56 protein-coding genes and 1 riboswitch (2 of these 57 running past the window's edge) are annotated in these 57,141 nt (G+C 51.6%); of the genes, 29 read left to right on the top strand and 27 right to left on the bottom strand.

What is annotated here, in order from left to right; translation table 11 throughout:
• The 4 genes from hybO to yghX form a co-directional block, all read right to left on the bottom strand.
• Window positions 1-600: the 5' portion of a hydrogenase 2 small subunit gene (gene hybO, locus OGX95_RS11530; protein WP_016154493.1), read on the bottom strand. It extends 519 nt beyond the left edge of the window; only the first 600 of its 1,119 coding nucleotides appear in the window; its start codon is at window positions 598-600; the stop codon falls past the left edge of the window.
• 188 nt (window positions 601-788) lie between these two features.
• On the bottom strand, window positions 789-1,076 hold the full coding sequence (locus tag OGX95_RS11525; RefSeq protein ID WP_048213218.1) for a DUF2623 family protein: 288 nt from the start codon (window positions 1,074-1,076) through the stop codon (window positions 789-791).
• A gap of 85 nt (window positions 1,077-1,161) precedes the next feature.
• Window positions 1,162-2,802 (bottom strand): methyl-accepting chemotaxis protein, encoded by a 1,641-nt coding sequence (locus OGX95_RS11520; protein ID WP_286629500.1) that lies wholly within the window; start codon window positions 2,800-2,802, stop codon window positions 1,162-1,164.
• 215 nt (window positions 2,803-3,017) lie between these two features.
• Complete coding sequence (gene yghX / locus OGX95_RS11515) at window positions 3,018-3,905, bottom strand: YghX family hydrolase (protein ID WP_286629727.1); 888 nt, start codon at window positions 3,903-3,905, stop codon at window positions 3,018-3,020.
• Window positions 3,906-4,060: 155 nt separating this feature from the next.
• Between yghX and OGX95_RS11510 the strand changes: the two genes are divergently transcribed.
• Window positions 4,061-5,101 carry an aldo/keto reductase gene (locus OGX95_RS11510; protein WP_286629499.1) on the top strand — a complete coding sequence of 347 codons (1,041 nt, stop codon included), beginning with the start codon at window positions 4,061-4,063 and terminating at the stop codon, window positions 5,099-5,101.
• A 77-nt stretch (window positions 5,102-5,178) separates the two neighbouring features.
• On the opposite strand, the gene OGX95_RS11505 is transcribed toward OGX95_RS11510, so the two are convergent.
• Window positions 5,179-5,682 carry an ESA_00282 family adhesion-associated protein gene (locus tag OGX95_RS11505; RefSeq protein WP_353655424.1) on the bottom strand — a complete coding sequence of 168 codons (504 nt, stop codon included), beginning with the start codon at window positions 5,680-5,682 and terminating at the stop codon, window positions 5,179-5,181.
• 103 nt (window positions 5,683-5,785) lie between these two features.
• Here OGX95_RS11505 and OGX95_RS11500 point away from each other — a divergent pair, with 103 nt between their 5' ends.
• Together OGX95_RS11500 and OGX95_RS11495 are read left to right on the top strand one after the other, a co-directional pair.
• Window positions 5,786-6,190, top strand: a complete 405-nt coding sequence (locus OGX95_RS11500; protein WP_286629497.1) for a hypothetical protein — start codon at window positions 5,786-5,788, stop codon at window positions 6,188-6,190.
• A gap of 1 nt (window position 6,191) precedes the next feature.
• Entirely contained in the window at window positions 6,192-6,599 is a 408-nt protein-coding gene (locus OGX95_RS11495) for a hypothetical protein (RefSeq protein WP_005123132.1), read from the top strand.
• A 75-nt stretch (window positions 6,600-6,674) separates the two neighbouring features.
• Here the strand turns inward: OGX95_RS11495 and exbD are convergent, their stop codons facing one another.
• Window positions 6,675-7,100 (bottom strand): TonB system transport protein ExbD, encoded by a 426-nt coding sequence (exbD, locus tag OGX95_RS11490; protein ID WP_048213224.1) that lies wholly within the window; start codon window positions 7,098-7,100, stop codon window positions 6,675-6,677.
• Between the two features lie 6 nt (window positions 7,101-7,106).
• Window positions 7,107-7,841, bottom strand: a complete 735-nt coding sequence (gene exbB / locus OGX95_RS11485) for a tol-pal system-associated acyl-CoA thioesterase (RefSeq protein WP_286629496.1) — start codon at window positions 7,839-7,841, stop codon at window positions 7,107-7,109.
• Window positions 7,842-8,092: 251 nt separating this feature from the next.
• Between exbB and metC the strand changes: the two genes are divergently transcribed.
• Window positions 8,093-9,280: a cystathionine beta-lyase gene (gene metC, locus OGX95_RS11480; protein ID WP_286629495.1), complete on the top strand. Its 1,188-nt coding sequence runs from the start codon at window positions 8,093-8,095 to the stop codon at window positions 9,278-9,280.
• A 131-nt stretch (window positions 9,281-9,411) separates the two neighbouring features.
• A complete protein-coding gene (gene yghB, locus OGX95_RS11475; RefSeq protein WP_137382572.1) occupies window positions 9,412-10,071 on the top strand; it encodes a DedA family general envelope maintenance protein YghB in 660 nt (219 codons plus the stop codon).
• A gap of 90 nt (window positions 10,072-10,161) precedes the next feature.
• Here the strand turns inward: yghB and OGX95_RS11470 are convergent, their stop codons facing one another.
• Window positions 10,162-11,061 (bottom strand): AraC family transcriptional regulator, encoded by a 900-nt coding sequence (locus OGX95_RS11470; protein ID WP_286629494.1) that lies wholly within the window; start codon window positions 11,059-11,061, stop codon window positions 10,162-10,164.
• Between the two features lie 193 nt (window positions 11,062-11,254).
• Here OGX95_RS11470 and yqhD point away from each other — a divergent pair, with 193 nt between their 5' ends.
• From yqhD to OGX95_RS11450, 4 genes are all read left to right on the top strand, one after another.
• The gene (gene yqhD / locus OGX95_RS11465; protein WP_286629493.1) at window positions 11,255-12,418 is read left to right on the top strand and encodes an alcohol dehydrogenase; all 1,164 of its coding nucleotides are present in this window, start codon (window positions 11,255-11,257) and stop codon (window positions 12,416-12,418) included.
• Window positions 12,419-12,648: 230 nt separating this feature from the next.
• Complete coding sequence (gene dkgA, locus OGX95_RS11460; RefSeq protein ID WP_286629492.1) at window positions 12,649-13,476, top strand: 2,5-didehydrogluconate reductase DkgA; 828 nt, start codon at window positions 12,649-12,651, stop codon at window positions 13,474-13,476.
• 188 nt (window positions 13,477-13,664) lie between these two features.
• A complete protein-coding gene (locus OGX95_RS11455; protein ID WP_502872777.1) occupies window positions 13,665-15,119 on the top strand; it encodes a DASS family sodium-coupled anion symporter in 1,455 nt (484 codons plus the stop codon).
• Between the two features lie 44 nt (window positions 15,120-15,163).
• Window positions 15,164-15,619 carry an HIT family protein gene (locus tag OGX95_RS11450; protein ID WP_286629491.1) on the top strand — a complete coding sequence of 152 codons (456 nt, stop codon included), beginning with the start codon at window positions 15,164-15,166 and terminating at the stop codon, window positions 15,617-15,619.
• A 57-nt stretch (window positions 15,620-15,676) separates the two neighbouring features.
• Here OGX95_RS11450 and OGX95_RS11445 read toward each other — a convergent pair whose 3' ends face one another.
• On the bottom strand, window positions 15,677-17,848 hold the full coding sequence (locus OGX95_RS11445; RefSeq protein ID WP_040233974.1) for a YgiQ family radical SAM protein: 2,172 nt from the start codon (window positions 17,846-17,848) through the stop codon (window positions 15,677-15,679).
• 201 nt (window positions 17,849-18,049) lie between these two features.
• On the opposite strand from OGX95_RS11445, the gene OGX95_RS11440 reads away from it, so the two are divergent.
• Window positions 18,050-19,525 carry a TrkH family potassium uptake protein gene (locus OGX95_RS11440; RefSeq protein ID WP_286629490.1) on the top strand — a complete coding sequence of 492 codons (1,476 nt, stop codon included), beginning with the start codon at window positions 18,050-18,052 and terminating at the stop codon, window positions 19,523-19,525.
• Between the two features lie 16 nt (window positions 19,526-19,541).
• Here the strand turns inward: OGX95_RS11440 and ftsP are convergent, their stop codons facing one another.
• From ftsP to OGX95_RS11420, 4 genes are all read right to left on the bottom strand, one after another.
• Entirely contained in the window at window positions 19,542-20,954 is a 1,413-nt protein-coding gene (ftsP, locus tag OGX95_RS11435) for a cell division protein FtsP (protein ID WP_286629489.1), read from the bottom strand.
• A gap of 71 nt (window positions 20,955-21,025) precedes the next feature.
• Complete coding sequence (gene plsC / locus OGX95_RS11430) at window positions 21,026-21,763, bottom strand: 1-acylglycerol-3-phosphate O-acyltransferase (protein WP_040233973.1); 738 nt, start codon at window positions 21,761-21,763, stop codon at window positions 21,026-21,028.
• Window positions 21,764-21,959: 196 nt separating this feature from the next.
• Window positions 21,960-24,218 (bottom strand): DNA topoisomerase IV subunit A, encoded by a 2,259-nt coding sequence (parC, locus tag OGX95_RS11425; protein WP_286629488.1) that lies wholly within the window; start codon window positions 24,216-24,218, stop codon window positions 21,960-21,962.
• A gap of 117 nt (window positions 24,219-24,335) precedes the next feature.
• The gene (locus OGX95_RS11420; protein WP_286629487.1) at window positions 24,336-24,731 is read right to left on the bottom strand and encodes a YgiW/YdeI family stress tolerance OB fold protein; all 396 of its coding nucleotides are present in this window, start codon (window positions 24,729-24,731) and stop codon (window positions 24,336-24,338) included.
• 152 nt (window positions 24,732-24,883) lie between these two features.
• On the opposite strand from OGX95_RS11420, the gene qseB reads away from it, so the two are divergent.
• The 4 genes from qseB (at window position 24,884) to OGX95_RS11400 (ending at window position 27,925) form a co-directional block, all read left to right on the top strand.
• Window positions 24,884-25,543, top strand: coding sequence for a quorum sensing response regulator transcription factor QseB (gene qseB, locus OGX95_RS11415; protein ID WP_137382562.1), 660 nt, complete (start codon window positions 24,884-24,886; stop codon window positions 25,541-25,543).
• A complete protein-coding gene (gene qseC / locus OGX95_RS11410) occupies window positions 25,540-26,889 on the top strand; it encodes a quorum sensing histidine kinase QseC (protein ID WP_286629486.1) in 1,350 nt (449 codons plus the stop codon). The genes qseB and qseC overlap by 4 nt, the downstream gene beginning before the upstream one ends.
• A 109-nt stretch (window positions 26,890-26,998) precedes the next feature.
• Window positions 26,999-27,580, top strand: coding sequence for an NAD(P)H-dependent oxidoreductase (locus OGX95_RS11405; protein ID WP_271442236.1), 582 nt, complete (start codon window positions 26,999-27,001; stop codon window positions 27,578-27,580).
• Between the two features lie 30 nt (window positions 27,581-27,610).
• Complete coding sequence (locus tag OGX95_RS11400; RefSeq protein ID WP_003024557.1) at window positions 27,611-27,925, top strand: putative quinol monooxygenase; 315 nt, start codon at window positions 27,611-27,613, stop codon at window positions 27,923-27,925.
• 106 nt (window positions 27,926-28,031) lie between these two features.
• Here OGX95_RS11400 and parE read toward each other — a convergent pair whose 3' ends face one another.
• The 5 genes from parE to nudF are packed head-to-tail and all read right to left on the bottom strand — an operon-like array spanning window position 28,032 to window position 32,437.
• On the bottom strand, window positions 28,032-29,924 hold the full coding sequence (gene parE / locus OGX95_RS11395; RefSeq protein WP_271454301.1) for a DNA topoisomerase IV subunit B: 1,893 nt from the start codon (window positions 29,922-29,924) through the stop codon (window positions 28,032-28,034).
• Between the two features lie 28 nt (window positions 29,925-29,952).
• Window positions 29,953-30,534, bottom strand: a complete 582-nt coding sequence (gene yqiA, locus OGX95_RS11390) for an esterase YqiA (protein ID WP_003024575.1) — start codon at window positions 30,532-30,534, stop codon at window positions 29,953-29,955.
• Window positions 30,534-31,361, bottom strand: coding sequence for a 3',5'-cyclic-AMP phosphodiesterase (gene cpdA / locus OGX95_RS11385; protein ID WP_271442239.1), 828 nt, complete (start codon window positions 31,359-31,361; stop codon window positions 30,534-30,536). Before cpdA ends, yqiA begins: the two co-directional genes overlap by 1 nt.
• Window positions 31,362-31,385: 24 nt before the next feature.
• Window positions 31,386-31,808, bottom strand: coding sequence for a DUF1249 family protein (locus OGX95_RS11380; RefSeq protein WP_005123087.1), 423 nt, complete (start codon window positions 31,806-31,808; stop codon window positions 31,386-31,388).
• Window positions 31,805-32,437: an ADP-ribose diphosphatase gene (gene nudF / locus OGX95_RS11375; protein WP_040233966.1), complete on the bottom strand. Its 633-nt coding sequence runs from the start codon at window positions 32,435-32,437 to the stop codon at window positions 31,805-31,807. Before nudF ends, OGX95_RS11380 begins: the two co-directional genes overlap by 4 nt.
• A 199-nt stretch (window positions 32,438-32,636) precedes the next feature.
• Here nudF and tolC point away from each other — a divergent pair, with 199 nt between their 5' ends.
• The 3 genes from tolC (at window position 32,637) to OGX95_RS11360 (ending at window position 36,109) form a co-directional block, all read left to right on the top strand.
• Window positions 32,637-34,118, top strand: a complete 1,482-nt coding sequence (gene tolC, locus OGX95_RS11370) for an outer membrane channel protein TolC (RefSeq protein WP_286629485.1) — start codon at window positions 32,637-32,639, stop codon at window positions 34,116-34,118.
• A 147-nt stretch (window positions 34,119-34,265) separates the two neighbouring features.
• Entirely contained in the window at window positions 34,266-34,943 is a 678-nt protein-coding gene (locus OGX95_RS11365; RefSeq protein ID WP_016154521.1) for a DUF1190 family protein, read from the top strand.
• Between the two features lie 5 nt (window positions 34,944-34,948).
• Window positions 34,949-36,109 (top strand): glutathionylspermidine synthase family protein, encoded by a 1,161-nt coding sequence (locus tag OGX95_RS11360; RefSeq protein ID WP_286629484.1) that lies wholly within the window; start codon window positions 34,949-34,951, stop codon window positions 36,107-36,109.
• Between the two features lie 44 nt (window positions 36,110-36,153).
• Here OGX95_RS11360 and ygiD read toward each other — a convergent pair whose 3' ends face one another.
• Window positions 36,154-36,942, bottom strand: coding sequence for a 4,5-DOPA-extradiol-dioxygenase (ygiD, locus tag OGX95_RS11355; RefSeq protein WP_286629483.1), 789 nt, complete (start codon window positions 36,940-36,942; stop codon window positions 36,154-36,156).
• 147 nt (window positions 36,943-37,089) lie between these two features.
• Between ygiD and zupT the strand changes: the two genes are divergently transcribed.
• The 4 genes from zupT to dsbI all read left to right on the top strand — a co-directional run bounded on the left by zupT (window position 37,090) and on the right by dsbI (window position 41,678).
• A complete protein-coding gene (gene zupT / locus OGX95_RS11350) occupies window positions 37,090-37,863 on the top strand; it encodes a zinc transporter ZupT (protein WP_286629482.1) in 774 nt (257 codons plus the stop codon).
• Window positions 37,864-38,497: 634 nt separating this feature from the next.
• Window positions 38,498-40,294: an arylsulfate sulfotransferase AssT gene (gene assT, locus OGX95_RS11345; protein ID WP_286629481.1), complete on the top strand. Its 1,797-nt coding sequence runs from the start codon at window positions 38,498-38,500 to the stop codon at window positions 40,292-40,294.
• Between the two features lie 23 nt (window positions 40,295-40,317).
• Window positions 40,318-40,986 carry a thiol:disulfide interchange protein DsbA/DsbL gene (locus tag OGX95_RS11340; RefSeq protein ID WP_286629480.1) on the top strand — a complete coding sequence of 223 codons (669 nt, stop codon included), beginning with the start codon at window positions 40,318-40,320 and terminating at the stop codon, window positions 40,984-40,986.
• A 14-nt stretch (window positions 40,987-41,000) separates the two neighbouring features.
• Entirely contained in the window at window positions 41,001-41,678 is a 678-nt protein-coding gene (gene dsbI / locus OGX95_RS11335; protein ID WP_286629479.1) for a protein-disulfide oxidoreductase DsbI, read from the top strand.
• 84 nt (window positions 41,679-41,762) lie between these two features.
• On the opposite strand, the gene ribB is transcribed toward dsbI, so the two are convergent.
• Window positions 41,763-42,416: a 3,4-dihydroxy-2-butanone-4-phosphate synthase gene (gene ribB, locus OGX95_RS11330; protein ID WP_286629478.1), complete on the bottom strand. Its 654-nt coding sequence runs from the start codon at window positions 42,414-42,416 to the stop codon at window positions 41,763-41,765.
• Between the two features lie 106 nt (window positions 42,417-42,522).
• Window positions 42,523-42,672: riboswitch (FMN riboswitch) on the bottom strand.
• A gap of 132 nt (window positions 42,673-42,804) precedes the next feature.
• Here ribB and ubiK point away from each other — a divergent pair.
• Window positions 42,805-43,101: a ubiquinone biosynthesis accessory factor UbiK gene (gene ubiK, locus OGX95_RS11325; protein ID WP_202037734.1), complete on the top strand. Its 297-nt coding sequence runs from the start codon at window positions 42,805-42,807 to the stop codon at window positions 43,099-43,101.
• A gap of 33 nt (window positions 43,102-43,134) precedes the next feature.
• Here the strand turns inward: ubiK and glgS are convergent, their stop codons facing one another.
• Window positions 43,135-43,341, bottom strand: coding sequence for a cell surface composition regulator GlgS (gene glgS, locus OGX95_RS11320; protein WP_286629477.1), 207 nt, complete (start codon window positions 43,339-43,341; stop codon window positions 43,135-43,137).
• Window positions 43,342-43,704: 363 nt separating this feature from the next.
• Here glgS and ibsE point away from each other — a divergent pair, with 363 nt between their 5' ends.
• Entirely contained in the window at window positions 43,705-43,764 is a 60-nt protein-coding gene (gene ibsE / locus OGX95_RS11315) for a type I toxin-antitoxin system toxin IbsE (RefSeq protein WP_286629726.1), read from the top strand.
• 121 nt (window positions 43,765-43,885) lie between these two features.
• Here ibsE and hldE read toward each other — a convergent pair whose 3' ends face one another.
• From hldE to OGX95_RS11300, 3 genes are all read right to left on the bottom strand, one after another.
• Window positions 43,886-45,322: a bifunctional D-glycero-beta-D-manno-heptose-7-phosphate kinase/D-glycero-beta-D-manno-heptose 1-phosphate adenylyltransferase HldE gene (hldE, locus tag OGX95_RS11310; RefSeq protein WP_286629476.1), complete on the bottom strand. Its 1,437-nt coding sequence runs from the start codon at window positions 45,320-45,322 to the stop codon at window positions 43,886-43,888.
• A 59-nt stretch (window positions 45,323-45,381) separates the two neighbouring features.
• On the bottom strand, window positions 45,382-48,222 hold the full coding sequence (gene glnE, locus OGX95_RS11305) for a bifunctional [glutamate--ammonia ligase]-adenylyl-L-tyrosine phosphorylase/[glutamate--ammonia-ligase] adenylyltransferase (RefSeq protein ID WP_286629475.1): 2,841 nt from the start codon (window positions 48,220-48,222) through the stop codon (window positions 45,382-45,384).
• A gap of 83 nt (window positions 48,223-48,305) precedes the next feature.
• Complete coding sequence (locus OGX95_RS11300) at window positions 48,306-49,607, bottom strand: CYTH domain-containing protein (RefSeq protein WP_286629474.1); 1,302 nt, start codon at window positions 49,605-49,607, stop codon at window positions 48,306-48,308.
• Window positions 49,608-49,848: 241 nt separating this feature from the next.
• On the opposite strand from OGX95_RS11300, the gene OGX95_RS11295 reads away from it, so the two are divergent.
• Both OGX95_RS11295 and OGX95_RS11290 read left to right on the top strand, forming a co-directional pair.
• Entirely contained in the window at window positions 49,849-50,469 is a 621-nt protein-coding gene (locus OGX95_RS11295) for a TIGR04211 family SH3 domain-containing protein (protein WP_048213254.1), read from the top strand.
• A gap of 62 nt (window positions 50,470-50,531) precedes the next feature.
• On the top strand, window positions 50,532-51,767 hold the full coding sequence (locus tag OGX95_RS11290) for a multifunctional CCA addition/repair protein (protein WP_286629473.1): 1,236 nt from the start codon (window positions 50,532-50,534) through the stop codon (window positions 51,765-51,767).
• 54 nt (window positions 51,768-51,821) lie between these two features.
• On the opposite strand, the gene bacA is transcribed toward OGX95_RS11290, so the two are convergent.
• Entirely contained in the window at window positions 51,822-52,640 is an 819-nt protein-coding gene (gene bacA / locus OGX95_RS11285; RefSeq protein ID WP_286629472.1) for an undecaprenyl-diphosphate phosphatase, read from the bottom strand.
• 90 nt (window positions 52,641-52,730) lie between these two features.
• Entirely contained in the window at window positions 52,731-53,099 is a 369-nt protein-coding gene (gene folB / locus OGX95_RS11280) for a bifunctional dihydroneopterin aldolase/7,8-dihydroneopterin epimerase (protein WP_038633959.1), read from the bottom strand.
• A gap of 106 nt (window positions 53,100-53,205) precedes the next feature.
• On the opposite strand from folB, the gene plsY reads away from it, so the two are divergent.
• Window positions 53,206-53,823, top strand: coding sequence for a glycerol-3-phosphate 1-O-acyltransferase PlsY (gene plsY, locus OGX95_RS11275; RefSeq protein ID WP_286629471.1), 618 nt, complete (start codon window positions 53,206-53,208; stop codon window positions 53,821-53,823).
• Between the two features lie 31 nt (window positions 53,824-53,854).
• Here plsY and ttdR read toward each other — a convergent pair whose 3' ends face one another.
• Window positions 53,855-54,796 (bottom strand): L-tartrate utilization transcriptional activator TtdR, encoded by a 942-nt coding sequence (ttdR, locus tag OGX95_RS11270; RefSeq protein ID WP_286629470.1) that lies wholly within the window; start codon window positions 54,794-54,796, stop codon window positions 53,855-53,857.
• A gap of 210 nt (window positions 54,797-55,006) precedes the next feature.
• Here ttdR and ttdA point away from each other — a divergent pair, with 210 nt between their 5' ends.
• The 3 genes in view from ttdA to OGX95_RS11255 are tightly spaced (at most 49 nt apart) and all read left to right on the top strand, a layout consistent with a single transcriptional unit that may run on beyond the window.
• Window positions 55,007-55,918, top strand: coding sequence for a L(+)-tartrate dehydratase subunit alpha (gene ttdA, locus OGX95_RS11265; protein WP_286629725.1), 912 nt, complete (start codon window positions 55,007-55,009; stop codon window positions 55,916-55,918).
• Window positions 55,915-56,520 carry a L(+)-tartrate dehydratase subunit beta gene (ttdB, locus tag OGX95_RS11260; RefSeq protein WP_137382541.1) on the top strand — a complete coding sequence of 202 codons (606 nt, stop codon included), beginning with the start codon at window positions 55,915-55,917 and terminating at the stop codon, window positions 56,518-56,520. The genes ttdA and ttdB overlap by 4 nt, the downstream gene beginning before the upstream one ends.
• A 49-nt stretch (window positions 56,521-56,569) precedes the next feature.
• Window positions 56,570-57,141, top strand: partial view of an anion permease gene (locus tag OGX95_RS11255; RefSeq protein ID WP_286629469.1) — the start only. The gene runs 892 nt beyond the window's last position; the window shows 572 of its 1,464 coding nt (coding positions 1-572); it begins with the start codon at window positions 56,570-56,572; its stop codon lies beyond the right edge, outside the window.

Below are 57,141 nucleotides of genomic sequence, written 5' to 3'. Positions count from 1 at the left end.
GGCGAGGAAGTTATGCGGGTTAGGCGGACAGCCTGGGATGTTGATGATGGTTTTGCCTGGCAGAACTTCTTGCAAGCCGACTGCACCCGTTGGGTTCACGCCAGCGGCAGCTACACCCCCCCATGCGGCACAAGAGCCGATAGCGATGATAGCTGCTGCACCTTCGGCCGCTCTGCGGATATGATCCACAATTGGCTCACCGGCAACCATGCAGTAAATACCATTATCTTTTAGTGGTATAGAACCATCTACCACCAGAACATATTGCCCTTTGTACTTCTCCAGAGCGTTATGTTTGTTCTCTTCGACCTGGTGGCCAAAGGCGGCAGAGAGTACCTCATGGTATTCCAGAGAGATGGTCTCCAGAACGAGGTTTTCCACTGTAGGGTGTGTCGCGCGAAGCAGCGATTCAGTACAACCCGTACACTCCTGAGCACCAATCCAGATAACCGGTGGGCGCTGAGGACGAGAAACTGATTCGGCCATTTCTGCGGCGGCTTTGCTACTGAGCCCCATGGTAGCGGCCAGTGCTGCACAAAGCTTCATGAAATCACGGCGATTGATGCCGTTCGAATTGATGAGAGAATTATCTCCAGTCATTTTATTGTTATTCCGTTGCGAAGACCTGGCTTTTATTTTGCACCATTCGCATGTTGCTTATTGCGATCGGCGCGCCATTACCACACTTTTTATATGGTTATGTGCATTATAATACTTCGGCGGAGCAACAAAACGAAGGCGTAGGTCAATAGTGTAATTAATTAAAGCAAGATAATACCCCTTTTGGATCAAGCTTCGAGCCGATAGCCAGCCATGAAAAACCGAATTGTTGTACTCGACTGGTTCTCTTTGAAGAAATCCATCACCATCTCTTTATCCAGCCCGTAACGACGCGTCAGGATCCCCGCTTCCCATGCGCTGAGCTGTCGGTCGCCCGTTTTTTCAAACATTCGATGTGAAAAACCCAGAACAAAACCGCGTTTATAATCTGAACAAAAATTCGCCACTGAACGAGCACTGTCCGCACTTGAGGCGTTCAATCCGGCCATCAGGCCCTTACCAAAATGGTTGTCCATGCATAACCTCCAATCGCTATATAACAAATTATATAGCGATTTTTTAAACAAAGGCCAGAGGTATCACGCACTTTTTTGTGCCAGATTAAAAGGACACCCACTCGTCCGTTTTAGGCGCTGCAGAGGTTCTGCTTTCTGCGGAGGGGGAAGCGGTATTTGTCGATGCATATTGCACATCGTTGGCTGAAAGCCGGAATTGCTGTACAGAGCGTTGCAGCTCTTCCGTTTGCCGTTCCAGCGCCACTGCCGCTGCGGAGACTTGTTCTACCAACGCGGCATTCTGCTGCGTCACGCTGTCCATCTGAGTGATCGCAACGCTGACCTGCGAGATACCTTTATTCTGTTCTTCAGAAGCAGAGGCTATTTGTTTCATGATAACGGTCACTTCGGTCGCGCCGCGTAGAATCGCTTCCATCGTTAATCCGGTCTCTTTGACCAGTCGAGCCCCCTGATCGACACGACGCGAAGATTCACCGATTAATGTCTCAATCTCTTTTGCCGCTCCGGCGCTACGACTGGCGAGATTACGGACCTCCCCCGCCACCACAGCAAAGCCACGTCCCTGTTCACCAGCTCTGGCCGCTTCAACGGCGGCGTTGAGCGCCAGAATGTTGGTCTGGAAAGCAATGCTATTAATGACGGAGGTAATTTCTGCTATCTGTTTAGAACTGGCAGCAATACCGTCCATGGTGTCGACCACTTCAGAAACCAACTTGCTTCCTTTGCCTGCCGTTTCTGTTGCGGTATCGGCAAGCTGGCTGGCCTCACGCGCATTTTCGGCGTTAAGTTTTACCGTTGCGGTTAGCTCTTCCATGCTGGCAGCCGTTTCTTCCAGCGCTGCCGCCTGCTCTTCAGTACGGGAAGAGAGATCGTTATTGCCGGTAGAAATTTCCGTAGCACCTCGCCAGATGTTGTCACTGCCTGAACGAATCGTACTGACGGCTTCACGCAGGCTGTCCTGCATCGCGCACAATAAAGGGACCAGTTGGCCTACACAGTTCCGGCCGAATTCTTCAATCGGATGGCTGAGATCGCCCTGGGCAATCTGGCGGAACTGCTGGCGAATACGACCGAGAGGTTTCACCATCATGGTAACAAGGTAACGATCGGTGAAGAAAAGGAGGGCAATTCCGAGGATAACGGCAGTAATAATCAGTGTCCGAATGATCGACGTTTTACCGTCTACCATAATACGCGTCGCATCAAGTCTCTTTCCAGCTGTGGTATTAAACCGTTCAGCGCTGGCACCAAATTCACGGCTCAGTGCGGGCGTAATCGTGCTGGCATGTTCCGAAAACGCCGTAAGCGAGCCCTGCTGCGCCAGCTGCATTTGCGGTATCACGCCTTTATCCAGCAAAGCTTGCCACTTAGCCAGCACTGCTGCTGAAATTTCCGGGTCCATCGGCCCGGGAGATAATGTTTTCATCTCCTGGAGCTTCTGGCTCAGATTATCCAGCGATTGCTGGGCAGGTGTAAAATCAGGCGTTCCACCACCAATTTTGACATCCACTGCACGGCTCAGGCGTGTCACAAAGCGGAAGTACTGATCGTTACCCTGACTCAGCACCGTCATCTGTTTGACGAGATGGCGATCAATATCATTCCCTTCTGATATTTTTGATAACGCATGAAGACTGAATAAACCCACGCCCGACCAGAGCAGGCAAAAAAGTCCAAGTATTGCCAGCATGACAATACGAATAGTGAAGTTTTTCAGCAAATACATAATAATTTCCTTGCCATTGATGAGGAATTCGCCATCAGGCGATACTTCCCCTTGTTATCGGCAGGCAATGAAGAAGATATAATACGTTCTTTATTTTTTTACTTTTTTAAGTCTATCTATTATCCCTGCGGGTCATATCAATATGAATGTTAATGAAATTAGGTAGCATTATTATTCAGATAATTAACCTGGAGCTGTAAATAATACGTTGTTTTTCATAACAAATATTTATCAAACCAGGCAAGAGTGCGTTCCCAGGCTAAATCAGCAGCTGCTTTATCATAACGGGGTGTCGAATTGTTATGAAAACCATGATTAACACCGGGATAGATATATGCTTGATAGATTTTCTTATTCGCTTTGAGTGCGGCTTCATAAGCGGGCCAGCCCTCATTAATTCGTGTGTCTAGTTCTGCATAGTGTAATAATAAAGGCGCATTAATTTTAGGGACATCGGAAGCAGGAACCTGACGCCCATAAAAGGGCACCGCACAGGCCAGTTCAGGGAAAGCAACAGCCGCTGCATTCGCCACACCACCACCGTAGCAAAATCCAGTGATCCCCACCTTTCCCGTCGTCATCGAATAACGCTGCATAAATTCAATAGCGGCAAAAAAATCATTCATCAGCTTAACGGGATCAACCTGCTGCTGTAATTCCCGACCTTTATCGTCATTGCCGGGATACCCTCCCAGTGAACTTAATCCATCGGGTGCCAGCGCAATATAACCCGCCTTCGCCACCCGCCGTGCAACATCTTCAATATACGGATTCAAACCGCGATTCTCATGTACCACAACCACTGCCGGAACGTTCCCCGTCACCTTCGCGGGTTTCACCAGATAACCTCGCACATCACCATGCCCATCAGGCGATGGATAGGTAATGTATTCTGCCAGAATATCGGGATCGGTAAATTCTACCTGCGTTGCCAGGGCATAATTTGGTCTCAGCAAATTGAATAACGCCAGTGCCGTCATGCCACCTACCGCATATTTCGCCGCCAGATTCAGAAACTCTCGTTTAGATATTTTGCCATGGGCATAATAATCATAGTAATCGAGTAACTCCTGCGGAAAGTCTTTAGCAGTCAAACGTGGCATGGTCGCACTCCTGAGTGATGTTTTTTTAAGCAAAGCACAGTGATCTGTTTTTGCCCAGTTTTTCATCCCAATGTGACCTGGTGAACGGGATATTCACCACGAACCCGCTAAAATAGAAACGTTGTTTTGAAATTCACCTGCACTAAGGAGATCTCATGGCCTGGTTTGCCAATCCTGAACGTTATGAGCAAATGCTCTATCGCTACTGTGGTCGCAGCGGCTTGCGCTTACCCGCGCTGTCGCTGGGTTTATGGCACAGTTTTGGGCACGTTCAAGCTCTGGATTCACAACGAGCACTGCTACGAAAAGCATTTGATTTAGGGATCACACATTTTGATTTAGCCAATAACTACGGGCCGCCTCCGGGCAGTGCTGAAGAGAATTTTGGTCGATTACTGCGCGAGGATTTTGCACAATATCGTGATGAATTGATTATCTCGACCAAAGCTGGTTACGACATGTGGCCGGGGCCGTACGGCTCTGGCGGTTCACGCAAGTATCTGCTGGCCAGCCTCGACCAGAGCCTCAAGCGTATGGGTCTCGACTACGTCGATATCTTCTATTCGCACCGCGTTGATGAAAACACACCAATGGAAGAGACCGCTTCCGCGCTGGCCCATGCCGTGCAAAGTGGCAAAGCGCTGTATGTCGGCATCTCATCTTATTCTCCAGAGCGCACGCAGAAGATGGCCGAACTGCTGCGGGAATGGAAAATTCCGCTGCTTATCCACCAGCCATCCTACAACCTGCTTAACCGCTGGGTAGACAGCAGCGGCTTGCTGGATATGCTGGAATCCAACGGGATGGGGTGTATTGCCTTCACCCCGTTGGCCCAGGGGCTGCTGACAGGGAAATACCTCAACGGTATTCCTGATGGTTCCCGCATGCAGCGTGAAGGGAAAAAAGTCCGTGGACTGACGGAAAATATGCTGACGGAAGCAAACCTCAGCAGTCTGCGTTTGCTCAATGAGATGGCTCAACAACGTGGGCAGTCGATGGCGCAAATGGCGTTAAGCTGGCTACTAAAAGATAACCGGGTCACATCGGTATTAATTGGCGCCAGCCGACCTGAGCAGTTAGAAGAGAACGTTCAGGCACTGGCAAACCTGACATTTAGTGCCGAAGAACTGGCACAGATCGATAAACATGTCGCTGACGGCAAGCTCAATCTGTGGCAAGCCTCATCAGACAAGTAACGATCTGACCATTACGCCGGGTGTAGCCCTACCCGGCATAATGGCCTGCTGATGAGAGTGGGCAAGTAAATCTCGCCTCACACCTCGTCCTCTTTGATCAATGGACGCTGGTATTCCGGCCACACTAGCGAGACAAGTGCAGGATAGGCTTCCAGGCTAAACTCCCTGAAGCACTGCCGCAAGTTAAGCACATCCAGATCGGCGTGCGGGACTTTCTCCCCACTGAGGCAGCGCTTTTTGATATTGTCGTAATACTTATAAACCGCAGAGTTAAGATCGCTACAACGCCGCTGTGCGTCAAAGAGCCCGGGCGTTTCATTCAGCTCCACCATAGTCATCCGCTTGACTGTGGAGTGGATAAAATCGATATATTCGTGATTGACTCGCCAATACCATACCGGAGTAATCGAATTCATCAGGGCAGAAAAATGATCTTCTCCCTCTTCTTTACTTAGCATTTCCGGCTGGTGCTGTGCGTTAACATCTTCTGCATAACGGTTTTTATTTGCACTACGCATTAGCAAAAGTACCCCGCAGGTAAGCAATAGCAGGGTAATAACAGAATAAAATATACTGTTCATAGCAGGCTCCATTTTTTTTGATTTTAAAATTACCCCATGCTATTGTCAACGCGGCCTACCTTATTAAAAACATCATATTATTGGCAGCAAAGGATATTTCAACATGCTTCCCGAGCATCTTGTTCCCTCTCGTTTTCATTTATCCGCAACCCCGAACAATACAAATACCACAGAAAATAGTGAAAATTTGACTCAGGGAAAGATAACGCTAAGTGATTACGAATCAGAAATTTTGATTAGCTCCGCAACTACCGGTCAGTCCCGGAATATGTTATTTGAAGAGTGCGATCGCCATTTAAAAGAGCGTCTTTTCCGCGCTGCAAAAATTGAGTCATTTACTCGTCTGCTCAATTCATTACAGGCGGAAGGCGACATTAACGCCCAGGAATTAAGTAAAATTCTGGCCAAAAAAACAGCCATGATAAATGAACAAGGCAACAAAATTTGGCTTAATTTAATTACTCGCGAAACCAACAATCCTATTTTTTATTCTCTGGAAGAGAAATAAAATGAAAGATGTTGAAGATAATAATGTTTATTTGGCTTTAGATAACCACAAAAGTGATGAGTTTGTCTTAAAACAAAATCTGTCTGTGTTGATAGCCAATAAAAACGCGACGCTGGAAAGCCTTGCTCAAGAGATGGTTTCTATACCCGCCGCGCTGGTGCGGATGAAATGGCAAAATCGTCATGAAATCTACGCACTGCAAGCCAAAGAAGAGATTTACGGTGCCACTATCGAGGCTATCATCGCTCAGCAGCCAGAATTGCGGGACAAAATCATGGCCCGTCTGGAAAGCACATACCAGCATCTGCTTGCGCGTGAAACAGCCACATTGCGCCTGACCCGTAAGCTATCCGAAGGGAACTATGAGCCCACAAAAATCACTACGGTTGCGTTGGACGAGAACAGATAAGGCAAAAGACGTGCAGGGGAGTGATAGCAGGAGAAGCTTGCCGGGTAAGGTCAAACCTGTACCCGGCAACAAGAGTTATTTGGCTTTCACGGTCTCTTCACCGACCAAACCAATCTTCAGGTAGCCCGCCTGATGCAACGTATCCATAACCTTCATCATGGTTTCGTAGTCAACGGTTTTATCTGCCCGGAAGAAGATAGTGGTGTCTTTCTTGCCTTCAGTTAGCGCGTTTAGCTCGTTAATCATCGTCTCATCGGTTACCTGATCGTTACCAATAAACATGGTGTTATCGGCTTTTACTGACAGGTAAACCGGTTTCTCCGGACGCGGTTGCGGCGTACTGGTAGATGCAGGGAGATTCACCTTCACATCCACGGTTGCCAGTGGCGCTGCCACCATAAAGATGATCAACAATACCAACATGACGTCGATAAACGGCGTCACGTTGATGTCATGCATTTCACCGTTATCATCCAGGTTTTCATTAAAGCTCATTGCCATGGAACATTACCCTACACGTAATTTCTGCGCAGCACGTACCGGGTGTGCAGACGCGCTTGCACTCAGGTCCAGGTCACGACTTTGCAGCAACAGCACCTGCGCCGCGACATCGCCCAGCATCGCTTTATAGCTGCCAATCTGACGAGCAAAAATGTTGTAGATAACAACAGCAGGAATTGCCGCAACCAGACCGATCGCGGTCGCTAACAGTGCTTCTGCAATACCTGGAGCAACAACAGCCAGGTTGGTGGTTTGGGTTTGTGCGATACCGATGAAGCTATTCATGATGCCCCATACTGTACCAAACAACCCGACAAATGGAGAGATAGCCCCGATGGTTGCCAGGTATCCATTACCCCGCCCCATCTGACGACCAACTGCGGCAACGCGACGTTCCAGACGGAAACCGGTACGCTCTTTGATCCCTTCGTTGTCATCACTGCCTTCTGACAGTTCCAGTTCATTCTGCGCTTCATTAATCAGCAGAGAACCCAGGCTTTTGGCATCGAATCCAGCGGCAATCTCACTTGCCTGATCTAAAGAGCGGGCATCTGCCAGCATCTGCTGTTCACGCTTAAGACGGCGCTTCTGCGTAAAGAACTCAAGGCTCTTACTAAAGAAGATAGCCCAGGTGACCACTGACGCCAAAATCAGCCCAATCATCACGCACTTAACCACGATATCGGCGTGCTGATACATACCCCAGACGGAAAGGTCCGTCTGCATCAAATTATTACCCACTCTGTATCTCCAGGACGCAAATCACAAAATCTGAGCGTAATCATATCAAAACGACGTCGAATTGATAGTCGTTCTCATTACTATTTACATAGTGCCGCACCTTTGGTTTCTTTTCCTTGCGCTCACGCAGTAAAAAAGTCACCAGAAATCGATTTGAGAATATTTTGTACTTTATGGCTATTCTGCAGGACGCGGCAGATGAGATTCATGCTAGTTTAGACATCCAGACGTATAAAAATAGGTAATACAACATGGCAGATAAGCAGCTTGAGACCAAACTCGTTCACGCCGGGCGTAGTAAAAAATACACGCTGGGTTCGGTAAATAGCGTGATCCAGCGCGCGTCTTCACTGGTATTCGACACCGTTGCGGCGAAAAAACAGGCGACGCATAACCGCGCAAACGGTGCCCTTTTCTATGGACGTCGCGGCACGCTGACGCATTTCTCACTGCAGGAAGCGATGTGTGAACTGGAAGGCGGAGCGGGCTGCGCTCTGTTCCCTTGCGGTGCAGCAGCCGTTGCCAACACCATCCTTGCCTTTGTTGAACAAGGCGATCATGTGCTGATGACAAATACCGCCTATGAACCCAGCCAGGATTTCTGCACTAAGGTACTGGGCAAGCTTGGCGTGACAACCGGCTGGTTCGATCCGCTGGTCGGTGCGGATATTGTGAAGCATATACAGCCGAACACTAAAGTTGTTTTTCTTGAGTCTCCAGGTTCTGTCACCATGGAAGTTCATGATGTTCCAGCTATTGTTGCCGCAGTCAGAAGCGTTGTGCCGGACGCTATCATCATGATTGATAACACCTGGGCTGCGGGCGTGTTGTTCAACGCGCTGGATTTCGGTATCGATATCTCAATTCAGGCCGGGACGAAATATCTGATTGGTCATTCTGACGGCATGGTTGGGACAGCGGTATCCAATGCCCGTTGCTGGGATCAACTGCGTGAAAATGCCTATCTGATGGGACAAATGCTGGATGCCGATACCGCCTATATGACCAGCCGCGGATTGCGGACGTTAAGCGTTCGCCTTCGCCAACACCATGAAAGCAGTTTAAAAGTCGCCGAGTGGCTGGCTGACCATCCGCAGGTTGCCCGCGTGAATCACCCGGCACTTCCCGGCAGCAAGGGACACGAATTCTGGAAACGCGACTTTACCGGTAGCAGCGGTCTGTTCTCATTTGTTCTGCATAAGAAGCTAAATAATGAAGAACTGTCTGCGTACCTGGATCACTTCAGCCTGTTCAGCATGGCCTATTCCTGGGGCGGTTTTGAATCGCTGATTCTGGCTAACCAACCGGAACACATCGCGGCAATTCGTCCGGAAGGCAAAGTGGACTTCAGCGGAACGCTCATCCGTTTACACATCGGTTTAGAAAATGTTGACGATCTGATTGCCGATTTAGCCGCAGGATTTACCCGAATCGAGTAACATTGCCGCAGATGGACATATATGCAGACACTTCTGGTGGAAAAGTCTGCAATTGTTGCGTCCGGGATCAAGGCATCCCGGACAATTCAGGAGTACAATCCACCTATAAACGCTGTTCCACAGGAAAGTCCATGGTAGTCATTCAAGATATTATCTCCGCGCTCTGGCAACATGATTTTGCCGCGCTGGCGGACCCACACGTCGTGAGCGTGGTGTACTTTGTGATGTTCGCCACGCTGTTTTTAGAAAATGGCCTGCTGCCCGCCTCCTTTTTGCCCGGTGACAGCCTGCTATTACTGGCAGGAGCGCTGATTGCTCAGGACGTGATGAGCTTTTTACCTACCATAGCGATTCTGACTGCCGCTGCCAGCCTCGGTTGCTGGCTGAGCTACATTCAGGGGCGCTGGCTGGGCAATACACGAACAGTGAAAGGCTGGCTGGCACAATTACCTGAAAAATATCATCAGCGTGCTACCTGTATGTTTGACCAACACGGGTTAATGGCACTACTCGCCGGACGTTTCCTGGCGTTTGTACGCACCTTGCTGCCGACCATGGCGGGGATTTCAGGGCTGCCTAACCGTCGTTTCCAGTTTTTTAACTGGCTGAGCGGCCTGCTGTGGGTCACCGTGGTCACCAGTTTCGGCTATGCGCTCAGCATGATCCCGTTTGTTAAACGCCACGAAGATCAGGTAATGACCTTTTTAATGATCCTGCCAATCGCCCTGCTAACTGCAGGTCTGCTGGGAACGCTGTTCGTGGTGATTAAAAAAAAATACTGTAGCGCCTGAGCTGCGTCCGTAGGCCGGGTACCCCCCGGCATTTCGCCTTATGGCGCACAGCTTTAAGGCCTACAGTAAACCTGTCTGACCGACAAGAGATCAACTCCCCTGCATCATCCTAATTCTGGCTGCATCTTCCCCTGGCGTGACGCCAAAGTAACGTTTGAACTCCCGACTAAACTGCGATGCACTCTCATAACCCACGCGCATTGCCGCCGCACTGGCTTTCATCCCATCATGAATCATCATCATCCGCGCTTTATGCAATCGATAGCTCTTCAGATACTGCAACGGTGAAGTACTGGTCACCGATTTAAAATTATGATGGAACGCCGACACGCTCATATTGGCCTCTGCCGCCAATTGCTCAACATTGAGATTTTCGGTGTACTTGGTTTCAATTCGCTTCAGCACACGGCTTATCAAACTGAAATGTGTCTGGCGACTGACCAGCGCCAGTAAGGCTCCTCCACGTGGCCCGGTCAGCACGTGGTAGAGGATCTCACGAATAATCTGTTTTCCCAGAATACGTGCATCCAATGGCCGCTCCATCACATCCAGCAGGCGTTCCGCTGCACAGAGAATTTCATCGGATAGCGTCGCCGAATTGATCCCGCTTGCCGCCATTGCGGGCTGGAACAGCTCATCCTCCCCAATATCCATCAGCAATTCCTGCAATTGCAGGATATCGACGTTCAGGCGGATACCCGCCAACGGAACGTCCGGTGTCGCATAAGTTTCACATTCAAAGGGTAAAGGAACTGTTAGCAGTAAATATTCGTTGGCGTCATAGCGAAAGACACGTTCGTTGATATAACCAATTTTATGTCCTGAAAAGAGAAATATGATGCCAGGCTGATACATCACTGGTGTGCGCACCCCGGGTTCAGAGCCATACAGTAAGCGAATATCAGGCAGCAGATCATTTAATTTATTCTCATTATTTTTCAGCTGCTTAATTTTTTCTGTCAGCAGGAGACAGATCTCATCACGGTTCATAGGGCACCATTTCATCATTGATTTGTAACCTTGATATAGTGCGCACTTTTATCTCTTTTCTCCAGTAGTCTGTAGAAATGGGCAAGACATCGGCAGAAATGAGCATTGAGAGGAACGCTTCTGACGACCACAATGTTCACCATCAGGCAGACACTCGCCTGCCCTCTTTTTTACCCACACAAGGTAACGAGCAATGAACAACTTTAATCTCCATACCCCAACCCGCATTCTGTTTGGTAAAGGCGCGATTGCAGAACTGCGCGACCAAATCCCCCAGGATGCTCGCGTACTGATTACCTACGGCGGTGGTAGCGTGAAAAAAACAGGCGTTCTGGCACAAGTTCAGGACACACTGAAAGGTCTGGATATGCTCGAGTTTGGCGGTATTGAGCCGAACCCATCCTATGAAACGCTGATGAACGCGGTAAAAATTGTCCGTGATGAGAAGGTGACATTCCTGCTGGCGGTAGGCGGCGGTTCTGTTCTGGATGGCACAAAATTCATCGCCGCAGCGGCACATTATGCTGACAGTGTTGACCCGTGGCGCATTCTGGAAACACGCGGTAACGACGTACAAAGCGCCGTCCCAATGGGCTCGGTACTGACCCTACCAGCAACCGGATCTGAATCTAACTCTGGTGCGGTAATTTCGCGCAAAACGACTGGCGACAAACTGGCCTTCATGACCCCGTTTGTCCAGCCCGTATTTGCTGTGCTCGATCCGGTTTACACCTATACCCTGCCGCCGCGTCAGGTTGCCAACGGTGTAGTCGATGCTTTTGTTCATACTGTAGAGCAATATGTGACTTATCCTGTAGACGGGAAAATTCAGGATCGCTTTGCCGAAGGTATTCTGCTGACGCTGATAGAAGACGGTCCGAAAGCGTTACAGGAGCCGGAAAACTACAATGTGCGTGCTAACGTCATGTGGGCAGCCACTCAGGCACTGAACGGGCTGATCGGTGCAGGCGTACCGCAGGACTGGGCAACCCATATGCTGGGTCACGAACTGACGGCAATGCACGGACTCGACCACGCTCAGACGCTGGCAATCGTCCTGCCTGCATTGTGGAATGAAAAACGCGATACCAAGCGAGCCAAACTGCTGCAATACGCAGAGCGCATCTGGAATATCACTGAAGGCTCCGAAGACCAGCGCATTGATGCCGCGATTGCCGCCACCCGTCAGTTCTTCGAACAAATGGGTGTACCGACTCACCTGTCTGACTACAGTCTGGATGGCAGCTCCATCCCGGCACTACTGGAAAAACTGGAAGCGCATGGCGGCACGAAACTGGGTGAACATCAGGACATCACGCTGGACGTCAGCCGCCGGATTTACGAAGCTGCCCGCTAAGGTTTTTTGACCTCTGACTTTCGTTTTTGGCTATTTATACTCTCAACAATTCGAGTTGCATAAAGCCGGCAAAAGAGAGAATCCCCTGGAGCTGACAGAAGTAAGTGACAGGGGTGAACAAGTGCAGCCAACGCATATACAGCTTGAAGTATGACGAGTATAGGCCAGACTTAAATCACACCTAACTTACCGGGGCTTGCCCCGGTGAACTCAATTAAGGGGGGGGAATTATGACCGGTCCAACCATTATCAAGCTACAGGATGGTAACGTCATGCCGCAACTGGGCCTGGGGGTCTGGAAGGCAAGCAATGAAGAAGTCATCTCCGCCATTCATAAAGCGCTGGAAGTCGGTTATCGCTCTATCGATACCGCTGCGGCGTACAAAAACGAAGAAGGTGTCGGCAAAGCATTACGCAATGCGGGCGTGCCACGCGAAGAGTTATTCATTACCACCAAGCTGTGGAATGATGACCAGAAGCGCCCACGGGAAGCATTGCTCGAAAGCATGGAGAAACTCCAGCTCGATTACCTCGATCTCTACCTGATGCACTGGCCTGTCCCGGCGATCGATCACTACGTTGAAGCGTGGGAAAACATGATCGACCTGCAAAAAGAGGGGCTGATCAAGAGCATCGGTGTGTGCAACTTTCAGATCAATCATCTCCAGCGCCTGATGGATGAAACAGGTGTCCCCCCGGTGATTAACCAGATAGAACTGCATCCACTGATGCAGCAACGCCAGCTTCACGCCTGGAACGCAACACATAAGATCCAGACTGAGTCCTGGAGCCCGCTGGCGCAGGGCGGTAAAGATGTATTTGATCAAAAGATCATTCGCGAGCTCGCTGAAAAATATGGCAAATCACCGGCGCAGGTCGTCATTCGCTGGCATCTGGATAACGGTCTGGTTGTCATCCCGAAATCCGTTACCCCTGCCCGTATCGCCGAGAACTTCAACGTCTGGGATTTCCGCCTGGACAAAGACGAACTCGGTGAAATTGCAAAACTCGATCAGGGTAAACGCCTGGGCCCTGACCCGGATCAGTTCGGCGGTTAATCTCTCCTCTCCAGCCCGGCCTTCCCGTCGGGCTTTTCTCCTGTCGAAATATTAAGAAACAATAAACGCGCAAGTATAGATGTATTTATGGCACATCCACGTGCAGCATTACGCGACATAACTTACTAATTATTAATTAATAATATTAATTTCATTAATACATCACAAATATCTATAGGTGCGTGACCATGGCGGAAAAAACACAGCATGGCGTCAAATGGCTCCCATTAATTCTTATATTATTGATTTCTGCCGGGCTCTGGCAGCTTACCCCACCCAGTGGGTTAAGTGCGCCAGCCTGGCATTCAGCCATTATCTTCGTTGCTACCATTGCTGCTATCGTGGCAAAAGTTCTGCCTATTGGCGCAGTCGGCATCATCGGTATTACCGTTTTTGCCCTCGCTTATGCTGCCGGGGATAAAACCGCCAGCGGTGCTATTACCACCGCACTGAGCGAACTGAACAGTTCGCTGATCTGGCTGATTGTCGTCGCCTTTATGATTGCCCGCGGGTTTATCAAAACCGGCCTCGGCCGACGTATCGCGCTGCAGATGATCCGTCTGCTCGGAAAACGTACCCTGGGACTCGCCTACGGACTGGCGTTTGCGGACCTGATACTTTCCCCAGCAATGCCAAGCAATACGGCACGCTGTGGCGGCGTCATCTACCCGATAGCTGACTCTCTGGCACGCAGTTTCCATTCAAACCCGGAAGATGAATCCCGCAATAAAATCGGCACCTTTCTCATCACCTGTATTGGCAATGTCAATGATGTCACCGCCGCGCTCTTTATGACCGGCTATACCGGCAATCTGTTGGCAGTAAAACTGGCGGCCAACGCGGGGGTCACACTGACCTGGGGCAGTTGGTTTATGGCGGCGCTGCTGCCTTGTCTGGTCTCGTTGCTGCTGGTTCCACTCCTGGTTTACTGGCTGGTACGTCCGGAAATCAAACACACGCCGGATGCCCCTAATCTGGCGCGCAAAGAACTGGCAGAAATGGGCCGAATGTCACGCGGTGAATGGCTGATGCTGGCGACTGTCGGCGTCCTGCTGGTGCTGTGGATTTTTGGTGATACGCTGGGTGTCGACGCCACAACCGCCTCATTTGTTGGCTTATCCATCTTGCTGCTCAGCGGCGTTCTGAGCTGGGAAGACGTCAAAAGTGAGAAAGGCGCATGGGATACGCTGATCTGGTTTGCCGCACTATTAATGATGGCGAATCAGTTGAAAAATCTGGGCTTTACCACCTGGTTTGGCAACCTGATTGGCGATAGCCTGAGCAGTACCATGCATGGAACCAGTTGGGTGGTTGTCCTGCTGCTGCTCAACGCCGCGTACTTTTATACCCACTACTTTTTTGCCAGCGGTAATGCGCAGATTGCGGCGCTGTACGCCGTTTTCCTTGGCGTCGGCTTGCATTTGAATATTCCTGCAGCGCCTACGGCGTTGATGTTGGCCTTCACCAGCAGTCTGTACTGTTCCCTCACTCAGTACACTCACGCCCGCGGCCCGATTCTGTTTGGTGCCGGGTACGTCCCGACAGGGGTCTGGTGGCGAACAGGATTCATCATCAGCCTGTTTAATCAAGCCGTCTTTATCACCGTAGGGCTGATGTGGTGGAAGATGTTGGGTCTGTACTAAACTCACTGCGTCCTGACAAAACGTCTTACCTACGGAGAAAAGGAATGACCTGTATTTTCTGTCAAATTGTTGAAGGTAAAGCGCCCTGCCATAAAGTCTGGGAGGATGAGCATCACCTGGCCTTTCTGTCGATTTTCCCGAACACCGAAGGTTTTACCGTGGTGATCCCGAAAAAGCACTATCCCAGCTATGCATTTGATATGCCGCCGCAGGCACTGGCAGACCTGATGCTGGCGACCCAAAAGGTGGCGAAAAAACTGGATAACGCTTTCCCGGACGTCAGCCGTACAGGGATGTTTTTCGAAGGGTTTGGCGTGGATCATGTGCACAGTAAGCTCAGCCCTATGCATGGCACAGGTGATTTGACGCACTGGAAACCGATCGAGTCACGGCAGAATAAATTTTTCGAACAGTATGAAGGGTATTTGTCGTCACACGACCACGAGCGGGCAGACGATGAAAAACTGGCCGCATTAGCGGCCAGAATTCGTGAAGCTTAACGCGTCAATGTCATTACCGGATAAGGTGACACACCTTATCCGGTCTACGGTCTGGCATTAGCGCCCCGCAACTTTCCCGCGTTTTTTATTCGCCGCAGGCGTCTGACGCTGGTGCGCGACTGGCGTATGCTTGGTCAGTGCCGGGCGGGTGTGGCGGTTCTGACGACGTGCTTCGCGCATCTCTTCCAGCGTCGGGGCCGGAACCAAACACTCGCGACGACCGCCAATCAGATGCTTTTTCCCCATATCTTCCAGCGCCTGACGGATTAACGGCCAGTTAGCAGGATCATGGTAACGCAGCAGTGCTTTATGCAGACGGCGCTGTTTATCACCTCTTGGCACCACCACATCTTCACTCTTATAACCAATTTTACCCAACGGGTTTTTCCCGGTGTAATACATGGTTGTAGAGTTTGCCAGCGGTGATGGGTAGAAGTTCTGCACTTGATCCAAACGGAAACGGCGCTGTTTCAGCCACAGAGCCAGATTCACCATATCCTCATCACGCGTCCCCGGGTGCGCAGAGATAAAATATGGGATCAGGTACTGCTCTTTACCGGCCTGTTTAGAATAGGTATCGAACAACTCTTTAAAGCGGTCGTAGCTGCCCATACCCGGTTTCATCATCTTCGACAATGGGCCTTCTTCGGTATGCTCCGGCGCAATCTTCAGGTAGCCACCCACATGGTGAGTTGCTAACTCTTTAATATAGCGCGGGTCCTCAACGGCGATGTCATAACGCACCCCGGATGCGATAAGGATCTTTTTAATGCCTTTTAGATCACGCGCGCGGCGGTAAAGATTAATCGTCGGTTCGTGGTTGGTATCCATATGCGGGCAGATGTCCGGATACACGCATGACAGACGACGGCAGGTCTGTTCCGCACGCGGTGACTTACAGCGCAGCATATACATGTTGGCCGTTGGGCCACCGAGATCGGAAATCACGCCGGTAAAGCCCGGAACGGTATCACGAATGGCTTCGATCTCATTGATGATCGAATCTTCCGAACGGCTCTGGATAATGCGCCCTTCGTGCTCGGTGATCGAACAGAACGAGCAACCACCAAAACAGCCACGCATGATATTGATCGAGAAACGGATCATCTCATAGGCGGGAATTCGGCTGTTACCGTATGCCGGATGTGGTACGCGCTTGTACGGCAGTGCAAAGACGCTGTCCATTTCTTCGGTCGACAACGGGATCGCCGGTGGGTTAACCCAAATATAGCGATCGCCATGCTTTTGCATCAGTGCACGCGCGCATCCTGGGTTCGTTTCATGGTGCAGAATACGCGACGCATGGGCGTACAGTACTTTGTCGCTCTTCACTTTCTCGAACGACGGCAACAGTACGTAGGTTTTTTCCCACGGCTTCGGACGCGGCGGCTGTACGGTTACCGCTTTCGCTTCTTGTTTTTTCGGCGCCACCGGTTTGTTGTCAGCACACGGCAAGTCTTCGCCATACGGATGGGGGATTGGGTCAATTTTTCCTGGCATATCCAGACGCGTGGAATCCACCCCACTCCAGCCCGGCAGCGCTTCTTTGACCATAATCGCGGTATTACGCACGTCGCGGATCTGATCAATGGTTTCGCCCATTGCCAGACGGTGTGCGACTTCCACCAATGGACGTTCGCCGTTGCCAAACATCAGCATGTCGGCTTTTGAATCCACCAACACGGAACGACGCACGGTATCTGACCAGTAATCGTAATGCGCAGTACGGCGCAGGCTGGCTTCAATACCGCCGAGAATAACCGGCACATCTTTCCAGGCTTCTTTACAGCGCTGGGTATAAACCAGCGTCGCGCGATCCGGGCGTTTACCCGCCACGTTGTCCGGCGTATAGGCATCGTCATGGCGCAGTCGGCGATCGGCGGTATAACGGTTGATCATCGAGTCCATGTTGCCGGCAGTTACGCCGAAGAACAGGTTCGGTTTGCCCAGACGCATAAAGTCATCTTTGCTATTCCACTCCGGTTGGGCGATGATCCCCACGCGAAAGCCCTGTGCTTCCAGCATACGGCCGCAAATAGCCATACCGAAGCTCGGGTGATCGACGTACGCATCGCCGGTAACCAGAATGATGTCGCAGCTATCCCAGCCAAGTTGATCCATTTCGTCGCGTGACATCGGCAAAAATGGTGCCGGCCCAAAACAGGCGGCCCAATACTGCGGCCAGGAGAAAAGGTCTCTGTCCGGTTGGATCAGGGATATTGCGCTCATAATGCTTCCAAAAAAATGGTAAAAAAATAATCAAAGGCCGGGGATTATACGCTGTATGTCGGCAAGAAATGAAGTGGAGTCTGAACCAGAGCAGTAGAAAGTTATATAAATTGTTAAATTTTACGACGCTCATTTTTATCAATCATAATTAACACCATGCCGGCCAACTGAGATAACTCTTTTTCGGCGGGGGATTTTTCATTGCGACTCAACGATTCACTGCATATTTCCCAGTTACGGGTTGTTGTTCACCTGTGTGGGTTTCTGGTTCTTCTCTACAGCTTTTCTATGCTGCCACCGATGACCATCGCTTTGTTAAATAAAGAGCGGAGCTTGTTCGCTTTTTTCAGCACGTTTATGACTTTCTTCACCCTCGGCGGCGGGGCGTGGCTGGCAACCAAACATGCGGGTATTCAACTGCGAACACGGGATGGTTTCGTCATTATCGTTCTGTTCTGGCTGTTGTTTTCGTTTATCAGCGCGATGCCGATGTGGATGGACGATGGCTTAAACCTCTCTTTTGCGGATGCCCTGTTTGAAGGGGTTTCCGGGATTACCACCACGGGCGCAACCGTAATTGGCGACGTCAGCGCCATGCCGAAATCGTATCTGTACTACCGGGCTCAGCTCAATTTTATTGGTGGCCTGGGGGTTATTGTCCTCGCCGTAGCGGTATTACCGCTGCTGGGTATTGGCGGCATGAAGCTATATCAGTCTGAAATGCCGGGCCCCTTTAAAGAAGAACGCCTTACGCCCAGACTTGCTGATACCGCACGCACGCTGTGGCTGACCTATGTCGTTTTGGGACTTATTTGTACTCTGGCCTACTGGGCTGCCGGGATGTCGTTCTTCGATTCCTTATGCCACGGGCTGTCGACGGTCGCTCTCGGCGGATTTTCCACTCGCAGCGAGAGCATCGGCTTTTATAACAGCCACGCTATTGAGCTAGTTGCCGGACTGTTTTCACTGCTGTCTGCGTTTAACTTCACCCTCTGGTACGTTGCTATCGTGAAGCGGACCTTCAAGCCCTTTCGTCGCAATGCCGAACTGCGTTTCTTTTTGCTTATTGCTCTGGTCGTCACTCTGATCGCCACCTGGCAAGTTTGGCGGGCAGGCATGTACGGATTAACGGACAGCCTGGTGCATGCTTTTTTTCTGGCCAGTTCGATGCTGACAGATAATGGCCTGTCGACGGCAGATTACGCGCAGTGGCCTTCGCACACGATCTTTATGCTGCTCAGCGCCAGTTTCTTCGGCGGTTGTGTGGGTTCGACTTGCGGGGGGATTAAGGTGCTGCGCTTTTTAATTATGTTCAAGCAGTGCCGTCAGGAGTTACACCAGCTCGCGCATCCCCGCGCCCTGCTGAATATCAAAGTGGGCAATAGTGTGGTAAGCGACCGGGTGGTGCGTTCGGTATGGAGCTTTTTCTTTCTCTACGTTTTGTTCACCAGCTTTTTTATCTGGGCGCTCAATTTGATGGGCTACGATCTCTTCTCCTCTTTTGCCACCGTCGCCGCCTGCATCAACAATATGGGGCTGGGATTTGGCGTCACCGCCACGACATTTGGCACCTTAAATGAGGAAGCAAAGCTACTGATGTGCGCGGCCATGATCATGGGGCGTCTGGAGATTTACCCCATTCTGATCCTGTTCTCGCGCATGTTCTGGCGGGCGTAACGGGACCCCCGGCGCATTACGGCGCCGGGTTCACCAGCATCTGTCCAATAGAACCACGGTCTGCCATTTCCAGCGTCTGGCTGTTGAAGTAGAACGGGAAATGCGCCCAGGAAGGCTGTCCATAATAGACCAGCAACTCCACTTGCCCATCAACCCAGACGGTATCTTTCCAGCCACGGTCTTCCGGGAACGGCATCGCGCCATTCACATTACGGATCAGGAAAGAGACGCCTTCAATATGGAACGACTGCGGCATATCTGCGCGCACCGTCCAGCGCTCCCAGGAGCCCTGCTGCGCCGTGATATCCATGCGATTGACATCCCACAGTTGGCCATTGATTCCAGGATCGTCATCAAGGCTAATATCACGGCTGCGAATCGGCGAGCCGCTCAAAATTTCGGTGGGTAACAGACGCATTGGCAGGCTATCCGTTACCAGCGGCAGAAGGCCGGTTGGTCGCAGAGTCAGTACCAGCGTGGAGATCAGGATACTGGAAGGTTCAAAGAAACCACGGATCCTGTCAACAATACTGGCCGCCTCGCCGCAGGTAATCGAAACTTCATCACCGTTGGTCATATCGACCAGAATCTCACGACGCTCACCTGGGGCCAGCGATAGCTGCTTCACCGAAACCGGCGCGGGTAAAAACCCCTGATCGCCTGAGATAACATGCAGCGCACGGCCATCGCTCATTTTCAGCAGATAACGACGCGAGTTTGAGGCATTCAGCAAACGCAAACGCACCCAGCCACGGGACACTTCGACATACGGACTTTGCGCCCCGTTGACCAAAAGAGTATCCCCGACAAAACCACCGCTGCCCGGCTCGCTATATTCTGGCGTACCGAAGTTATCCAGGCGCTTATCCTGAATAATGACTGGAAAATCATCCACGCCATAGTGGTTAGGGATCGGCAGTGATTTACTCACTTCATCTTCAACCAGCCACATCCCGGCAAGGCCGTTATAGACCTGCTGGGCAGTGCGATTTGGCGTATTGGCGTGATACCACAAGGTCGCAGCGCTTTGGCGGATCGGCAGCACGGGCGCCCAGTCCGCATTAGGCGACATCATACGCGCCGGCCCGCCCATAAGAGGACCTGGAACCTGTAATCCGGCAACGGTCATTGAGACATTTTCTGCCAGACGGTTGCTGTAGATAAGCTTGACATCATCGCCTTTCCAGACGCGGATTGTCGGCCCCAGGTAGCGCCCGTTAACACCCCAGACGGGTGCGCGTGTGCCAGGCGTAAACGACCAGTGCGCACGTTGCAGCGTCATAAATAGCGGCTGTCCCCGACGGGACTCCAGCAGGGGGGGAACAGGTAGCGGTTGTTGCTGACCGGCAGCATTAGCCTTCAGTGGAACAGCACCTGCACACAGCGCGATCCCCGATGCCTGAATGAACTGACGCCGACTGAATGACATATAAGCTCCATGAAAAACTGGCGATTAACACGCAGGAAATCATTTCCTGTAACAAACCCGAAATGAGCGAATTAAACCTTACCGGCAGCTTCCCGCTCAGCAACTTCTTTATCGAGTTCTGCGATTTTTTGTTCCATCAGCGTGCGGCAATGCGCTGCCAGTTCACGAACCTGATCTTTACCAAAATGACTGATATCCACGGGCGGCAGCATCTCTACAATCGCCAGCCCATTATTCAGCCGGTTCAATTTGATCTTATTAGAAGTCGTTGAAACGCAAACAGGGATAACCGGGACACCCGCAGCAATTGCCGCATGGAACGCACCTGTTTTAAACGGTAGCAGACCACGGCCACGGCTACGCGTTCCTTCAGGGAACATCCAGATAGAGATACGACGCTTTTTAAAGTGATTCACAACCGCCGCAATGGTGCTGTGCGCTTTGGCGCGGTTATTTCTGTCGATCAACAGATTACCGGTGAGCCAGTACAGCTGTCCGAAGAAAGGGATCCATAACAGGCTTTTTTTACCTACTGTAACCGTCGGCGGCTGAACGATATTCGCCGCGGTAACCATGTCATAGTTATTCTGGTGGTTACAAATATAGATAGCATTACCATAGTTCTTCGCGTCAGGCGGCATGCGACACTCGACCTTCAGGCCATACAGGGGAGCCAGGCGACCAAACATATGGCCGAACGTCGCAACGTGTTTTGGATTTCTTGGGCTGAACAGACAGTATATGCAACCGAAAATACAGACCAAAATGCAGTAAATAACAGTAATAATTAAACGAAAAATATATAGCATAACAACCTCTAAAGGCCTAAGAGCCTGGCATTCTACGTCACCTGATTCCGAACACTGCATCAGGTTAGGGCATTGTTAAGAGCGGCTCTCTGGAAAAGCGTATTGTTAATCGCAACGCACGAATAAACAACGGTTTCACGGGATTTTTTAAAACAAGCTCTCCCCGTGTGAAAACAGGGAGAGCCAGACGCTGGCGTTATTCTTCGCTGTCGCCGTGACTGGAACGTCGGGGCGAGTCAATCTCAACACGGTCGATGCGTTGCAGACCGCGCATGAGCGTACCGCGACGACCACGCTCGCCGGTTACCTTCTGCAGCTCTTCAGGACGCAGTTTAATTTTGCGTTTCCCGACGTGGATGGTCAGCGTGCTTTGCGGCGGCAGCACGTAGAGTTGTGCCAGACCATCTTCGCCTTTCGCCGCTTCCGCAGAAGGAATGTTGATGATCTTGTTCCCTTTGCCTTTCGACAACTGCGGCAAATCGCTCACCGGGAACATCAACATGCGGCCCGCATGGGTAATAGCCAGCAGCATATCGGTTTCATCTTCAATCACCACCGGCGGCATAACATGCGCGTTTTCAGGCAGCGTAATCAATGCCTTGCCCGCACGATTACGCGCGACGAGGTCATTGAAGGTGCAGACAAAACCGTAACCGGCATCAGAGGCCATAAGCAGTTTCTGATCGTCGCCTTCCATCAGCATATGCTCAACGGTCGCGCCCGGTGGCAGCGTGAGCTTACCGGTCAACGGCTCCCCCTGACCCCGTGCCGACGGCAGCGTAATCGGGTCGATAGCATAGCTACGCCCGGTTGAGTCAACGAAGACGACCGGCTGGTTACTCTTTCCTTTCACCGCCGATTTAAAGCTATCACCCGCTTTATAGCTTAAGCCCGGAGCGTCTATATCGTGGCCTTTCGCACTTCGCACCCAGCCACTCTGGGACAGCACAATGGTCACTGGCTCAGACGGCAACATGTCGTGCTCGCTCATCGCCTTCGCTTCTTCACGCTCCTGCAATGGAGAACGGCGATCGTCGCCATAGGCATCCGCATCAGCCTGCAGTTCTTTCTTCAGCAGGTTACTCATTTTGCGTTCAGAGGCCAGAATGCCCTGCAGTTGATCGCGCTCTTTAGCCAGTTCGTCCTGCTCACCGCGGATTTTCATCTCTTCCAGTTTGGCAAGGTGACGTAATTTCAGCTCAAGAATGGCTTCCGCCTGGGTTTCTGAAATACCAAACCGCGACATCAGCTCGGGTTTAGGCTCATCTTCATGACGAATAATTTCAATGACTTCGTCAATATTGAGGAACGCTATCAGTAAACCTTCAAGAATGTGCAGGCGCTTGAGGACTTTCTCCAGGCGATAGTTCAGGCGACGGCGCACGGTATCACGACGGAACGTCAGCCACTCGGTGAGGATCTCCAGTAGGTTTTTAACTGCCGGACGACCGTCGAGGCCAATCATGTTCAGGTTAATGCGATAGCTTTTTTCCAGATCGGTAGTGGCAAACAGATGGTTCATCACCTGTTCCATATCCACGCGATTCGACCGCGGGACAATCACCAGACGAGTCGGGTTTTCGTGATCCGATTCATCGCGCAGATCGTCTACCATTGGCAGCTTTTTATTGCGCATTTGAGCCGCAATCTGCTCCAGCACCTTTGCGCCGGAGACCTGGTGCGGCAGCGCGGAAATCACCACCGCGCCGTCTTCTTTCGTCCATACCGCACGCATGCGTACGGAACCGCGTCCGTTTTCGTATATCTTACGAATCTCCGCACGCGAAGTAATGATCTCTGCTTCGGTCGGGTAATCCGGCCCCTGTACGATATCCAGCAGCTGATCCAACGTCGTTTTCGGCTGTTCAATCAGCGTAATTGCCGCTTTGGCCACTTCACGCAGGTTATGCGGTGGAATATCCGTCGCCATTCCCACAGCAATACCGGTCGTACCGTTCAGCAGAATATTCGGCAGACGCGCAGGCAGCATTTTCGGCTCCTGCATGGTGCCGTCGAAGTTTGGCACCCAATCCGACGTTCCCTGACCAAGTTCACCCAGCAGGACTTCCGCATATTTCGACAGACGGGATTCCGTGTAACGCATCGCGGCAAAGGATTTCGGATCGTCCGGTGCCCCCCAGTTCCCCTGCCCGTCAACCAGCGGATAACGGTAAGAGAAGGGCTGGGCCATCAGCACCATCGCCTCATAGCAGGCGCTGTCGCCGTGCGGATGGTATTTACCCAGCACGTCACCGACAGTACGGGCTGATTTTTTAAACTTGGCGCTGGCGTTCAGCCCCAGTTCGGACATCGCGTAAACGATGCGACGCTGAACAGGTTTCAGACCATCACCAATAAACGGCAACGCCCTGTCCATGATGACGTACATGGAGTAGTTCAGATAGGCGTTTTCCGTGAATTCATGCAGCGCAAGGCGCTCTGCCATATCGCTCATTAATCGTGGTTCCTCAACTTATACCCGTCTATTGAAGGGCAATATTGCCGCAGATACTACCCTATCTGGCGTGTTGAGTCACAAAGAAAAGGGCCGCGAATGCGGCCCTGATGGGGATTACTTAGCAACTTTGGTAATCTGTTTCACGTCGATTTCAACGGAGTTCCAGTCTTTATCCACTTCACCCTGAATTTCAACCGTATCCTGCGGGCCGACGGTTACGCCGTTCCAGCGTTTATGATCGATATCCACATTAACCGTGCCAGTGGCATCCTTAAACAGGTACAGATCGTCAGAAATACGTTCAACGATATTCCCGCGTAACGTGACCCAGGTGTCATCACGCAGTGATTTGGCGCTTTCTACCGTCGTGCTGCTACCGTTCGGGCCAGTAAACCCGCCATTTTGACTTTGCGTCGTCGTCGTAGGTCCAGAGAAGCCGCCCTGCTGTGCGGCAAAAACAGGTGCGGAACACAGTGCCATTACGGCAACCATTGCAGCTAATTTTTTCATCGTCATGTCTCCCTTTCATGTTGGTTTACGACTATTTAATAAGTTAATCCTTAACAAGTTCTTAAGACAAAAAAAGATACTTTTTTTGCTGTACAGAGACTGTTGTCGCAAGGTTTACTGTCGGCAAAGAGCGTTATCGCAGGGAAGAACATATGCGTATTTTACTGATCGAAGATGACACGTTGATTGGCGATGGCCTTAAAACAGGTCTGAGTAAAATGGGTTTCAGCATCGACTGGTTTACCGAAGGTCGTCAGGGAAAAGAAGCGCTGTACAGCGCCCCTTATGATGCGGTAATCCTTGACCTGACCCTGCCGGGTATCGACGGGCGCGATATCCTGCGCGAATGGCGGGCAAAAGGTAAGCAAGAGCCTGTGCTGATTCTGACGGCTCGGGATGCGCTGACAGAACGCGTTGAAGGCCTGCGCCTGGGCGCGGATGACTATCTGTGCAAACCCTTTGCACTCATCGAGGTTGCCGCCAGACTGGAAGCATTGGTACGCCGCGCCAGCGGCCAGGCCAGTAACATTCTGAGCCATGGTCAGGTCTCGCTTGATCCCGGTGCACTGGTCGCGACAGTCGCAGGTGAACCTTTGTCACTCAAACCCAAAGAGTTCGCCCTACTGGAACTACTGATGCGTAATAAAGGCCGCGTGCTGCCCCGCAAACTGATCGAAGAAAAACTGTATAACTGGGACGAAAACGTCTCCAGCAACGCCGTTGAAGTGCACGTCCACCACTTACGCCGTAAGCTCGGCAGCGACTTTATCCGCACGGTACATGGTATTGGCTACACCCTGGGTGACGCATGAAACTCACACAACGCCTCAGCCTGCGCGTCAGACTAACGCTTATTTTTCTTTTTCTGGCCTCTATAACCTGGGCTATCTCCAGTTTCGTGGCCTGGAAGCAGACAACTGACAATGTGGATGAACTGTTTGATACTCAGTTAATGCTGTTCGCCAAACGGCTAAGCACACTGGATATCAGCGACGTTACTGCTTCACACAATATGGCCGGTACGCCAAAGAAGCTGAAGCACGGCCATATTGACGACGATGCGCTGGCGTTTGCTATCTATTCCACCGATGGGAAAATGGTGCTGCACGATGGCGACAACGGTCGGGACATTCCCTACAGCTACAGCCGGGAAGGCTTTAGTAACGGCCAACTTAACGGTGACAATGACTCGTGGCGGTTTCTGTGGCTGAATTCTGCGGATGGCAAATACCGTATAGTCGTTGGTCAGGAGTGGGAATATCGGGAAGACATGGCGTTGGCGATAGTAAGCGCCCAACTCACCCCGTGGCTGGTTGCTCTCCCGCTGATGCTGCTGATCCTGGTGGTTATGCTCAGTCGTGAACTCAGGCCGTTGAAAAAACTGGCCCAGGCCCTGCGCTGGCGCTCACCCGAATCAGAAGACCCCCTCGACCCCAAAGGCGTACCAAGCGAAGTGCGTCCACTGGTCGAATCGCTCAATCAGCTTTTTATCCGTACACATTCCATGATGGTACGCGAACGGCGCTTTACTTCTGACGCTGCCCATGAGCTACGCAGCCCATTAACTGCGCTGCGAGTGCAAACAGAAGTGGTTCAGCTATCAGATGATGATCCGCAAACACGGGAAAAAGCGCTGGTGCAGCTACACGCGGGGATCGAACGCGCTACGCGGCTGGTGGATCAGTTGCTGACGCTGTCACGACTCGACTCCCTCGACAACCTTCAGGACGTGGCTGATATCTCGCTGGAAGAACTACTGCAATCCGCAGTAATGGATATCTATCACCCGGCGCAACAGGCACATATTGATGTTCGTTTACAGATTAACGCCCACGATATCACGCGCATGGGACAACCATTGTTACTCAGCCTGATGGTGCGGAATCTGCTCGATAATGCGATTCGCTATAGCCCGCAGGGTAGCATTGTAGAGGTGACGCTTAACTCCCGCTATTTTAGCGTCAACGATAACGGTCCGGGCGTTGCACCGGAAGTCCTGACGCACATTGGTGAACGCTTTTATCGTCCGCCGGGACAAAGCGTTACCGGCAGTGGTCTGGGCCTGTCGATCGTTCGTCGTATAGCGACCTTACACGGGATGTCTGCCTCGTTTGGTAATGCCCCGGAAGGTGGGTTTGAGGCCAAAATCAGCTGGTAAAGACCGCATTATTGCTAATAATGCAAAAGACTTTGCACATTTTGCTAATTTCACCGCACCGCCCGTGGGGGTAAAATCGTCCTCAAACGCATTTCCTTGAGGACACAAAATGAGCAACATTCTGATTATCAATGGTGCGAAAAAATTCGCTCACTCTAACGGTCAGTTAAACGACACCCTGACCGAGGTCGCGGATGGCCTCCTGCGCGACCTCGGGCATGATGTTAAAATCGTGCGTGCAGATGGCGATTACGACATTAAAACTGAAGTGCAGAACTTCGTCTGGGCTGATGTGGTTATCTGGCAAATGCCGGGCTGGTGGATGGGTGCACCGTGGACGGTGAAAAAATACATCGATGATGTGTTTACCGAAGGTCACGGTACGCTGTATGCCAGCGATGGTCGTACACGTTCAGATGCCTCTAAAAAATACGGTTCCGGCGGGCTGATTCAGGGCAAAAAATACATGCTGTCCCTGACCTGGAACGCGCCAATGGAAGCCTTCACTGAAAAAGACCAATTCTTCCATGGTGTTGGAGTTGATGGCGTGTATCTGCCGTTCCATAAAGCAAATCAGTTCCTGGGAATGGAAGCGCTGCCGACGTTTATCACCAATGACGTGATTAAAATGCCAGATGTTCCGCGTTATATCGCAGAATATCGCAAGCATCTGACCGAGATTTTTGGTTAACTAGTCACCTGGAATTAGAAGGAGTTAATCATGCTTACTGTTATTGCAGAAATCCGTACACGTCCAGGTCAACATCACCGCCAGGCGGTGCTGGATCAGTTTGCTAAAATCGTTCCGACCGTACTGAAGGAAGAAGGCTGCCACGGCTATGCGCCGATGGTGGATCATGCTGCGGGTGTAAGTTTTCAGACCACAGCACCAGACTCAATCGTGATGGTTGAACAGTGGGAAAGCATCGCGCATCTTGAAGCGCATTTGCAGACCCCGCATATGAAAGCCTACAGCGAAGCCGTTAAAGGTGACGTGCTGGACATGAATATTCGTATTCTGGAGTCGGGTATTTAAGCTATCGTCATGGCCGCCGGGCCAGATAAGCGCAGCGCCATCGGGCATGATGACCTTGCCGGATGGCGGTATTAACCGCCTTATCCGGCCTACATACTCATAATCCTTAGCCTTCGAGATCCGCCAGGTCACCTTTCTCCTGCAACCAGTTACGACGATCCTCTGAACGTTTCTTGGCCAGCAGCATATCCATCACCGCATTCGTACGCTGATCGTCCTCATCATCAATGATGAGCTGCACCAGACGACGCGTATTAGGATCCAGCGTCGTTTCACGTAGTTGCATCGGGTTCATTTCACCCAGACCTTTAAAGCGTTGTACGTTCGGTTTCCCTTTCTTGCGCTTTAACTGCTCCAGCACGCCCGCTTTTTCTTCTTCTGTCAGTGCGTAATACACTTCTTTGCCGAGATCGATACGGTACAACGGAGGCAGCGCCACATAGACGTGACCGTGTTTCACCAGCGTACGGAAGTGTTTCACAAACAGCGCGCACAGCAGCGTCGCGATGTGCAGACCATCGGAGTCCGCATCCGCCAGAATACAGATCTTGCCATAGCGCAGTTGGCTCAGATCATCGCTGTCCGGATCGATACCGATCGCCACCGAAATATCGTGAACCTCCTGCGAAGCCAGCACTTCATCAGAAGAGACTTCCCAGGTATTGAGGATCTTCCCTTTCAGCGGCATGATCGCCTGGAATTCACGATCGCGCGCCTGCTTGGCCGATCCGCCCGCCGAGTCACCTTCGACGAGGAACAATTCGGTGCGATTGAGATCCTGTGCGGTACAGTCCGCCAGTTTCCCCGGTAGCGCCGGACCGCTGGTCAGCTTTTTGCGTACCACTTTTTTCGCCGCACGCAGACGGCGCTGGGCGCTGGAAATAGCCATTTCCGCCAGCTGCTCGGCGGACTGCACGTTCTGGTTCAGCCACAGGCTAAAGGCATCTTTCACTACGCCAGAAACGAATGCCGCACACTGACGTGAAGAAAGACGCTCTTTGGTCTGTCCGGCAAACTGTGGATCCTGCATTTTTACCGACAGCACATAGGCGCAACGATCCCAGATATCTTCTGCTGACAGCTTCACACCACGCGGCAGAATATTACGGTACTCGCAGAACTCGCGCATCGCGTCCAGCAGTCCCTGACGCAGGCCGTTAACATGCGTACCGCCCTGCATAGTAGGGATCAGGTTGACATAACTTTCGGTCAGTAATTCACCGCCTTCCGGCAGCCACAGTAACGCCCAGTCTACAGTCTCAGTCTCACCACTGAAGTTACCGATAAACGGTTTTTCCGGCAGCGTTGGCAGGCCGTTTACGGCTTCGCTCAGGTAGTCATTCAGACCGTCCTGGTAGCACCAGCGCTGCTCGCTATTGTTAACTTCATCTTTAAAGGTGATTTCTACGCCCGGGCACAGTACCGCTTTCGCTTTCAGTACGTGCGTTAAGCGAGAAACAGAGAAACGTGGGCTGTCAAAGAAGGTTTCATCCGGCCAGAAGTGCACGCTGGTTCCGGTATTGCGTTTACCGCAAGTACCGACCACCTGCAGATCCTGCACTTTGTCACCGTTTTCAAACGCGATGTTGTACACCTGACCATCGCGACGCACGTTCACTTCTACACGTTTTGAAAGCGCGTTGACCACGGAGATACCGACCCCGTGCAGACCACCGGAAAACTGGTAGTTCTTATTAGAAAACTTACCGCCTGCATGCAGGCGACAGAGGATCAGCTCGACCGCCGGAACGCCTTCTTCTGGGTGAATATCCACCGGCATGCCGCGTCCGTCGTCAATGACTTCCAGCGATTGATCGGCATGTAAGATCACATCCACGCGTTTCGCGTGGCCAGCCAGTGCTTCATCCACACTGTTATCAATCACTTCCTGTCCAAGATGGTTAGGACGGGTCGTGTCAGTGTACATCCCAGGGCGACGGCGTACCGGCTCAAGCCCAGTGAGTACCTCAATGGCATCAGCGTTATAAGTTTGCGTCATGGTTTAAATTAGCAATTCGAATTGATCGTCAGAAACTGTGCAGTCCAAGGAAATCGACAATCGGGTTGAAATAATCTTCGAAGCCCGTGAATGCGTGGTTTCCGCCCTCAATAACTGTCTGACGGCAGGAGGCGTAATACGCCACCGCCTGGCGGTAGTCCAACACTTCATCGCCCGTTTGTTGAAGCAGCCAAATCAAATCCGGCGCTTCCAGCGGGTCAATCTGCATGACTTTAAGATCGTAAATATGGCGTGACTCTAGCACATATTGCTGTCCCGTGTAGGGGTTCTCGTTTTGACCGAGATAGTCGACCAGCAGTTCGTAAGGCCGCACGGCAGGGTTAACGACCACTGCTGGCAGCATAAAACATTGCGACAGCCAGGTGGCGTAATAGCCTCCTAATGAGGAGCCGACAATTCCCAGCGACTCGCCGCCATGCTCAAGGATAATTGACTCCAGCATCTCTGCCGCCTGAGCTGGATACGGAGGTAACTGCGGTACAATCATCTCAACGTGCGGATGGTGCTCCGCCAGCCAGTTTTTTAGCAGACACGCCTTCGCCGAACGAGGAGAACTATTGAATCCATGAAGATAGAGAAGCGTAGACATCAGTAGCCTTCTGAAGCGGTATCAGGGTGGAACCGATTTCCCTGTAGACGACACACCTGGGTCTGCAACGTACCGTCTGCAAAGAGTTCCAGCGTACGCCAGCCGGGGCTTATCGTATCTAACGTGAAGTTGGCGCAATGCGGCTTAAATTGCACGCACGTTGATGGCGTCGCCAGCAGTCGGCGGCCGTTCCAGTCGAGATCCAGCTCCTGGTGAATATGCCCACAGAGCAGATACTTCACGCGCGGATAGTTCACCAGCACGTTGTCGAGCTCCGCCGCATTACGCAGGCTGTGTTGATCGAGCCAACTGCAGCCCGCAGGCAAAGGATGATGATGCAGAAGCAGCAAAGTATTACGCTCAGGCGCATCGGCAAGTTTACGCTCCAGCCACTCAAGCTGAAATTCGCTTAACTCACCGTGAGGAACGCCAAAAACCTGACTGTCCAGCAACAAAATTTGCCACTGTTCACCGATGAAGATACGTTTGGCGGGGGAAATACCCGCATCCTGAAGCGCGCTGTACATCGCTGGCTGAAAATCGTGATTACCGGGTAACCAAACGCAGGGCGCACGAAAACTTGCGATGCCCTCAGCAAAATGCTGATAAGCCGCAGCGGATTGATCCTGTGCCAAATCCCCAGTCGCAACGATGAGATCGTACTCTGGCGACTCTGCATGTATTGCATCCAGTACGCACTGGTAGCTATCCCAGGTGTTCACACCCAGCAAGGTTTCATGCTTTTCGGCAAACAGGTGAGTGTCTGTAATTTGTAAGATCCTGACTCTGGCCTCACCAGCCAAAGGAAGGGTTAACAGGCTTTCCAAATGGTGTCCTTAGGTTTCACGACGCTAATAAACCGGAATCGCCATCGCTCCATGTGCTAAACAGTACCGTAACCAGTCGGCCAAAAACTGATTAATTTGATGCTTTTCGTCGCGTTGATGCAACTTTTTATTTGGATAATCATACCGCGCTTTGAAGCGAAAGATCTGCTGACTTGAACACACTTCAGCCACCCTCGCATCATGATACAGGCGCACAGTCAGCGACGGCAGGCTCCAGTAGGTAACCGCTGGTGCCGTCTGTTCGATCGCGACAAGCGTAGTGTATCGGGTCGATTCAACAATCGTTAATCGATATTGTGCGTTTGCAACCTGATAGCTCACTGTTTCACCGGCTGCATCATTGCGTGGCAACAGGCGGCGCAACTGCGAAAAATTGGTTTCGCACAGGCGCATCATTTCAGGGAAGTCAGGTGTGTAACGCTTCATTTTTTCCACTCAGTTTTTAACTCTTGATAGTGCAGCTGTAACCATTGCAAGGCGATGACAGAAGCCGCGTTGTCGATTATCCCCTCTTCTACCCATTGATAAGCCTGTTCCCGACTCACCACATGAACACGAATATCTTCGTTTTCATCCGCCAGACCGTGGATACCATTTGCGGTCGAAGCGTCCACTTCACCTACCAAAATGGACAGGCGCTCACTGGTGCCGCCCGGGCTTGCCAGATAGCTCAGCACGGGCTTAGTCCGCTTCACATCCAGTCCGGCTTCTTCCATTGCTTCACGGCGGGCTACATCTTCAACGGTTTCGCCTTCTTCGATCATTCCGGCTACCATTTCCAGCAGATACGGCGTTTCGCTGGTGTCATAGGCCGCGATACGGATCTGTTCAACCAGCACAACTTCATCCCGCTCAGGGTCAAAGGGTAGCAAGACTGCCGCGTGTCCGCGCTCAAAAATTTCACGCTTTACTTCACCGCTCATACCACCGTTAAACAGGCGATGACGGAAGCGATAAAGATCCAGTGAAAAAAAACCGCGGTATAGTGTTTCTCGTGCAATAATTTCTACATCATTTTTAGTGAATGTCATTGGTAAGTTGTCTGGTTTACGCATTGTACTGTCCTGGTACCAATAGTGATTAAAGTGTGAATTTCAAGGTCGTTTGACTGCTGTTTGAGCGCCCTTGTGTTAAATTGATGCAAATTAACGCCGTATGGCACGTAACGCCAACTTTTTGAAGTGGCGGATTCTGCTAGAATCAGCAATTATTTTTACAATTTGATCAGCGCTAAATACTGCTTCACAACAAGGAATGCAAATGAAGAAATTGCTCCCCATCCTTATCGGCCTGAGCCTGTCGGGGTTCAGCACTCTGAGCCAGGCAGAAAACCTGATGCAGGTTTATCAGCAAGCACGCCTGAGCAACCCGGAATTACGTAAATCCGCCGCCGATCGCGATGCTGCATTCGAAAAAATTAACGAAGCGCGTAGCCCTTTACTGCCGCAACTGGGTTTAGGTGCCGATTACACCTACAGCAATGGCTACCGTGATTCAAACGGCGTGAATTCCAACGCCACCTCTGCTTCGTTAAGCCTGACTCAGACTCTGTTCGATATGTCAAAATGGCGTGCCCTGACGCTGCAAGAAAAATCAGCTGGCATCCAGGACGTGACCTATCAGACCGATCAGCAAACGCTGATCCTGAATACCGCCACGGCATATTTTAACGTATTGAACGCAATTGACGTGCTCTCTTATACCCAGGCACAAAAAGACGCCGTCTATCGTCAGTTAGATCAGACAACCCAGCGTTTTAACGTTGGCCTGGTTGCCATCACTGACGTACAGAACGCCCGTTCACAATACGATACCGTGTTGGCGAACGAAGTTACCGCGCGTAACAACCTGGACAACGCCGTTGAACAGCTGCGTCAGGTCACCGGCAATTACTACCCGGAACTGGCCTCGCTGAATGTTGATGGTTTTAAAACCAACAAACCGCAGGCGGTGAATTCGCTGCTGAAAGAAGCAGAAAACCGTAACCTGACGTTATTGCAGGCACGTTTAAGTCAGGATCTGGCGCGTGAGCAAATTCGTCTGGCACAGGACGGCCATCTGCCGACGCTGGGCCTAACCGCCTCTACCGGGGTATCTGATACCTCTTACAGTGGTTCTAAAACTAACACCTCTCAGTATGACGACAGCAACCAGGGCCAGAATAAAATTGGTCTGAACTTCTCGCTGCCGCTGTACCAGGGCGGGATGGTTAACTCGCAGGTGAAACAAGCGCAGTACAACTTTGTGGGTGCCAGCGAGCAACTGGAAAGCGCGCACCGCAGCGTAGTGCAGACCGTTCGTTCGTCATTCAACAACATTAATGCGTCTATCAGTAGCATCAATGCGTACAAACAGGCCGTCGTCTCTGCGCAAAGCTCCCTTGACGCGATGGAAGCGGGTTATTCTGTCGGTACACGTACCATCGTGGACGTGTTGGATGCCACCACCACGCTGTACAACGCTAAGCAGCAGTTGGCAAATGCGCGTTATACCTATCTGATCAACCAGTTAAACATCAAGTCTGCACTCGGTACGCTGAACGAGCAGGATCTGGTGGCACTGAACAATACGCTGGGCAAACCTATTTCCACCGCACCTGACGCCGTTGCGCCGGAAAACACCCAGCAAGACGCCGCTGCGGACGGATATACCGCGAACAGTGCGGCACCGGCGGTCAAACCGGCAGCAGCACGTACAACCAGCAGCAGTAACGGCAACAACCCGTTCCGTAATTGATGTTGATGACGGGGCTTCGGCCCCGTCTGAACGTAAGGCAACGTAAAGATCCGCCCCTTCTCCCGCATTCTCGCCTCTTCCCGCTTCAATTTCGACCAGCCATCCTCTATTCTGAGCAGTATTTACCACTGGTCCTGGAAGACATAAATGAAACGGACAAAATCTATACATCACGCGTCGTTCCGCAAAAGCTGGAGCGCACGCCATCTGACTCCTGTCGCACTGGCTGTGACTGCTGTTTTTATGCTGGCAGGCTGTGAAAAGAGTGACGAAACAGTTTCGCTTTATCAAAATGCGGACGACTGCTCTGCGGCGAATCCGGGTAAAAGCGCTGAATGTACTACCGCATTCAACAACGCACTGAAAGAAGCTGAACGCACGGCGCCAAAATACGCCACGCGCGAAGACTGTATTGCCGAGTTCGGTGAAGGTCAGTGCCAGCAGGCACCTGCCCAGGCAGGAATGGCACCTACGGGCGAAGGCCAGGCTCAGGCGCAGAATCAAAGCAGTGGCAGCTTCTGGATGCCGCTGATGGCGGGTTACATGATGGGCCGGATGATGGGCGGCGGCATGGGCGCACAACAACCGCTGTTCAGCTCGAAAAATCCGGCAAGCCCGGCATATGGCAAATACACTGATGCCGGCGGTAAAAACTACGGTGCCGCCACACCGGGCCGCACCATGACCGTTCCGAAAACCGCGATGGCGCCAAAACCCGCCACAACGTCTACCGTTACGCGCGGCGGATTTGGTGAGTCGGTGGCTAAACAGAGCACCATGCAACGTAGCGCCAGCGGCACCACGACACGTTCGATGGGTGGCTGATCCCTATGGAAAGAGTCAGTATTGTTGAGCGCCCGGACTGGCGCGACAAAGCCACCGAATACGGTTTCAACTTTCACACCATGTACGGCGAGCCGTACTGGTGTGAAGATGCGTACTATAAGCTCACGCTTGCTCAGGTCGAAAAGCTGGAAGACGTCACCGCTGAGCTGCATCAGATGTGCCTCAAAGTGGTGGAGCGGGTCATCGCCAGCGACGAGCTAATGACTAAGTTTCGTATTCCGAAGCATACCTGGGGTTTTGTCCGCCAGTCCTGGCAGACACAGCAGCCGTCGCTTTATTCCCGTCTCGATCTGGCGTGGGACGGCACGGGCGAGCCTAAGCTGTTAGAAAACAACGCCGATACGCCAACCTCATTGTATGAAGCTGCCTTTTTCCAGTGGATCTGGCTGGAAGATCAGCTCAATGCGGGTAACCTGCCGGAAGGTAGCGATCAGTTCAACAGCCTGCAGGAAAAGCTGATCGAACGTTTCACTGAGCTGCGCGAGCAGTACGGTTTTCAGCTGCTGCACCTGACCTGCTGTCGCGATACGGTCGAAGATCGCGGAACGATCCAGTATTTGCAGGATTGCGCGGCTGAGGCTGAAATTGCCACTGAATTTCTCTATGTCGAAGATATCGGGCTCGGTGAAAAAGGTCAGTTCACGGATCTGCAGGATCAGGTCATTGCCAACCTGTTCAAGCTCTATCCGTGGGAGTTTATGCTGCGTGAAATGTTCTCCACCAAGCTGGAAGACGCTGGCGTTCGCTGGCTGGAACCGGCCTGGAAGAGCATTATCTCCAACAAAGCACTGTTGCCGCTACTGTGGGAAATGTTCCCGGATCATCCGAATCTGCTACCAGCATATTTCGCCGAAGACGACTATCCGCAGATGGATAAGTTTGTCGTGAAGCCGATCTTCTCGCGTGAAGGGGCTAACGTTTCCATCATTGAGAACGGTAAAACGATCGAAGCAGTGGAAGGGCCATACGGTGAAGAAGGCATGATCGTGCAGCAGTTCCATCAGTTGCCGAAGTTTGGCGACAGCTACATGCTGATCGGCAGCTGGCTGATTAACGATCAACCCGCCGGGATCGGCATTCGTGAAGACAGAGCGTTGATCACCCAGGATCTCTCACGCTTCTATCCGCATATTTTTGTCGAATAAATCTGTTGTGCCCGGTGGCGCTCACGCTTACCGGGCCTACGTATTTATCCCACCTGAACTGACAACATACTCAGGCTACCCATTTCAATGCCATCGACCGGGATTGTTACAGGTTCTTTACCATCCCATGCGCCTAAAACATACAGCAGCGGCAGGAAGTGATCCGGCGTCGGGTTCGACAACGATCCGCATTCATGCTCGAGATAATTCACCAGCGGATGCTGTTCAACCGGTCCCTGCCAGGTCAGGTTGGCTTTCACATAATCATTGAACGAGGTCGCCCACGGGTAGGGTGTATTCTCACCGTGCCAGCGTACTGTACGCAGGTTATGCACCACGTTGCCACTGGCCACCAGCATAATGCCTTCATCGCGCAACGCTGCCAGCTTGCGGCCTATTTCAAAATGCCAGGCCGCAGGTTTAGTGCTGTCGACACTCAACTGCACCATCGGGATATCCGCGTTCGGGTACATCTTGATCAGCACGCCCCATGAACCATGGTCAAAACCCCACGCCTCTTTGTCTAAGGTAACAGGCACCGGAGCCAACAGGTCAACCAGATGCTGCGCCAGTTCAGGTGAGCCTGGAGCCGGGTAATGGGTGTCATACAGCGCCTGCGGAAAACCGCCAAAATCGTGGATCGTTTTAGGCGCTTCCATCGCCGTCACACCTGTCCCACGAGTGAACCAGTGTGCCGAGACCACCACAATGGCTTTCGGGCGAGGCAACGTTTCCCCCAGTTGCTGCCAGGCACGGGTATAAACGTTATCTTCCAGAACATTCATCGGGCTACCGTGGCCCAAAAACAATGCTGGCATACGAGTTGAAGACATGATGATATCCTTACTGAGGGAGTCATTTTGATATCACCACAATACGCTTATTTGGCTGATGAAGAACTCAGATAACCATGATGAAGATCATCAGTTATTTTGAAGATCTGGTCCGAGAAGTAGATTGATAAGGAGTTTTATTTGTCGATGTCAGTACCTTTACTTCTGACTTTACTGGCAGGCGCCGCCACATTTATCGGCGCATTTCTCGGCGTGTTAGGGCAAAAGCCCTCCAACCGCGTTCTCGCCTTTTCTTTAGGCTTCGCCGCCGGAATTATGTTACTGATCTCCCTGATGGAGATGCTCCCCGCCGCGCTGGCTGCTGAAGGCATGTCGCCAGTGCTGGGCTACGGAATGTTTATCGTTGGCTTGCTGGGCTATTTTGGTCTGGATCGTCTATTGCCGCACGCGCACCCTCAGGATCTGGTACAGAAAACAAAGCAGCCGCTTCCCGGCTCCATTAAACGTACCGCAATTTTATTAACGCTCGGCATCAGCCTGCACAACTTCCCGGAAGGGATTGCGACGTTTGTTACCGCCAGCAGCAACCTCGAACTGGGCTTTGGTATTGCCCTTGCCGTCGCATTACACAATATTCCTGAAGGACTAGCCGTTGCGGGACCGGTCTATGCGGCAACGGGGTCCAAACGTACGGCGATATTCTGGGCCGGGATCTCGGGCATGGCAGAAATTCTGGGTGGTGTATTGGCGTGGTTAATTCTGGGAAGTCTCATCTCGCCGATCGTGATGGCGGCAATAATGGCGGCTGTCGCGGGTATTATGGTGGCGCTGTCCGTCGACGAGCTAATGCCGCTGGCAAAAGAGATCGACCCGAATAATAATCCCAGCTATGGGGTACTTTGTGGCATGTCGGTGATGGGGTTAAGCCTCGTCATCCTCCAGTCCATGGGAATTGGTTAATTCAAAGGGCGGATGCCCCCTGCTAATTAACAGCATCCGCTCATCCATAGCAGAAAGTGAAAGACTATTTCTGTTCCTTAATCGCGCTGCTATCTTCGCCAGAGCGACGAAATAGTTTATTTCGCGCCTCAAGTAAGGCATCTCTGTCTTGCCGGAATGCCCGACAATAACGCTTCATATGGCAATAATAACCCACAGCAACCAGTGCAATTAATACCATCCAATACCAGGCAATAAACATTCTTTCACCCTTAAAATTTAACATCATTAAACATTTAACGTTAAAATTTCACATAATCTTATTTCAACCTACCACTATAGTGGCACAATTCAGAAACAAACATATGATTTCGATCATATAAATCAATAGCTAAAGCCAATTGCAAAACGTGTATTAGAAATAAAACAATGTCGCAAGGATCACACTACAGAATAATAATTATTGTTCTGGAAATACCTCCAACCTACTATCAAAAAGAAATAAAAACACTAATCATTGATAACTTATATATTCCAAACCAATAAATACATTTATTTATAACAAGCACTCGAAAGATATCATTTAATTATTGCTTCCGGAAATATATTTCATTCACATAAATTATATTTATAAGTAATATAAGGAGATATATCCATGCTTAAACAATACCGTAAAACACTCCTCGTTGGCGCTATCGCCCTGACATGCGGGTTAACCGCCGTAAATTCTTTTGCAGCGGGTTTTCAACCTGCCAAACCCGCAGGAAAGTTAGGAGCAATAATTGTTGACCCTTATGGAAATGCGCCACTTACCGCCCTGATTGAATTAGACAGCCACGTTATTTCAGATGTTAAAGTCACCGTCCACGGTAAAGGTGAGAAAGGGGTTCCTGTAACTTATACCGTTGGCAAAGAATCGTTAGCAACCTATGACGGTGTACCTATTTTTGGTCTTTATCAAAAATTCGCTAATAAAGTCACTGTTGAATATAACGAAAATGGCAAAGCCATAAAAGAAGATTACGTGGTGCAGACATCCGCCATCGTTAATCACTATATGGATAACCGTTCTATTTCCGATTTACAGCAAACAAACGTTGTTAAGGTCGCGCCTGGCTTTGAAGACCGCCTGTATATGGTAAATACCCACACCTTTACTTCTCAGGGCTCAGATCTTCACTGGCACGGTGAAAAAGACAAAAATGCCGGCATTCTTGATGCTGGTCCGGCCGGAGGCGCTCTCCCCTTTGACATCGCTCCGTTTACTTTCGTTGTCGACACGGAAGGCGAGTACCGCTGGTGGTTGGATCAAGAGACGTTCTATGACGGTCATGATGTTGATATCAATAAACGTGGTTACCTGATGGGGATTCGCGAAACGCCACGCGGAACGTTTACCGCGGTACAGGGGCAACACTGGTATGAATTCGATATGCTGGGACAGGTACTGGAAAATCATAAACTGCCACGCGGATTCCTTGATGCTACGCATGAGTCTATCGAAACAGTTAAAGGCACGGTATTACTGCGTGTAGGTAAGCGTAATTACCGTAAAGAAGATGGCATGCATGTACATACCATTCGTGACCAAATCCTCGAAGTCGATAAATCGGGTCGGGTTGTTGACGTCTGGGACCTGACAAAAATTCTCGACCCGCTGCGGGATGCCCTGTTGGGTGCATTAGACGCCGGTGCAGTGTGCGTTAATGTCGACCTCGCGCATGCAGGACAGCAGGCGAAACTGGAGCCCGATACACCATACGGCGACGCCCTCGGCGTGGGCGCTGGCCGTAACTGGGCACACGTCAACTCTATCGCCTATGATGCCAAAGACGACTCCATTATTCTCTCTTCCCGCCATCAGGGCGTCGTTAAAATCGGTCGTGATAAGCAAGTGAAGTGGATTCTGGCGCCGTCTAAAGGCTGGAATAAGGCGCTGGCAAGTAAGCTGTTAAAACCGGTTGATGGCAAAGGCAACGCGTTAAAATGTAACGAAAACGGTAAGTGCGAGAATACCGATTTCGATTTTACCTACACCCAACACACCGCCTGGCTTTCCAGCAAGGGGACATTAACTGTCTTTGACAATGGAGATGGTCGTGGACTCGAACAACCAGCATTGCCAACGATGAAATACTCCCGTTTCGTCGAATATAAAATTGACGAGAAAAAAGGCACCGTCCAGCAAATCTGGGAATACGGCAAAGAACGCGGCTACGATTTTTACAGTCCCATCACTTCAGTAATCGAATATCAAAAAGATCGCGATACCATGTTTGGATTTGGTGGTTCAATTAATTTATTCGACGTTGGACAGCCAACCATCGGCAAAATCAACGAAATTGACTACAAAACAAAAGAAGTCAAAGTTGAAATTAATGTCCTGTCCGATAAGCCAAACCAAACTCACTACCGTGCATTGCTGGTTCACCCACAGCACATGTTTAAATAATCACGTCAGATTAAGGATTAATTATGTCATCTAAATGGATCACTTCATTATTTAAATGCATGGTATTAACCGTTGCACTTGCCTCATCATTTGCTGCATCGGCGTTTACCGAAGGTACTGACTATATGGTGCTGGAAAAACCGATTCCCAACGCGGATAAAACGTTGATTAAAGTATTCAGCTACGCCTGCCCGTTCTGCTACAAATACGACAAAGCGGTAACAGAACTCGTTTCAGACAAAGTCGCCGATGTCGTCACTTTCACACCATTTCATCTGGAAACAAAAGGGGAGTATGGCAAACAGGCCAGTGAAATCTTTGCCGTAATGATTGCCAGGGACCAGACGGCAGGTATTTCATTGTTTGATGCCAAATCACAGTTCAAAAAAGCCAAGTTCGCTTATTACGCAGCCTATCACGACAAGAAGGAGCGTTGGTCAGACGGTAAAGATCCTGCCGCATTCATCAAAACGGGTCTGGATGCAGCAGGAATGAGTCAGGCGGATTTTGACGCCGCGCTGCAAGATCCCGCCGTTCAGCAAACGCTGGAGAAATGGAAAGCGGCGTATGATGTCGCCAAAATTCAGGGCGTCCCGGCCTATGTCGTCAATGGTAAATACCTGATCTACACCAAAAGTATCAAATCCATTGATTCCATGGCTGAGCTTATCAGAGAGCTGGCAGCAAAATAAACAGGGACCCGGCTATGGCTTTCATAAAAAGATTGTGGCGAGACTTACGTACTACGCCAGTTGATACTCTGGTGAGATGGCAGGAACGACGCTTTCTGTGGTTGCTGATGGCTTGTGCAATGGGGGGATTGATTATCCTGGCGCACTCGTTCTTTCAGATCTATCTCTACATGGCCCCCTGCGAGCAATGTGTCTACATTCGCTTTGCCATGTTCGTGATGGTTTTTGGCGGGCTTATTGCAGCAGTAAACCCTAAAAACGTGGTGTTGAAGTTGACTGGCTGCGTCATGGCGTTTTACGGCAGCCTCTCGGGTATTAAGTTCTCGATAAAACTTAATGACATTCATCATGCGGTACACAACCCAGACCCGGATTCACTCTTTGGCGTGCAGGGATGTTCAACTGACCCAACCTTCCCGTTCAATTTGCCGCTGGCAGACTGGGCTCCGGAATGGTTTAAGCCTACCGGAGACTGCGGGTATGACGCCCCGATTGTTCCTGATGGCGTGGTGCTGAGCAGCATGCAGAAGTGGTTTGTCGATCTGTATCAACAGTCTGAAGGCTGGTATCTGCTGCCACCGTGGCAGTTCATGAATATGGCACAAGCCTGCTTGCTCGCCTTTGGTTTGTGTTTAATGCTGCTGCTGGTGATGAGCGGTGCCTGGGCTTCAAAACTGGCCAGATCAAAATAGCCTGGCCGCAATAACAAAAAACCGAAGCCAGAAAACTGACTTCGGTTTTTTTATCCCTACCACGGTTATCGCGGTAGTCAGCAATTAGCTGGCTTTGCGCTCATGCGCCTGACGGTAAGCCACCAGGTCTTCAATAGTAACCACCGCCATATTATGCTTACCGGCAAATTCGATGCACTCCGGCGCACGCGCCATGGTGCCATCATCATTAGTCAATTCGCACAGTACACCAGCCGGTTTAAAACCAGCCAGCGTCACCAGATCGATGGTTGCTTCGGTGTGGCCACCGCGAGTTAACACACCACCAGCCTGAGCGCGCAGCGGGAAAACGTGACCCGGACGGTTCAGATCGGAAGGTTTAGCGCCATCTTTAATCGCCGCGCGAACTGTAGTGACACGGTCTGCTGCGGAAACACCGGTAGTCACACCTTCTGCAGCCTCAATGGTCACGGTAAAACCCGTACCGTAAGCGCTGGTGTTATTTTCCACCATCATAGGCAGATCGAGCTGTTTGCGTCGGTCTTCAGTGATGCACAGGCAAACAATACCACTACCGTGACGGATGGTCAGCGCCATCTGTTCAACAGTCATGGTTTCTGCCGGGAAAATCATATCACCTTCGTTTTCACGGTCTTCATCGTCAAGCACCATCACACCGCGTCCTTCACGCAGCGCAGCAAGCGCATGTTCAACACGTTCGAAAGGCGTACCAAAAGAGGAAAGTAGCGTCTGATTCATGGTAAAAAAACCTCACTAAAATTATGGTTACCAGAATCAGGGCAGTCTTAGGAGTGCCGTCAAAGCGGCAAAAAAATAACGTGAGCGGGTCCATGCCCGACTGGATCGTTACTCTCTCCCATCCGGACTCTAACCGTCGGCCCCGGAATTACACCGGATCTGCTGACCTTTTTACCGTAGCAAAAAGCGCTCGCGGGCTTTCAACATTCGTTGATTTACCGCCGGTGGGGAATTTCGCCCCGCCCTGAGAATAAGCGGGTTAACTATAACGCTATTGATTACCTTCATCAACGCCTTTACTCGACTTAGCTTCACACAATTCTGGTTTATGCCTGGGGCAGTTCGCACTACAATAGGCAGCAACACGTACCAGTTCAGGGAAACCATAATGATTGACCCGAAAAAAATTGAGCAGATTGCTCGTCAGGTTCACGAGTCGATGCCGAAAGGGATCCGGGAGTTTGGCGAAGACGTCGAGAAAAAAATTCGCCAAACGCTGCAGTCGCAGCTGACACGTCTGGATCTGGTAAGCCGCGAAGAGTTTGACGTACAAACCCAGGTTTTACTGCGTACCCGTGAAAAACTGGCGCTGCTTGAGCAACGTCTGACTGAGCTTGAAGCGCGTGAGAAAACGGCTGAAGTTAAGCCTGCGCCCGCAATCCCGCCAGTTGATCCACAAGTATAAAGACGACAACGGGCCGTAAGGCCCGTTAATGTGTTAGTGTTCCAGTTCTAATTTTTTCGCCTCTGTTGCCTGCTGGCAGTAAAGTACATAGCGTTTGCAAAACCAGCTGCGATGTTCCTCATCCATATTTCCAGTTACAGCCTGAATATCAACGGGTCGGCCCTCAGCCTGCATTCTGGCAAAACTCCGGGCCAGGAAATCGAAATTGTTCAGTGAATACATATTGCTGTTCATGAGCATACCCTCCAGTTATTGAATATCTGTTAAGGCCATATGCTTTTTCTGATTTCAGTATTTCTCTATACGCGAAGCTGTTCTGTACATTATGTGCGCAAAATAAGGGCCCTGCTTCACACTTTTCCACGAAATTTGAGGGAATAAGCGTTAAACCAATAATGAAGTTCAACGACTGGATTACGTTCACGGACAGTTCTACGTTCAGCCTTCCAGGAAAAGCTCTTTTTGCGTAGCCGATCCAGCAATAGAAAATCGAGATGAGAAAGCCCTTGTGCCTGCATGGACACTCACCAACAATCGCCTTGTCAGCAAGGACTGCAACGAGAAAGCCCCTCTCGAAGAAGGGGCTTTAATAAGGAAAGGGTTATGATGAAGCTCGTCATCATACTGGTTGTGCTGTTACTGATAAGTTTCCCCACTTACTAACAGTCAATCAGAGGGGGGATAAATCCCCTCTCACCCTTATTCTTTTACTTTAGGTCGAAAAAACAGCAGCGTCAACATCGAGATGCGCACCGAAACGAAATGTTCGATGCCTCTCCAGCATTCACGATTTATCGCTGTCTTTCTGGATCTTTTTGATGATATTGGTCGTTGAGCAACCGTCTTCGAAGTTCAGCACCAGCACTTCACCGCCGTTCGCCCATACCTCTTCGCTGCCCGCAATCTGCTCCGGCTTATAGTCACCGCCTTTTACCAGCAGATCCGGCAGAACACCGGCAATCAGACGCTGCGGAGTATCCTCTTCAAAAGAGACGACCCAGTCGACGGACTCCAGCGCACCCAGCACGATCATGCGCTGTTCAAGCGGATTGACCGGGCGAGTTTCGCCTTTCAGACGTTTGGTGGACGCATCGCTGTTAACCGCGACGATCAGACGGTCACCCAGCTTGCGCGCATTTGCCAGATAAGAGACATGGCCCGCATGCAGGATGTCAAAGACACCGTTGGTCATCACCACTTTCTCACCACGTTTACGGGCGCTGGCGACAGCCTGCTTCAGCTCATCTTCACTCATCACGCCGAAGCCGGTATCAGCCCGACCGCGCACGGCGTTTTCCAGCTCAATAGGCGAAACGGTGGACGTCCCCAGCTTACCGACCACGACACCCGCAGCCGCGTTAGCAAAATAGCACGCCTCTTCCAGCGAATTACCCGCGGCAAGCGTCGCTGCCAGCACGCCGATAACCGTATCGCCCGCACCGGTCACGTCATACACTTCCTGCGCTTGCGTCGGCATGTGCAATGGCGCTTTGCCCGGTTGCAGCAGCGTCATTCCCTGTTCGGAGCGCGTGATTAACAATGCAGAAAGCCCGAAATCAGCAATCACCTTCATGCCGCGTTCAACCAGTTCATCTTCGCTCTTGCACTTACCCGCGACCGCTTCGAATTCGGACAAATTCGGCGTCAACAGTGTCGCGCCGCGGTAACGTTCAAAATCGGTCCCTTTCGGATCGATAAGTACCGGAACCCCAGCTTTACGTGCCAGTGCAATCATTTGCTGAACGCTTGCCAGCGCACCTTTGGCGTAGTCCGACAGCACCAGCGCACCGATAGAGCCCAGTGCCTGATTGATACGCTCATGCAGTGGCTGCGGATCCACACCTTCAAAGCCTTCCTCGAAGTCCAGGCGAATCAACTGCTGGTTACGGGAAAGCACGCGCAGCTTGGTTATCGTCGGATGCGTCGGCACGGAAACGAAGTCACATTTTACGTTTACATCCGCCAGCGTTTTACTGAGTGCACGCGCCGCATCGTCAATGCCAGTCAGCCCCACCAGACGCGAATTCGCTCCCAGGGAGGCAATGTTCATCGCCACGTTTGCTGCGCCACCGGGACGTTCTTCAATGGTATCCACTTTTACCACCGGGACCGGCGCTTCTGGGGAGATACGGCTGGTAGGGCCGTACCAGTAGCGATCCAGCATCACATCACCGACAACCATGACTCCTGCACGTTCAAACTCTGGCAGCGTTACTTTCATTCCTGTCTCCTGAGAGATTCTCTGAGGGTCTTAAAATTTGCGCGCGATAATAGCATACTTCACTCGGCAACCAGCCACTTCTGCCAGCTGTCACGCACCAGCGTACGTTCAGCACTGAAGCTCTCCGGCGCGACATGGCCCGGAAGTTCCTGCAGGGCAAGATGGTGAAGTTCATCGCGCAGCGTTGTGTAAGCGCGGGTAAGCGCCAGCGCTTCCTGTTCGTCCATAATGTCGTTTTGCGCCAGTAATTCCAGAATGCGCACGTTATCCGACCAGCGCGTCAGCCTGGGTTTTTCGTGGGCATAGCGCAGCACCAGGTATTGCGTAATAAACTCAATGTCGGTGATACCACCTTCATCTGCTTTGATATCAAAACGATCGCGATGTTTATTGCCTAAATGGCTGCGCATTTTCTCACGCATTTCACGCACGTCTGTCTGCAACGTTTTTCCATCACGGGCGAGCGTCATGATATCGCGCCGCACCCTATCAAACTGAGAGGTTAGTTGCGGGTCGCCGTACACCACACGAGCCCGCACCAGCGCCTGATGCTCCCACGTCCAGGCTTCGTTACGTTGGTAGTCAGCAAAAGCTTCTGTTGAGGTCACCAGCATTCCCGCCGCACCGGACGGACGCAGCCGTGCATCCACTTCATACAAAATGCCAGATGAGGTGCGGGTACTGAAAAGATGCATAATGCGCTGCGACAGGCGCAGATAGAACTGCCGCCCGTCAATCTCACGTTCGCCGTCAGTCATCACATCCATCGGGCAATCATGCAGGAAGATCAAGTCGAGATCGGAGCTATAACCCAGCTCCCAACCGCCCAGTTTGCCGTAGCCAACAACGGCAAAACCGCGGCCTTCACGATCGCCAAGATGCGTTGGTTGCCCGTAGCGGGCGACCATTTGCGTCCATGCCTGCTGAACTACGGCATCAATAATGGCTTCCGCCAGCCAGGTCAGGTGATCGCTCACCTTCATGACGGGCAGCGTCCCGGCGATATCAGCCGCCGCAATACGCAGCAACTGCGTTTGCTTAAACTGACGCAGCGCTTCCAGTTGCTGCTCTTCATCATCTTCCGGTACCCGCAGCAAATACTGACGTAGCTCATCGCGATAGGCGTCAGTCGCCGTGGGTTGGTACAACGTGTTAGGATCCAGCAGTTCATCGAGCAACAGCGGATAGCGTGCCAGTTGGCTGGCCACCATGGGTGAAGCAGCGCACAGCGAAATCAGGTGTTTAAGCGCCCCTGGGAATTCGCTCAGCAGTTCCAGATAAGTCGTGCGAGTGACAATACCCACCAGCAGCGGAGTAATACGCGACAGCGGCACGGAAGCATCATCGCGGGAACAGACATCGCTCAGCAGATGCGGCATCAAATGATCCAGCACCTGACGCCCCCGCGGGCCTATCGTGCGCTTATCCAGCTCTTTGCGGAAATCGGCGATCAGCGTCAGCACACGGCGGCGATCGTCATCCGCCAGATGCATCAGCACTGGCGTAGTATCATCTTCCTGCAACGCATCCTGCCACAGCTCGCGCCACTGTTCCGACAGCGACTCTTCCTGGGTTTCGCTGTCGTCATCGCCAATCAACTCATTAAACACCCGACGCACATTACTCATGTGTGCCGCCAGCACATCGGTCAGTTGCTGCCAGTCATTGACACGCATCCCCCACGCCAGTCTTGCCCGGTTCAGCTCATCGCCCGGCAGCGTTTGGGTCTGTTCGTCATTGATACTCTGCAGCAGATTTTCCAGGCGGCGTAAATAGAGATAGGCCGTCCGCAATTGTTCCGTATCGGTATCAGACAGCAAATGCAGCGCATTGATGGCGCTTAGTGTCGGTAAAAGCGAACGGGATTGCAGAGAAGGCTCACGCCCGCCGCGGATCAGTTGGAATACCTGAACGATAAATTCAATTTCACGAATACCGCCCGCACCCAGCTTAATGTTGTCCTTCAGACCGCGACGGCGAACTTCACGGGCAATCATTCCTTTCATGTTACGCAGGGACTGGATCACACTGAAATCGATGTAGCGACGGAAGACAAACGGTCGTAGCATGGCGCGAAGCTCGCTGACATAAGTACCGTCGACATCGCCCATAATACGTGCTTTTACCATTGCATAGCGTTCCCAGTCGCGCCCTTGCTCCTGGTAATAATCCTCCAGCGCGGAGAAGCTCAGCACCAACGGACCGCTGTCGCCAAACGGACGTAAGCGCATGTCTACCCGATAAACAAACCCATCCATTGTTGGCTGATCCAACACCTTGATGAGCCGCTGCCCCATACGGGTAAAGAACTGCGCGTTATCCAGTTCACGCCGTCCACCCTGTGTAGAGCCATGTTCCGGCCAGGCGAAAATCAGATCGATATCGGAAGAAAAATTCAGCTCGCCGCCGCCGAGTTTTCCCATCCCTAAAATCAGCAGCGGTTGTGGGGTGCCATCCTGATTACAGGGCGTTCCCCACTCACGGCAACAGGCGTCATACAGCCAATCACGTGCGGCAATGATCAGCGTCTCCGCCAGGTGACTTAGCTGTTGCAAAATACTCTCTTCAGCCACCAGCGACAGTGTCTGCGCCCAGGCAATGCGCACCATAATGCGACGGCGGAACAGGCGAAGTTCACGCATCAACATCGCTTCATCACTGACGTCGTTCAACGCTTGCTGTAACCAGGTGACATAGTGTTGCCATTCATCAGCCTGTGGCGCGGCGCTTTCCAGCTCCACCAGCCACTCAGGATGGGCAATCACACTGTCGCGAACAAAATCACTGAATGTAAGCACTGACTTCGCTTGCACACTAAGTGAAGACTCAGATATTGCTGCTGGCAGCCGCTCAACAACGGTCGGCCAGTACTGCTGTAATGGTGAAGAGAGCTGCTTCATCTACGGGTTATCCTTTGAATGGTGCTGGATGGCGGCGCATCGCCTTATCCGGCTTACACACTGTTCTGTCCCCAGAGGCCTGATTATCGTTTTCCGCTATGCAGCCAGAACGGTTCCTGAGAGATAGCTTCGTTACGGAAGTGTTCAATTTCAATATGTTGGCGGGTTTCGATGGCATGACGCAGCCCCTGCCAGTTGGCAATCCATTCCGATGCGACATTCTCATCGTAGTAACCAGCCAGCATCAGAATGCTATCGATATTGCGATTCAGGCGTGGGATCTGGTCAGCATACTGATCGCCTAACGGTTGACCAAACGTCGTTCTCAGTTCAGCAGCATGGCGTGAGAGATGGGTATCGGAAAAGCGTTTAAAAGAGTCGGCAATTTTTCCCTGCGCCTTCGCATCCAGGAACGGTTGCCACGCTTTGGTCACCAGCCATTCAGTAAGCGCCAGTTTTGCCATCGCCGTTTGCGTGTTGTAAACCGCCGAGACAGCAGAAACCTCTGAGGCAATGGTGGCTTCCGACTGCGTCAGCAAATCACGTAAGTGAGCGCTCGCTTTACGCGGGACATTACCGCCAAACAGCATCAGAATATGACGAACCAACCCCATTGCCGCCAGCACCTCGGCTTTCGCCCCTTTAACACCACGTACCCACAACTCTTCATGGTATTGCCATTGCGATAATGCCAGTTCCAGCGCCGCTTCCAGTCCTTGCTCAATGCTCGCTTTCGCAGGGACTTTCAGAATGCCCGTCTGTTTGATTTCACGCGGCGCGTTCCCCTGTGCCAGATGATAACCACGAGCCGCCTTGCTCAGACTGCCCTGGCGTAAACCGGTTTGTGACACCAGCTGACTTGCCAGCTTCAGTACCGCACGGGTATCGCCGCTCAACAACTCAAGTTCAAGCTCGCAGATGGGTTCTGCACACTCGCTGGCCTTCACTTCCCCCAGATCGAGAGCGATTTCAATCCGGCTGCCGTCGACATCAACCACCCATTTCTCGCGGTAAAAATCGGTGCTGAACAACGGTTGCACCTGAGAGGCAAGATCGGCTGGCCGTTCACCATTGGGCCAAACCTCAGCAGGAAACTGGGTGAGATCCAGTTCCGGCGCGCTCAAGGCGACATTATATTCTGGTCGTTGATGCAGACCGCCCGTTACCCGTCCGGCAATTTTCATGGTCATTTCATAACGACCGTTCTCACCGCGAATACGCAGCCCCATATCATGGCCTCGCAACCAGGCATCCGGGGTTTCGTAGTAAATATTCAGCAACTGGCTGGGGGCGTGATGCTCTCCCCCCAATGTATTCAGACGTTCACGTAGCGCATCTACAGCATCACTATTGACGATAAACTTTAATTCGATTTCCTGGGCCATGTTCTTGTACTTATGGGTTATGTCACAGTTGAGTAAACAGACTGCGAACTAAGTGCATTCTTGATTGTCAGTAGATAGTATTTTGCGCCAAATTGCCATGCAACGAGCAATTTGACGGGCGTAAAAGTTTCGAGTGGTGGCAAAAAGGACACAGATGATTCCGATTGATGTCGAATGCTTTGCGTAGAGACACTGATGCCACTACTATCGTTCCACTTTCTATGACAATAACGACAGCCTGATGCCAAAATTACGCCTGATTGGATTAACTTTACTCGCACTTAGCGCCACTGCAGTCTCTCATGCCGAAGAGAAGCGCTATGTCTCTGATGAACTGAACACCTGGGTCCGCAGCGGTCCGGGAGATAATTATCGCCTCGTGGGCACGGTTAACGCCGGCGAGGAAGTAACGCTTTTACAGACTGACGCCAACACCAACTACGCCCAGGTGAAAGACAGCACTGGACGTACCGCGTGGATCCCACTTAAAGAGCTGAACAGTACGCCAAGCCTGCGTACCCGTGTACCCGACCTGGAAAACCAGGTTAAGACACTGACCGATAAGCTCAATAATATCGATACCACCTGGAATCAACGCACCGCCGATATGCAGCAAAAAGTATCGCAAAGCGACAGCGTGATCGACGGGTTGAAGGAAGAAAACCAGAAGCTGAAGAACGAGCTTATTGTGGCGCAAAAGAAAGTCAGCGCCGCTAACCTGCAGCTTGATGACAAGCAACGTACTATCATCATGCAATGGTTCATGTATGGCGGCGGCGTGCTCGGACTCGGCCTGCTTCTCGGTCTGGTTCTGCCACACATGATCCCGAGCCGGAAGCGCAAAGATCGCTGGATGAACTGAATCGCCTTCTCTGTCACACTGACATATGATTAAGGAATACTGTTTTTCAAAAGGAAAGTGGCGTGAAGATTTATCTGGTCGGTGGTGCTGTTCGGGATGCGTTATTAGGGCTACCGATTAAAGATAAAGATTGGGTCGTTGTCGGCGCCACGCCGCAGGAGATGCTTGACGCGGGCTATCAGCAGGTCGGTCGCGATTTCCCCGTGTTTCTCCACCCACGCACCCGGGAAGAGTATGCGCTGGCGCGCACCGAACGAAAATCGGGCTCAGGTTACACTGGATTCACCTGTTATGCCGCGCCGGACGTTTCGCTGGAAGCCGATCTACAGCGCCGGGATCTGACGATCAACGCGTTGGCCCGTGACGACGACGGAGAGATTATCGATCCGTATAACGGTCGTGGCGATCTGGAAAATCGTTTGTTGCGTCATGTATCCCCTGCTTTTAGTGAAGATCCGCTGCGCGTCCTGCGCGTGGCGCGTTTTGCTGCCCGCTATGCACACCTTGGCTTTCGTGTTGCTGATGAAACCATGATGCTGATGCGCAACATGGCCGCCACTGGAGAGCTGGAACACCTGACACCAGAACGCGTGTGGAAAGAGACAGAAAGCGCCTTAACCACCCGTAATCCGCAGGTATTTTTCCAGGTCCTGCGCGATTGCGATGCCCTGTGCGTGCTGTTCCCGGAAGTAGATGCTCTGTTTGGCGTTCCAGCCCCCGCACAATGGCATCCGGAAATCGACACCGGCATTCACACGCTGATGACGCTGTCGATGGCGGCCATGTTAAGCCCGGAGATCGACGTGCGTTTCGCCACGCTGTGTCACGATCTCGGTAAAGCATTGACACCCAAAGCACTCTGGCCGCGCCACCATGGTCACGGCCCGGCAGGCGTTAAGCTGGTAGAACAACTGTGCCAACGCATGCGCGTGCCTAATGACATCCGCGACTTAGCCAAACTGGTAGCCGAATTTCACGATCTGATTCACACCTTCCCGCTCCTGCAGCCCAAAACCATCGTGAAGCTGTTTGATTCCATTGATGCCTGGCGTAAACCACAACGTGTGGAACAAATCGCCCTGACCAGCGAGGCCGACGTACGTGGTCGAACGGGTTTTGAAGCAGCAGATTATCCGCAGGGCAGATTGCTGCGCGAAGCCTGGCAGGTTGCACAAGCGGTACCCACAAAAGAGGTTGTCGAGGCTGGTTTTAAAGGACCGGCAATTCGCGAGGAACTGACCCGACGTCGCATTGCAGCAGTGGCCAGTTGGAAGGAGCAGCGTTGCCCGAAAGCATAGACAATGCGTTGCCGGATAAGGCGGAACGCCGCCATCCGGCACCACAGTAAGTAATCAGAAGAACACGACGTAAACCGCGGCAGCAACAATAAAGCGGTAAATCGCAAAGGGAATAAACGAGATCCGTTTAATCAATTGCAGGAAGGTTTTGATCGCTACCAGCGCCACGATAAACGCCGTCACGAAACCGACGGCAAACATCGGGATATCTGATGCGCTGAGAAACGACCAGCTCTTGTAGAGATCCAGCGCCGTCGCGCCCATCATCATCGGTACCGCCAGCAGGAATGAGAATTCAGATGCCGCATAGCGGCTCACCCCCATCAGCATACCGCCGGAAATGGTCGCCCCGGAGCGTGAAAAACCCGGCCACAACGCCAGACACTGGAAGCAACCAATCATAAACGCCTGGCGGTAAGTCATATCATCCAGCCCCGGCGCACGCGGCTCTTTTGGTTTCAGGCATTCTGCGGCAATCAGCAGCACGCCCCCCACCACCAGCGCATACATCACGTTGACCGGGTTAAACAGTGACTTGATAGTATCGTGAAAAATCAATCCCAGTACCACCGCCGGGATCATCCCTAACAGGATATGCCCGAGGGTCAGTCGCCCTTTACCAGAGCCTTCATGCGGGGTCTTACCAAAGTGAATGCCAATTAAACCAAACAGACGTCGCCAGAACATCACCACGACCGCCAGAATGGAACCCAGTTGGATCACGACTTCAAACGTTTTTGCGGTATCGCCCTCAAAACCTAACAGGTGGCCAACAATTATCATATGGCCGGTACTGGAAACGGGTAGGAACTCCGTCAGCCCTTCGACCACACCCAAAATTGCCGCTACCAGCAGCGAGTGCATATCACTCATCAATAAACCCCTAACGAAAGAGAAAAAGCACGGCAAAAAAGAGCCGACGTCAGGACTCTTTTATACCTGTTTGGTTTAAATATTATTAAGTTAATTATTTTCTTTCAGATTATTGCCACGCTCGATGATAACGCCGACGTTTGCCGCCCTGGCTACCGCCCCAGGCTTGCTGAGCTTGATGCGTACCCACGGGGAATTAAAGCGGCTAAGCAGGAGATCCGCCACCTCTTCCGCCACACGTTCAACCAGCGCAAAACGCCCACCTTCCACATGATTAACAACTGTTTGAGCAATATCAGCATAGCTCAGGCAATCAGCGACATCATCACTTTTGGCAGATTTACGGTTATCCCATGCCATTTCGATATCGAACACCAGTTTTTGTTCGATAGTTTGTTCCCAGTCATAAACACCGATAGTGGTGATTACTGAAAGTTGCTCTATAAATACAATATCCATCACGACCTGCCTGCTTTTTGGCTAACCCGGATACCACTTCCGGCGAAATATGCGTATTATCCACAGAAGTAGCGTTTTACACGACATTTTCAAAACGGAACAGCTTATGAGTGCAATCGCGCCTGGAATGATCATCTTCGCGTACCTCTGCGGCTCAATTTCCAGTGCCATTCTGGTATGCCGCCTCGCTGGATTGCCGGACCCGCGTGCAAGCGGCTCTGGGAATCCGGGCGCGACAAACGTGCTGCGAATTGGAGGCAAAGGGGCCGCCGTCGCCGTGCTGATTTTCGACGTCCTGAAAGGTATGTTACCCGTCTGGGGGGCATACGCGCTAGGCGTCAGCCCCTTCTGGTTGGGATTGATCGCTATCGCAGCCTGCCTGGGGCATATTTGGCCGATATTTTTCGGTTTTAAAGGTGGAAAAGGCGTAGCCACCGCCTTTGGCGCGATTGCGCCGATTGGCTGGGATCTTACTGGCGTAATGGCCGGTACCTGGCTGCTAACCGTCCTGCTGAGCGGCTATTCATCATTAGGCGCTATCGTCAGCGCGCTGATTGCGCCGTTCTACGTCTGGTGGTTCAACCCTCAGTTCACCTTCCCGGTCTCCATGCTGTCATGCTTAATTCTGCTGCGTCACCATGACAACATCCAGCGTCTGTGGCGTCGTCAGGAGACAAAAATCTGGACCAAGCTAAAGAAAAAGCGCGAAAAAGACCCTGAGTGATTTTCTTGCCGGATGGCGACGCTAGCGCGTCTTATCCGGCTTGTGGAATCTGATACCCCTCAACAGGCTTCCCCAATCTGTGCTGACACCACGTTGCCAGAAACTCCACGCACACGCGTAACTTAACGCTGCGATACAGCGGCTCCTTATAAACCGCCCAAATGTTGGCGCTCTGCGCGTAGTCTGGCAGTACGCGAACCAGCTCGCCGCTGCGCAGAAACGGCTGCACATCCCATTCGGAGCGTAACATAATCCCCTTTCCTTGCAGCGCCCACTGCAGCACTATCTCACCGCTGTTGGACGAGAGGTGCCCTGCTACCTTAACCGTTTTTTTCTCCTGACCATTGTCGAGCTCCCATACCCCGTGGGTCATATCGCGCTCTTTCGTTACCAGGCAATCGTGATGGCTTAATTCCTGTAACGTCATCGGCAGGCCATATTTTTGTAAATATATCGGTGCGGCACACAATATTCTTTTGTTTTTCGTTAACAAATGCGCAATATAATAATCAGGAATATCATCATTAATCCGAATATCCAGATCGATATTATCCTGAGCTAAATCAATTTGCCGATCGTAAAGCTCAAAATGCACCTGTAATTCAGGATAGCTGTGCATCAATTCGGTAATAGCAGGAGCAATATAACTACGCCCAAATCCAAAGCTACAGCCGATACGAATCATCCCTTCCGGACGCGTTTTGATTTGTGTGACATCATCCACCAGATGCTGATAACGGGCAAGGATCTCCAGCGCATGTTCATAACAGCGTTGCCCGCTTTCCGTTAATACCACGCCGCGTGCAGAGCGGCTAAGCAGTGTCGTGCTCAGCGTAGATTCGAGGATCTGAATGCGTTTTGTCACAAACGCAGGCGTTTGTCCAAGCGTCGCGGCGGCTGCGCTAAAGCTGCCACTATGAACAATCTCAACCAGCACCTGCAGGTCTTTCGCCAGGGGATAAGTGTTCAGCATGTTCAGTATATCCGTGATGTTGTTAACCGCAGTGTAATTCTCTGATACGAATTAAACCCTGCCCTTGCGCAATTTTTATTGCCTTATCTGGACATCATTCACGAACTGTTAATTGGATATTCACAGTGGCAAATAATATAAAGCCACATTTTTAGTGGTAGTTTGTGCCGGAGAATTTATTTCCAGATAAATAAAAGAACTGGAGTTAGCATAATGAGCAAGCAAAATAACCAAAATGCGATAAACACGCTGACTAGCATTGTCGCGAATTTTACCGCCATGATTTCTACCCGCATGCCCGACGACGTCGTAGATAAATTAAAACAGCTACGCGAAGGTGAAACGTCACCAATGGGTAAAATCATTTACCACACCATGTTTGACAACATGCAGAAGGCTATCGACCTGAACCGCCCGGCCTGTCAGGACACCGGCGAAATCATGTTCTTTGTCAAGGTCGGCTCCCGCTTTCCGCTGCTGGGCGAACTGCAAAGCATTTTGAAACAAGCCGTTGAGGACGCGACCGTCAAAGCGCCGCTACGTCATAACGCGGTCGAGATTTTTGACGAAGTGAATACCGGTAAAAATACCGGCACCGGTGTGCCATGGGTCACCTGGGATATCATCCCTGACGGCGACGATGCAGAAATCGAAGTCTACATGGCGGGCGGTGGCTGTACGCTACCGGGACGTTCCAAAGTGTTAATGCCTTCTGAAGGCTACGAAGGCGTAGTGAAATTTGTCTTCGAAAATATCTCAACGCTGGCGGTCAACGCCTGCCCGCCGGTACTGGTCGGTGTCGGTATTGCTACCTCGGTAGAAACCGCGGCCGTGCTGTCACGAAAAGCGGTACTGCGTCCTATCGGGTCACGTCACCCGAACCCGAAAGCGGCTGAACTGGAACTGCGCCTGGAAGAGGGGCTTAACCGTCTGGGCATTGGCCCGCAAGGGTTGACCGGGAATAGCTCCGTAATGGGCGTACATATCGAATCTGCCGCACGCCATCCCTCCACTATCGGCGTCGCCGTCTCTACAGGCTGCTGGGCGCACCGTCGCGGCACGCTGCTGGTTCATGCTGACCTCTCCTTCGAAAATCTGTCTCACACCCGGAGCGCGTTATGAAAAAGATCCTGACAACCCCGATCAAAGCCGAAGATCTGGAAGACATCCGCGTTGGCGATGTGATTTACCTGACCGGTACGCTGGTGACTTGTCGCGACGTGTGCCACCGCCGCCTGATCGAACTTAAGCGCCCGATACCGTATGACCTGAGCGGCAAAGCCATTTTCCATGCAGGTCCAATCGTACGTAAGAACGGTGAAAAATGGGAGATGGTTTCCGTTGGCCCAACCACCAGCATGCGTATGGAAGCCTTTGAGAAAGAGTTCATTGAGCAAACAGGTGTGAAACTGGTGGTAGGTAAAGGCGGTATGGGGCCGTTGACGGAAGAAGGCTGCAAACAGTTCAAAGCGCTGCACGTGATCTTCCCGGCAGGCTGTGCAGTCGTTGCGGCAACCCAGGTTGAAGAGATCGAAGAAGTGCACTGGACGGAGTTGGGCATGCCGGAATCTCTGTGGGTATGCCGGGTAAAAGAGTTCGGCCCGCTGATTGTCTCCATCGACACCCACGGCAATAACCTGATCGCTGAAAACAAAAAGTTGTTCGCTGAACGCCGGGATCCGATCGTGGAAGAAATCTGCGAGCACGTGCACTACATCAAATAACCCACCCGGAGGGGCGCTGTGCTCCTCCCCCTTTCGCAGGGATACAACAATGGCACCTTTAGCTGGTTGGTGGCGATACCTGGCTCCGCTGGTGGTTATCGCCATTATTGCTGTTCTGCCCGTTCCCACCGGTCTTGAGAGCCACACCTGGCTCTATTTTGCCGTCTTTACCGGCGTGATTGTGGGGCTCATTCTGGAACCTGTTCCGGGGGCGGTCGTCGCGATGATAGGTATTTCGATTATCGCTGTACTGTCGCCGTGGATCCTGTTTAGCCCTGAACAACTCGCGCAGGACGGTTTTAAATATACCGCCAAATCGCTGTCATGGGCGGTATCGGGTTTTTCTAACTCGGTTATCTGGCTGATCTTCGCTGCTTTTATGTTTGGCACCGGCTATGAGAAAACCGGACTTGGTCGACGTATCGCGCTGATGTTGGTGAAAAAGATGGGGCACCGTACGTTGTTTCTCGGCTACGCGGTGATGTTCTCTGAACTGATCCTTGCTCCTGTCACGCCCTCCAACTCTGCGCGTGGCGCCGGGATTATCTACCCGATCATCCGCAACCTGCCGCCGCTGTATAACTCACAGCCCAATGATCCCAGCGCCCGCTCCATCGGCTC

Origin of the sequence: Citrobacter sp. Cu233, from assembly GCF_030332225.1 — a bacterium.
Classification (GTDB): Bacteria; Pseudomonadota; Gammaproteobacteria; order Enterobacterales; family Enterobacteriaceae; genus Citrobacter.
This window is presented reverse-complemented; position numbering and strand designations above follow the sequence as displayed.

What these genes read in the sequence shown, in the direction of transcription:
- qseB (WP_137382562.1), top strand. Translation starts at nt 24,884, where the DNA reads ATGCGTATTTTACTGATCGAAGATGACACGTTGATTGGCGATGGCCTT.
- plsC (WP_040233973.1), bottom strand. Translation starts at nt 21,763, where the DNA reads ATGCTATATATTTTTCGTTTAATTATTACTGTTATTTACTGCATTTTG.
- OGX95_RS11495 (WP_005123132.1), top strand. Translation starts at nt 6,192, where the DNA reads ATGAAAGATGTTGAAGATAATAATGTTTATTTGGCTTTAGATAACCAC.
- dkgA (WP_286629492.1), top strand. Translation starts at nt 12,649, where the DNA reads ATGACCGGTCCAACCATTATCAAGCTACAGGATGGTAACGTCATGCCG.
- yqhD (WP_286629493.1), top strand. Translation starts at nt 11,255, where the DNA reads ATGAACAACTTTAATCTCCATACCCCAACCCGCATTCTGTTTGGTAAA.
- bacA (WP_286629472.1), bottom strand. Translation starts at nt 52,640, where the DNA reads ATGAGTGATATGCACTCGCTGCTGGTAGCGGCAATTTTGGGTGTGGTC.
- plsY (WP_286629471.1), top strand. Translation starts at nt 53,206, where the DNA reads ATGAGTGCAATCGCGCCTGGAATGATCATCTTCGCGTACCTCTGCGGC.
- glnE (WP_286629475.1), bottom strand. Translation starts at nt 48,222, where the DNA reads ATGAAGCAGCTCTCTTCACCATTACAGCAGTACTGGCCGACCGTTGTT.
- OGX95_RS11405 (WP_271442236.1), top strand. Translation starts at nt 26,999, where the DNA reads ATGAGCAACATTCTGATTATCAATGGTGCGAAAAAATTCGCTCACTCT.
- parC (WP_286629488.1), bottom strand. Translation starts at nt 24,218, where the DNA reads ATGAGCGATATGGCAGAGCGCCTTGCGCTGCATGAATTCACGGAAAAC.
- parE (WP_271454301.1), bottom strand. Translation starts at nt 29,924, where the DNA reads ATGACGCAAACTTATAACGCTGATGCCATTGAGGTACTCACTGGGCTT.
- glgS (WP_286629477.1), bottom strand. Translation starts at nt 43,341, where the DNA reads ATGCTCATGAACAGCAATATGTATTCACTGAACAATTTCGATTTCCTG.
- OGX95_RS11455 (WP_502872777.1), top strand. Translation starts at nt 13,665, where the DNA reads ATGGCGGAAAAAACACAGCATGGCGTCAAATGGCTCCCATTAATTCTT.
- yghX (WP_286629727.1), bottom strand. Translation starts at nt 3,905, where the DNA reads ATGCCACGTTTGACTGCTAAAGACTTTCCGCAGGAGTTACTCGATTAC.
- metC (WP_286629495.1), top strand. Translation starts at nt 8,093, where the DNA reads ATGGCAGATAAGCAGCTTGAGACCAAACTCGTTCACGCCGGGCGTAGT.
- OGX95_RS11420 (WP_286629487.1), bottom strand. Translation starts at nt 24,731, where the DNA reads ATGAAAAAATTAGCTGCAATGGTTGCCGTAATGGCACTGTGTTCCGCA.
- ribB (WP_286629478.1), bottom strand. Translation starts at nt 42,416, where the DNA reads ATGAATCAGACGCTACTTTCCTCTTTTGGTACGCCTTTCGAACGTGTT.
- ttdB (WP_137382541.1), top strand. Translation starts at nt 55,915, where the DNA reads ATGAAAAAGATCCTGACAACCCCGATCAAAGCCGAAGATCTGGAAGAC.
- OGX95_RS11295 (WP_048213254.1), top strand. Translation starts at nt 49,849, where the DNA reads ATGCCAAAATTACGCCTGATTGGATTAACTTTACTCGCACTTAGCGCC.
- nudF (WP_040233966.1), bottom strand. Translation starts at nt 32,437, where the DNA reads ATGCGTAAACCAGACAACTTACCAATGACATTCACTAAAAATGATGTA.
- yghB (WP_137382572.1), top strand. Translation starts at nt 9,412, where the DNA reads ATGGTAGTCATTCAAGATATTATCTCCGCGCTCTGGCAACATGATTTT.
- exbD (WP_048213224.1), bottom strand. Translation starts at nt 7,100, where the DNA reads ATGGCAATGAGCTTTAATGAAAACCTGGATGATAACGGTGAAATGCAT.
- yqiA (WP_003024575.1), bottom strand. Translation starts at nt 30,534, where the DNA reads ATGTCTACGCTTCTCTATCTTCATGGATTCAATAGTTCTCCTCGTTCG.
- OGX95_RS11300 (WP_286629474.1), bottom strand. Translation starts at nt 49,607, where the DNA reads ATGGCCCAGGAAATCGAATTAAAGTTTATCGTCAATAGTGATGCTGTA.
- tolC (WP_286629485.1), top strand. Translation starts at nt 32,637, where the DNA reads ATGCAAATGAAGAAATTGCTCCCCATCCTTATCGGCCTGAGCCTGTCG.
- folB (WP_038633959.1), bottom strand. Translation starts at nt 53,099, where the DNA reads ATGGATATTGTATTTATAGAGCAACTTTCAGTAATCACCACTATCGGT.
- OGX95_RS11470 (WP_286629494.1), bottom strand. Translation starts at nt 11,061, where the DNA reads ATGAACCGTGATGAGATCTGTCTCCTGCTGACAGAAAAAATTAAGCAG.
- OGX95_RS11450 (WP_286629491.1), top strand. Translation starts at nt 15,164, where the DNA reads ATGACCTGTATTTTCTGTCAAATTGTTGAAGGTAAAGCGCCCTGCCAT.
- ttdR (WP_286629470.1), bottom strand. Translation starts at nt 54,796, where the DNA reads ATGCTGAACACTTATCCCCTGGCGAAAGACCTGCAGGTGCTGGTTGAG.
- OGX95_RS11340 (WP_286629480.1), top strand. Translation starts at nt 40,318, where the DNA reads ATGTCATCTAAATGGATCACTTCATTATTTAAATGCATGGTATTAACC.
- OGX95_RS11510 (WP_286629499.1), top strand. Translation starts at nt 4,061, where the DNA reads ATGGCCTGGTTTGCCAATCCTGAACGTTATGAGCAAATGCTCTATCGC.
- assT (WP_286629481.1), top strand. Translation starts at nt 38,498, where the DNA reads ATGCTTAAACAATACCGTAAAACACTCCTCGTTGGCGCTATCGCCCTG.
- ubiK (WP_202037734.1), top strand. Translation starts at nt 42,805, where the DNA reads ATGATTGACCCGAAAAAAATTGAGCAGATTGCTCGTCAGGTTCACGAG.
- hldE (WP_286629476.1), bottom strand. Translation starts at nt 45,322, where the DNA reads ATGAAAGTAACGCTGCCAGAGTTTGAACGTGCAGGAGTCATGGTTGTC.
- OGX95_RS11500 (WP_286629497.1), top strand. Translation starts at nt 5,786, where the DNA reads ATGCTTCCCGAGCATCTTGTTCCCTCTCGTTTTCATTTATCCGCAACC.
- zupT (WP_286629482.1), top strand. Translation starts at nt 37,090, where the DNA reads ATGTCAGTACCTTTACTTCTGACTTTACTGGCAGGCGCCGCCACATTT.
- OGX95_RS11365 (WP_016154521.1), top strand. Translation starts at nt 34,266, where the DNA reads ATGAAACGGACAAAATCTATACATCACGCGTCGTTCCGCAAAAGCTGG.
- dsbI (WP_286629479.1), top strand. Translation starts at nt 41,001, where the DNA reads ATGGCTTTCATAAAAAGATTGTGGCGAGACTTACGTACTACGCCAGTT.
- ftsP (WP_286629489.1), bottom strand. Translation starts at nt 20,954, where the DNA reads ATGTCATTCAGTCGGCGTCAGTTCATTCAGGCATCGGGGATCGCGCTG.
- ygiD (WP_286629483.1), bottom strand. Translation starts at nt 36,942, where the DNA reads ATGTCTTCAACTCGTATGCCAGCATTGTTTTTGGGCCACGGTAGCCCG.
- OGX95_RS11400 (WP_003024557.1), top strand. Translation starts at nt 27,611, where the DNA reads ATGCTTACTGTTATTGCAGAAATCCGTACACGTCCAGGTCAACATCAC.
- OGX95_RS11380 (WP_005123087.1), bottom strand. Translation starts at nt 31,808, where the DNA reads ATGAAGCGTTACACACCTGACTTCCCTGAAATGATGCGCCTGTGCGAA.
- qseC (WP_286629486.1), top strand. Translation starts at nt 25,540, where the DNA reads ATGAAACTCACACAACGCCTCAGCCTGCGCGTCAGACTAACGCTTATT.
- OGX95_RS11505 (WP_353655424.1), bottom strand. Translation starts at nt 5,682, where the DNA reads ATGAACAGTATATTTTATTCTGTTATTACCCTGCTATTGCTTACCTGC.
- OGX95_RS11520 (WP_286629500.1), bottom strand. Translation starts at nt 2,802, where the DNA reads ATGTATTTGCTGAAAAACTTCACTATTCGTATTGTCATGCTGGCAATA.
- OGX95_RS11445 (WP_040233974.1), bottom strand. Translation starts at nt 17,848, where the DNA reads ATGAGCGCAATATCCCTGATCCAACCGGACAGAGACCTTTTCTCCTGG.
- OGX95_RS11360 (WP_286629484.1), top strand. Translation starts at nt 34,949, where the DNA reads ATGGAAAGAGTCAGTATTGTTGAGCGCCCGGACTGGCGCGACAAAGCC.
- OGX95_RS11525 (WP_048213218.1), bottom strand. Translation starts at nt 1,076, where the DNA reads ATGGACAACCATTTTGGTAAGGGCCTGATGGCCGGATTGAACGCCTCA.